This window comes from Psychromonas sp. MB-3u-54, assembly GCF_002836415.1.
GTDB lineage: Bacteria > Pseudomonadota > Gammaproteobacteria > Enterobacterales > Psychromonadaceae > Psychromonas.
In genome coordinates this window covers 1-50,885 of the sequence record NZ_PJBP01000167.1, presented here as the reverse complement: position 1 = coordinate 50,885, position 50,885 = coordinate 1, and the positions used below count along the sequence as shown (strand labels likewise).

General features: G+C 40.7%; 57 protein-coding genes. 25 read left to right on the top strand and 32 right to left on the bottom strand.

Annotated elements, in window-relative coordinates; translation table 11 throughout:
• The 7 genes from CXF72_RS13060 to CXF72_RS13025 form a co-directional block, all read left to right on the top strand.
• On the top strand, nt 1-554 hold a 554-nt coding region (locus CXF72_RS13060; RefSeq protein WP_101039447.1), incomplete at its 5' end, for a hypothetical protein.
• The gene (gene coaA / locus CXF72_RS13055; RefSeq protein ID WP_101039446.1) at nt 532-1,500 is read left to right on the top strand and encodes a type I pantothenate kinase; all 969 of its coding nucleotides are present in this window, start codon (nt 532-534) and stop codon (nt 1,498-1,500) included. The genes CXF72_RS13060 and coaA, both read left to right, overlap by 23 nt.
• 145 nt (nt 1,501-1,645) lie before the next feature.
• A complete protein-coding gene (gene gmk, locus CXF72_RS13050) occupies nt 1,646-2,269 on the top strand; it encodes a guanylate kinase (protein WP_101039445.1) in 624 nt (207 codons plus the stop codon).
• Nucleotides 2,270-2,286: 17 nt separating this feature from the next.
• Nucleotides 2,287-2,415, top strand: coding sequence for a hypothetical protein (locus tag CXF72_RS20060; protein WP_269801186.1), 129 nt, complete (start codon nt 2,287-2,289; stop codon nt 2,413-2,415).
• Nucleotides 2,416-2,432: 17 nt separating this feature from the next.
• Nucleotides 2,433-2,561, top strand: coding sequence for a hypothetical protein (locus CXF72_RS20055; protein WP_269801185.1), 129 nt, complete (start codon nt 2,433-2,435; stop codon nt 2,559-2,561).
• Nucleotides 2,562-2,981: 420 nt separating this feature from the next.
• Nucleotides 2,982-3,257, top strand: a complete 276-nt coding sequence (rpoZ, locus tag CXF72_RS13030) for a DNA-directed RNA polymerase subunit omega (RefSeq protein ID WP_101039444.1) — start codon at nt 2,982-2,984, stop codon at nt 3,255-3,257.
• 366 nt (nt 3,258-3,623) lie between these two features.
• On the top strand, nt 3,624-4,604 hold the full coding sequence (locus CXF72_RS13025; protein WP_101039443.1) for a calcium/sodium antiporter: 981 nt from the start codon (nt 3,624-3,626) through the stop codon (nt 4,602-4,604).
• 135 nt (nt 4,605-4,739) lie between these two features.
• Here the strand turns inward: CXF72_RS13025 and CXF72_RS13020 are convergent, their stop codons facing one another.
• Nucleotides 4,740-5,543, bottom strand: coding sequence for an NAD(P)H-binding protein (locus CXF72_RS13020; protein WP_101039442.1), 804 nt, complete (start codon nt 5,541-5,543; stop codon nt 4,740-4,742).
• Between the two features lie 194 nt (nt 5,544-5,737).
• On the bottom strand, nt 5,738-5,857 hold the full coding sequence (locus tag CXF72_RS13015; protein WP_232784982.1) for a DUF1289 domain-containing protein: 120 nt from the start codon (nt 5,855-5,857) through the stop codon (nt 5,738-5,740).
• A 161-nt stretch (nt 5,858-6,018) separates the two neighbouring features.
• Between CXF72_RS13015 and CXF72_RS13010 the strand changes: the two genes are divergently transcribed.
• Nucleotides 6,019-6,375 carry a glutathione S-transferase N-terminal domain-containing protein gene (locus tag CXF72_RS13010; protein ID WP_101039440.1) on the top strand — a complete coding sequence of 119 codons (357 nt, stop codon included), beginning with the start codon at nt 6,019-6,021 and terminating at the stop codon, nt 6,373-6,375.
• 119 nt (nt 6,376-6,494) lie between these two features.
• Here the strand turns inward: CXF72_RS13010 and CXF72_RS13005 are convergent, their stop codons facing one another.
• Entirely contained in the window at nt 6,495-8,198 is a 1,704-nt protein-coding gene (locus CXF72_RS13005) for an FAD-dependent oxidoreductase (protein ID WP_101039439.1), read from the bottom strand.
• Nucleotides 8,199-8,479: 281 nt separating this feature from the next.
• Nucleotides 8,480-8,665, bottom strand: a complete 186-nt coding sequence (locus CXF72_RS13000) for a YgaP family membrane protein (protein ID WP_101039438.1) — start codon at nt 8,663-8,665, stop codon at nt 8,480-8,482.
• A gap of 491 nt (nt 8,666-9,156) precedes the next feature.
• Between CXF72_RS13000 and CXF72_RS12995 the strand changes: the two genes are divergently transcribed.
• The 3 genes from CXF72_RS12995 to CXF72_RS12985 are packed head-to-tail and all read left to right on the top strand — an operon-like array spanning nt 9,157 to nt 10,413.
• Complete coding sequence (locus CXF72_RS12995) at nt 9,157-9,459, top strand: ArsR/SmtB family transcription factor (protein ID WP_101039437.1); 303 nt, start codon at nt 9,157-9,159, stop codon at nt 9,457-9,459.
• Between the two features lie 31 nt (nt 9,460-9,490).
• The gene (locus tag CXF72_RS12990; protein WP_101039436.1) at nt 9,491-9,913 is read left to right on the top strand and encodes a YeeE/YedE family protein; all 423 of its coding nucleotides are present in this window, start codon (nt 9,491-9,493) and stop codon (nt 9,911-9,913) included.
• A gap of 2 nt (nt 9,914-9,915) precedes the next feature.
• The gene (locus CXF72_RS12985; RefSeq protein WP_101039435.1) at nt 9,916-10,413 is read left to right on the top strand and encodes a YeeE/YedE family protein; all 498 of its coding nucleotides are present in this window, start codon (nt 9,916-9,918) and stop codon (nt 10,411-10,413) included.
• 139 nt (nt 10,414-10,552) lie between these two features.
• On the opposite strand, the gene CXF72_RS19870 is transcribed toward CXF72_RS12985, so the two are convergent.
• From CXF72_RS19870 to CXF72_RS12930, 11 genes are all read right to left on the bottom strand, one after another.
• The gene (locus CXF72_RS19870) at nt 10,553-12,880 is read right to left on the bottom strand and encodes a permease (protein WP_232784981.1); all 2,328 of its coding nucleotides are present in this window, start codon (nt 12,878-12,880) and stop codon (nt 10,553-10,555) included.
• A gap of 136 nt (nt 12,881-13,016) precedes the next feature.
• Nucleotides 13,017-14,243 carry an organoarsenical effux MFS transporter ArsJ gene (gene arsJ / locus CXF72_RS12975; RefSeq protein WP_101039434.1) on the bottom strand — a complete coding sequence of 409 codons (1,227 nt, stop codon included), beginning with the start codon at nt 14,241-14,243 and terminating at the stop codon, nt 13,017-13,019.
• A 2-nt stretch (nt 14,244-14,245) separates the two neighbouring features.
• Nucleotides 14,246-15,250, bottom strand: coding sequence for an ArsJ-associated glyceraldehyde-3-phosphate dehydrogenase (locus tag CXF72_RS12970; RefSeq protein ID WP_101039433.1), 1,005 nt, complete (start codon nt 15,248-15,250; stop codon nt 14,246-14,248).
• Nucleotides 15,251-15,380: 130 nt separating this feature from the next.
• Nucleotides 15,381-15,728 carry a metalloregulator ArsR/SmtB family transcription factor gene (locus tag CXF72_RS12965; RefSeq protein ID WP_101039432.1) on the bottom strand — a complete coding sequence of 116 codons (348 nt, stop codon included), beginning with the start codon at nt 15,726-15,728 and terminating at the stop codon, nt 15,381-15,383.
• 195 nt (nt 15,729-15,923) lie between these two features.
• The gene (locus CXF72_RS12960; RefSeq protein WP_101039431.1) at nt 15,924-16,430 is read right to left on the bottom strand and encodes a phosphatase domain-containing putative toxin; all 507 of its coding nucleotides are present in this window, start codon (nt 16,428-16,430) and stop codon (nt 15,924-15,926) included.
• Between the two features lie 124 nt (nt 16,431-16,554).
• Entirely contained in the window at nt 16,555-17,745 is a 1,191-nt protein-coding gene (locus tag CXF72_RS12955) for a heme biosynthesis HemY N-terminal domain-containing protein (RefSeq protein WP_101039430.1), read from the bottom strand.
• A 10-nt stretch (nt 17,746-17,755) separates the two neighbouring features.
• Nucleotides 17,756-18,892, bottom strand: coding sequence for a uroporphyrinogen-III C-methyltransferase (locus tag CXF72_RS12950; RefSeq protein WP_101039429.1), 1,137 nt, complete (start codon nt 18,890-18,892; stop codon nt 17,756-17,758).
• A 65-nt stretch (nt 18,893-18,957) separates the two neighbouring features.
• The gene (locus CXF72_RS12945) at nt 18,958-19,692 is read right to left on the bottom strand and encodes a uroporphyrinogen-III synthase (protein WP_101039428.1); all 735 of its coding nucleotides are present in this window, start codon (nt 19,690-19,692) and stop codon (nt 18,958-18,960) included.
• Nucleotides 19,689-20,621 carry a hydroxymethylbilane synthase gene (hemC, locus tag CXF72_RS12940; RefSeq protein ID WP_101039427.1) on the bottom strand — a complete coding sequence of 311 codons (933 nt, stop codon included), beginning with the start codon at nt 20,619-20,621 and terminating at the stop codon, nt 19,689-19,691. Before hemC ends, CXF72_RS12945 begins: the two co-directional genes overlap by 4 nt.
• Nucleotides 20,622-20,915: 294 nt before the next feature.
• Nucleotides 20,916-21,182: a DUF3820 family protein gene (locus CXF72_RS12935; protein WP_232784980.1), complete on the bottom strand. Its 267-nt coding sequence runs from the start codon at nt 21,180-21,182 to the stop codon at nt 20,916-20,918.
• Between the two features lie 65 nt (nt 21,183-21,247).
• Complete coding sequence (locus CXF72_RS12930) at nt 21,248-22,519, bottom strand: O-acetylhomoserine aminocarboxypropyltransferase/cysteine synthase family protein (RefSeq protein ID WP_101039425.1); 1,272 nt, start codon at nt 22,517-22,519, stop codon at nt 21,248-21,250.
• Nucleotides 22,520-22,794: 275 nt separating this feature from the next.
• Between CXF72_RS12930 and CXF72_RS12925 the strand changes: the two genes are divergently transcribed.
• Entirely contained in the window at nt 22,795-23,310 is a 516-nt protein-coding gene (locus CXF72_RS12925) for a GNAT family N-acetyltransferase (RefSeq protein ID WP_232784979.1), read from the top strand.
• Between the two features lie 90 nt (nt 23,311-23,400).
• On the top strand, nt 23,401-23,823 hold the full coding sequence (locus CXF72_RS12920; protein ID WP_101039423.1) for an MAPEG family protein: 423 nt from the start codon (nt 23,401-23,403) through the stop codon (nt 23,821-23,823).
• A 64-nt stretch (nt 23,824-23,887) separates the two neighbouring features.
• On the opposite strand, the gene CXF72_RS12915 is transcribed toward CXF72_RS12920, so the two are convergent.
• The 4 genes from CXF72_RS12915 to CXF72_RS12900 all read right to left on the bottom strand — a co-directional run bounded on the left by CXF72_RS12915 (nt 23,888) and on the right by CXF72_RS12900 (nt 26,580).
• On the bottom strand, nt 23,888-24,946 hold the full coding sequence (locus tag CXF72_RS12915; RefSeq protein ID WP_101039422.1) for a glycosyltransferase family 9 protein: 1,059 nt from the start codon (nt 24,944-24,946) through the stop codon (nt 23,888-23,890).
• 179 nt (nt 24,947-25,125) lie between these two features.
• Nucleotides 25,126-25,857 carry a 4-hydroxy-tetrahydrodipicolinate reductase gene (gene dapB / locus CXF72_RS12910; RefSeq protein WP_101039421.1) on the bottom strand — a complete coding sequence of 244 codons (732 nt, stop codon included), beginning with the start codon at nt 25,855-25,857 and terminating at the stop codon, nt 25,126-25,128.
• A 73-nt stretch (nt 25,858-25,930) separates the two neighbouring features.
• Nucleotides 25,931-26,263, bottom strand: a complete 333-nt coding sequence (locus tag CXF72_RS12905; RefSeq protein ID WP_101039420.1) for a DUF2956 domain-containing protein — start codon at nt 26,261-26,263, stop codon at nt 25,931-25,933.
• A 95-nt stretch (nt 26,264-26,358) separates the two neighbouring features.
• On the bottom strand, nt 26,359-26,580 hold the full coding sequence (locus CXF72_RS12900; protein WP_101039419.1) for a DUF1289 domain-containing protein: 222 nt from the start codon (nt 26,578-26,580) through the stop codon (nt 26,359-26,361).
• Between the two features lie 307 nt (nt 26,581-26,887).
• Here CXF72_RS12900 and CXF72_RS12895 point away from each other — a divergent pair, with 307 nt between their 5' ends.
• Nucleotides 26,888-27,343 (top strand): HIT family protein, encoded by a 456-nt coding sequence (locus tag CXF72_RS12895; RefSeq protein WP_101039418.1) that lies wholly within the window; start codon nt 26,888-26,890, stop codon nt 27,341-27,343.
• On the opposite strand, the gene CXF72_RS12890 is transcribed toward CXF72_RS12895, so the two are convergent.
• Nucleotides 27,327-27,899, bottom strand: coding sequence for a GTP-binding protein (locus tag CXF72_RS12890; protein ID WP_101039417.1), 573 nt, complete (start codon nt 27,897-27,899; stop codon nt 27,327-27,329). The two genes, CXF72_RS12895 and CXF72_RS12890, sit on opposite strands and share 17 nt — an antisense overlap.
• A gap of 159 nt (nt 27,900-28,058) precedes the next feature.
• Between CXF72_RS12890 and CXF72_RS12885 the strand changes: the two genes are divergently transcribed.
• From CXF72_RS12885 to darG, 3 genes are all read left to right on the top strand, one after another.
• Entirely contained in the window at nt 28,059-28,922 is an 864-nt protein-coding gene (locus tag CXF72_RS12885; protein WP_101039416.1) for a YicC/YloC family endoribonuclease, read from the top strand.
• A 1,435-nt stretch (nt 28,923-30,357) separates the two neighbouring features.
• Entirely contained in the window at nt 30,358-30,963 is a 606-nt protein-coding gene (darT, locus tag CXF72_RS12875) for a type II toxin-antitoxin system toxin DNA ADP-ribosyl transferase DarT (RefSeq protein ID WP_101039414.1), read from the top strand.
• A gap of 14 nt (nt 30,964-30,977) precedes the next feature.
• Nucleotides 30,978-32,039, top strand: coding sequence for a type II toxin-antitoxin system antitoxin DNA ADP-ribosyl glycohydrolase DarG (gene darG, locus CXF72_RS12870; protein ID WP_101039413.1), 1,062 nt, complete (start codon nt 30,978-30,980; stop codon nt 32,037-32,039).
• A 171-nt stretch (nt 32,040-32,210) separates the two neighbouring features.
• On the opposite strand, the gene CXF72_RS12865 is transcribed toward darG, so the two are convergent.
• Nucleotides 32,211-32,786, bottom strand: a complete 576-nt coding sequence (locus CXF72_RS12865; protein ID WP_101039412.1) for a DarT ssDNA thymidine ADP-ribosyltransferase family protein — start codon at nt 32,784-32,786, stop codon at nt 32,211-32,213.
• Between the two features lie 210 nt (nt 32,787-32,996).
• Between CXF72_RS12865 and CXF72_RS12860 the strand changes: the two genes are divergently transcribed.
• The 5 genes from CXF72_RS12860 to CXF72_RS12845 all read left to right on the top strand — a co-directional run bounded on the left by CXF72_RS12860 (nt 32,997) and on the right by CXF72_RS12845 (nt 39,912).
• The gene (locus tag CXF72_RS12860; RefSeq protein WP_198552597.1) at nt 32,997-33,974 is read left to right on the top strand and encodes a transposase; all 978 of its coding nucleotides are present in this window, start codon (nt 32,997-32,999) and stop codon (nt 33,972-33,974) included.
• A 189-nt stretch (nt 33,975-34,163) separates the two neighbouring features.
• Nucleotides 34,164-34,379, top strand: a complete 216-nt coding sequence (locus tag CXF72_RS19610; protein WP_198552596.1) for a hypothetical protein — start codon at nt 34,164-34,166, stop codon at nt 34,377-34,379.
• A gap of 14 nt (nt 34,380-34,393) precedes the next feature.
• Nucleotides 34,394-37,873, top strand: a complete 3,480-nt coding sequence (locus CXF72_RS12855; protein ID WP_198552595.1) for an Ig-like domain-containing protein — start codon at nt 34,394-34,396, stop codon at nt 37,871-37,873.
• A gap of 966 nt (nt 37,874-38,839) precedes the next feature.
• Nucleotides 38,840-39,052: a hypothetical protein gene (locus tag CXF72_RS12850; protein ID WP_101039409.1), complete on the top strand. Its 213-nt coding sequence runs from the start codon at nt 38,840-38,842 to the stop codon at nt 39,050-39,052.
• A gap of 515 nt (nt 39,053-39,567) precedes the next feature.
• On the top strand, nt 39,568-39,912 hold the full coding sequence (locus CXF72_RS12845; RefSeq protein WP_232784978.1) for a YggL family protein: 345 nt from the start codon (nt 39,568-39,570) through the stop codon (nt 39,910-39,912).
• Between the two features lie 262 nt (nt 39,913-40,174).
• On the opposite strand, the gene CXF72_RS12840 is transcribed toward CXF72_RS12845, so the two are convergent.
• From CXF72_RS12840 to CXF72_RS12815, 6 genes are read right to left on the bottom strand one after another with little or no spacing between them, the layout of a single operon-like run.
• On the bottom strand, nt 40,175-40,831 hold the full coding sequence (locus CXF72_RS12840) for an HAD family hydrolase (protein WP_101039407.1): 657 nt from the start codon (nt 40,829-40,831) through the stop codon (nt 40,175-40,177).
• Nucleotides 40,832-40,833: 2 nt separating this feature from the next.
• On the bottom strand, nt 40,834-41,850 hold the full coding sequence (locus tag CXF72_RS12835; protein ID WP_101039406.1) for an ABC transporter ATP-binding protein: 1,017 nt from the start codon (nt 41,848-41,850) through the stop codon (nt 40,834-40,836).
• Nucleotides 41,847-42,635: an ABC transporter permease gene (locus tag CXF72_RS12830; protein WP_101039405.1), complete on the bottom strand. Its 789-nt coding sequence runs from the start codon at nt 42,633-42,635 to the stop codon at nt 41,847-41,849. The genes CXF72_RS12835 and CXF72_RS12830 overlap by 4 nt, the downstream gene beginning before the upstream one ends.
• A complete protein-coding gene (locus CXF72_RS12825) occupies nt 42,622-43,521 on the bottom strand; it encodes an ABC transporter permease (protein WP_101039404.1) in 900 nt (299 codons plus the stop codon). The genes CXF72_RS12830 and CXF72_RS12825 overlap by 14 nt, the downstream gene beginning before the upstream one ends.
• A 4-nt stretch (nt 43,522-43,525) precedes the next feature.
• On the bottom strand, nt 43,526-44,338 hold the full coding sequence (locus CXF72_RS12820; protein WP_101039403.1) for an alkaline phosphatase family protein: 813 nt from the start codon (nt 44,336-44,338) through the stop codon (nt 43,526-43,528).
• Between the two features lie 11 nt (nt 44,339-44,349).
• On the bottom strand, nt 44,350-45,399 hold the full coding sequence (locus tag CXF72_RS12815; protein WP_101039402.1) for an ABC transporter substrate-binding protein: 1,050 nt from the start codon (nt 45,397-45,399) through the stop codon (nt 44,350-44,352).
• Between the two features lie 219 nt (nt 45,400-45,618).
• Between CXF72_RS12815 and CXF72_RS12810 the strand changes: the two genes are divergently transcribed.
• Complete coding sequence (locus tag CXF72_RS12810; RefSeq protein WP_101039401.1) at nt 45,619-46,338, top strand: UTRA domain-containing protein; 720 nt, start codon at nt 45,619-45,621, stop codon at nt 46,336-46,338.
• Nucleotides 46,339-46,816: 478 nt separating this feature from the next.
• Complete coding sequence (locus CXF72_RS12805) at nt 46,817-47,389, top strand: NUDIX domain-containing protein (RefSeq protein ID WP_101039400.1); 573 nt, start codon at nt 46,817-46,819, stop codon at nt 47,387-47,389.
• Nucleotides 47,390-47,534: 145 nt separating this feature from the next.
• Here the strand turns inward: CXF72_RS12805 and CXF72_RS19605 are convergent, their stop codons facing one another.
• From CXF72_RS19605 to CXF72_RS12785, 5 genes are all read right to left on the bottom strand, one after another.
• Complete coding sequence (locus CXF72_RS19605; protein ID WP_198552594.1) at nt 47,535-47,720, bottom strand: hypothetical protein; 186 nt, start codon at nt 47,718-47,720, stop codon at nt 47,535-47,537.
• Between the two features lie 128 nt (nt 47,721-47,848).
• Nucleotides 47,849-48,727, bottom strand: coding sequence for an EamA family transporter (locus tag CXF72_RS12795; RefSeq protein WP_101039399.1), 879 nt, complete (start codon nt 48,725-48,727; stop codon nt 47,849-47,851).
• Nucleotides 48,728-49,024, bottom strand: a complete 297-nt coding sequence (locus CXF72_RS19395) for a hypothetical protein (protein WP_157823259.1) — start codon at nt 49,022-49,024, stop codon at nt 48,728-48,730. It abuts the gene before it with no gap.
• A gap of 42 nt (nt 49,025-49,066) precedes the next feature.
• The gene (locus CXF72_RS12790) at nt 49,067-49,588 is read right to left on the bottom strand and encodes a carboxymuconolactone decarboxylase family protein (protein WP_101039398.1); all 522 of its coding nucleotides are present in this window, start codon (nt 49,586-49,588) and stop codon (nt 49,067-49,069) included.
• Between the two features lie 10 nt (nt 49,589-49,598).
• Nucleotides 49,599-50,207, bottom strand: a complete 609-nt coding sequence (locus CXF72_RS12785) for a glutathione S-transferase family protein (RefSeq protein ID WP_101039397.1) — start codon at nt 50,205-50,207, stop codon at nt 49,599-49,601.
• 136 nt (nt 50,208-50,343) lie between these two features.
• Here CXF72_RS12785 and CXF72_RS12780 point away from each other — a divergent pair.
• Nucleotides 50,344-50,885 (top strand): TetR family transcriptional regulator (locus CXF72_RS12780; protein WP_101039396.1); only part of this gene is annotated, 542 nt, incomplete at its 3' end.

The window sequence follows — 50,885 nt, the reverse complement described above, 5'->3', positions numbered from 1 at the left end:
AAGGCGGTGGAAAACGCGCTTTAAGCGAAAAGATTGCTGAAGCACTAAGACTTGAGGGCGTTCGGGTTGCAGTCATCCATACCGATGACTGGGAAGCCGCTGAAAATGTTCGTTTTAACGTTATGAGCAGCCCGGAAGAATATTACTTGAACGCCTATCGCTTTGATGAAATGTTCGAGCAGCTAATTTTACCTTTAAAATTGTTCGGCAGTATCAAAACATCGGTCACGCTTGAAGATGTTTTGAATCCTCGCACGGTTGAATATAACTTTCAGAATGTTGATATCATCATTATTGAAGGTGTTTATCTGTTGCAGGAAGCTTATTTAGATCTTTATGATTATACCTGCTGGGTTGTAAGTGATTATGATGCCGCCTTTGCCCGTTTAGTAGGACAAAGCAATGTTGAACAATCACAACATGCATTGGTTAATCTCTTTGAACTATTAATAAAACCCGCCGAGCAATACCACATCAATACAGATAACCCGGAAGGTAACGCCAAATCAATTTACGTAGAGCAAGAATCTGGTGAAAATAAAAACCACAGCTGAAGAGGGTCAATATAACGCCCATGATGCCTATATACACTTTGAAAGACAAAAGTGGGCTGAATTGCGCGACAATGTTGAGTTAACCCTTTCCGAAGACGATCTAAGACAGTTACAAGGGATTAACGAATCGCTTTCTATTCAAGAAGTTATTGATATTTACCTGCCACTGTCCCGTCTGCTTAATTTATATGTCAAAACGCAGCAGCGTCGCCATACCGTACGCGATAAATTTTTAAACTCAAAGAATGATAACGTACCCTATATTATTGGTATTGCGGGCAGTGTTGCCGTGGGTAAAAGTACCACAGCCCGTATCCTGCAGGCTATTTTATCGCACTGGCCTGAGCACCCCAGAGTTGCCCTAGTGACAACCGATGGTTTTTTACGGCCTAATCGCGAGCTGGTTGCACGCAATATAATGCACAAAAAGGGATTTCCAGAGAGTTTTGATACCAAAGCCTTAATTGATTTTGTTGCCGCAATAAAATCCGGTAAAGAGTTGATCTCGGCCCCCATATATTCACATCTGACTTACGATATATTGCCCGATAAAAAGTTACACCTTGAAAAACCCGATATTGTTATATTAGAAGGTTTAAATGTATTACAAAGTGCAAGCAATTATCCGGATCATCCGCAGCGTACTTTTGTCTCTGATTTTGTGGATTTTTCTATTTTCGTCGATGCAGACACTGAACTCTTAAAAAAATGGTATGTACAACGCTTTCTAAAGTTCCGCAAAGGTGCATTTACTGATCCTAAAGCCTACTTCCACAGTTATTCGCAAATGGAAGAAACCCAAGCAATTGATATTTCTGAAAAGATATGGGATGAAATCAATGGGATTAATTTGGAAGAAAATATTCGTCCAACCCGTGATAGGGCAAACCTGATCCTGACTAAGGCGACTGATCATCAGGTGGACAGCGTTCATCTGCGTAAATAAAAAAGCCTTCTAAAAATTAAAAAGTCGATTCAACAGACTTCACTTTAAAAATAAGGGATAATTCGCGACTCGCAAAAATCGCCACCCACTTTGAACCAAAAAAGGGGTGATTAGTTCCAATTCATATTTTCAGGAATGGTTGTTTATGTCCCAAGTCGGTACTCTGTATATTGTATCTGCCCCAAGCGGAGCAGGAAAATCTAGTCTTATTAATGCATTTTTATCTGAAAAAAGAGATTGGCAGGCGCAAGTTTCTATTTCTCACACAACACGACCAGCGCGTGCCGGTGAAGTAGAAGGTGAACATTATTATTTTGTCAGTACAGACACTTTTAAAAAGCTGATTGCTGAAAATGCTTTTTTTGAATGGGCGGAAGTATTTGGCAACTATTACGGCACCTCACGGTTAGCGATAGAAGAGGCCTTGGCTAAAGGAATTGATGTGCTTCTGGACATTGACTGGCAAGGTGCGCGACAGGTTAGAAAAATGATGCCCGATGCTAAGGGTATCTTTATTCTTCCTCCCAGCCGGAAAGAGTTAGAAGCGCGCTTAAATAAGCGCGGACAAGACAGTAAAGAAATCATAACCAAGCGCATGGACCAGGCACAAGCTGAAATGTCACACTATGATGAATATGATTATTTAATCATTAATGATGACTTTAACAGCGCCAGTAAAGAGTTAGCCGCGATTATGACAGCACGGCGAAATGAACAAGCCAAGCAGGCGATTAAACACCAAATAACCATTAAAGAATTGTTAGCTTAATAATCCTAGCACCAAGTTTGTGGATCATTAATGATGATTCTAACAGCGCAACGGAAGAGTTATCGGCAATTGTTAAAGCACGGCGAAATGAACAAGCCAAGCAGGCGATTAAACACTACATAACCATTAAAGAATTGTTAGCTTAATAATCCTAGCACCAAGTTTGTGGATCATTAATGATGATTCTAACAGCGCAACGGAAGAGTTATCGGCAATTGTTAAAGCACGGCGAAATGAACAAGCCAAGCAGGCGATTAAACACCACATAACCATTAAAGAATTGTTAGCTTAATAATCCTAGCACCAAGTTTGTGGATCATTAATGATGATTTTAACAGCGCAACGGAAGAGTTATCGGCGATCATAACAGCACGGCGAAATGAACAAGCCAAGCAGGCGATTAAACACCACATAACCATTAAAGAATTGTTAGCTTAATAATCCTAGCACCAAGTTTGTGGATCATTAATGATGATTCTAACAGCGCAACGGAAGAGTTATCGGCGATTGTTAAAGCGCAGCGAAATGAACAAGCCAAGAGGCGATCATAAAAGTACGGCGAAATGAACAAGCCAAGCAGGCGATTAAATACCAAACAACCATTCAAGAATTGTTAGCTTAATAATCCTAGCACGAAGTTTGTGGATAAATTGTAATTTTGAACGTATAATTAGCGCCCGTTTTTGGGTAATTAAATTTTTGGAGTTCAGCAATGGCACGTGTAACCGTTGAAGATGCAGTAAATGTAGTTGGTAATCGCTTTGATCTTATCTTAATGGCATCTCGTCGAGCTCGCCAGCTTGCAACTCAAGGTAAAACACCTTTAGTCGATCCGGAAAATGATAAACCTACGGTTATCGCTTTACGTGAAATTGAAGAAAATCTAATCACAAATGAATTGATGGATGTTCAAGATCGTCAAGAAAAGCATGAGAAACAAACAGCTGAACTTGCCGCTGTTGCCGCTATTGCTGAAGGTCGTGGTTAGTAACTAACCCCTTTAATAGTTCTAAAAAAACGCTGAATATGAAAATATTCAGCGTTTTTTTTTATCTAAAAGCAACCAGTCTGAGATTGTGTTCGGTGTTTGCAAGTGCGACTTACAGCAAAACACATGAAATAATCATCTGCACTAAAATATATAAAAACCATTTTAATTCAATTTGTTAAGTGATTTAGCCTATTTTTAAAAGTGATTTATTATTTATTCTGCTACAAGCAGCATAAATAAAGAGCAATCAGTGAATTTGCTATTAACAAAATCTCTGATAAGCGTTCTGGGATTGCAAACAGCAATTTTAGCGTTAAAATTTAACTAATAACCTTTTTTAAATAAAAATGGAGTTTACCTGTTGTGATAACATTATTACTGCCCGCCCTTGCCATTATTATTGGCTTTGCTTTGCTCATCTGGAGTGCTGATAAATTCGTTTTAGGTGCCTCAAATACTGCGCGTAGTTTTTCAATATCACCACTTATCGTCGGCGTCGTTATTGTCGGTTTAGGAACCTCCGCCCCGGAGATGTTAGTTTCTGCAATAGCGGCTGCTCAGGGTAATACAGGTCTTTCGATCGGTAATGCAATCGGATCAAACATTACCAATATTGGTTTAATGTTAGGGGTGACCGCTATTTTCTATCCGCTACATATTCATTCAAAACTGCTTAAACGGGAAATGCCGTTATTATTGGCATTGATAATATTCAGTTTATTTTTGCTTTGGGATCAAAAGCTTGGATTTTTAGATGGCCTGATCCTATTAACTATGATGGCTGCCATGCTGGTGTTTACCGTATGGGAAGCAAAAAGTCATAACACCGATAGCCTGCCGCAGGAGATACTTGATGAATTGCCCGAAGAAGTAAGTAAAGGGGAAGCATTAAAATGGTTAGTGATTGGGATTGTGCTGTTGATTGCTTCTTCTCGTCTTCTCGTTTGGGGGGCTGTTGATGTCGCGCAGTATTTTGGGGTCAGCGATTTAATTATTGGTCTGACTATTGTGGCGATTGGTACGAGTTTACCGGAGCTGGCGGCCACCGTAGCAGCAGCGCGTAAAAAAGAGTTTGATTTAGCTGTCGGTAATATTATCGGCTCCAATATCTTTAATATCTTAGGCGTAATGGCGTTACCCGGATTAATTCATCCCGACAACTTTGACAGCGAAGTCTTAACCCGGGATTATCCGGTGATGATAGCTTTAACCGTTTTGTTAATGCTTTTTTCAATCTCATTGCGAAAAGGTAAAAGCGCTGTTTTAGGGCGTATTAATGGGGTCATCTTATTAGCTGCTTATATTGCTTACATGGGCTGGTTATTTGTTGATATGAGCGCATAGTAATAGCAAAAGAAATAATTCATTGTAAAACAGGCACAAATTATTCAACTGTTTATTTCAATTGGCATTCCCACCTTTTAATTTGGACCATAATGACAGCTAGATGAAGTACAGCATTATTGGAAAACTCAGCTCCTAAACTGTTAGATCGTAATCTTTGAGCGGATTCAGCTGCAGAAGATCACCGTGCGTGAATTGATAATTTAGCCGCTTTTTAAGCTTTTCATTACTTATTATTTTATTAGATTGCAGATGATCTTCACTCAGGTTCGGTTTATTAAAACCCAAGGCTAAGGCGTTAAGCGTATAAAATTGCGCTTTACTCGGATGCGTATCCGCACAGGCATTAAGCAATTCAGGAAAAATATGGCGCTTAATAATAATGCCAATAATTGCCAGACAATCTGTTATATGGATCAGGTTCACCCCTGCATCGGCAAATTTAATCGCTTTTCCCGAAGCAAAAAATCGCCCCGGATGACGCTTGCCGCCAATTAAACCTGAAAAGCGAATAATAGTCGTTTTAAAATGTTTATTCTGACTAAACAGCTGCTCGATAATTAACCAAGGATGTGAGTTCATATCAAGCTGCTGAGATTCCTGACACAATCCATTTTTCGACGGGTAAACCGATGTCGAACTGACCAGTAAAATCTCTTTAACCGATGAAATTTCAATTTCTTTAAGCAGGTTTTTAAACCCGGTGACATTTTTACTAGTGATATTAATGATTAAGGTGTTTGACTGTAAAAATGGCTGAATATTGTCGGTGATATTTTCAATATCAATGACAAAGGGCTGTAATCCGGCAGAAGATAATTGTGTCAATTTATCCTCCGTGCGTGTTGAAATATTAACTGCGTCAAAGTCTGACTGTAACCGTTTGGCCAAAGGTAAACCTAACCAACCACTGCCCAATATACTGATGCTCTTCTGCATGTCTATTCTCCTCAATTTGGTGTGTAAAACGGGGCTAATCGGTATAATAAAGAAACGCGGGAATGCTTATATTCTACGGCGGTTTTTATCACCTCAACAACAATACTCCAACCCCGCATAAGTAAAAATTTAACCATAAGATCTAGCAACCAAGTAAGTACTTACAAACTTTAATGTATTTTCTGTCAGTCAGGTTAATAAATTCTGACGGACCCTTTTTGCCGTGCTCGACTATCCGCTAAGATTTTTATTTTTTGTGTATCTGTCGCCTTTCCCCACTGCAATATTTCGTCGATATGACGAAAGCACCCCATGCAAATTTTGTCACCATCCAATGTACAAGAGCCAATACAGGGTGAATTAAGGTTATTCATTATTGTTCATCTCATCAATTTAGAAAGTTAATTATGATGATAACAACTCTTCAGTTAAACTCCCTGTTTATTAATAAAATCAGAACAAAAAGAGGTGTTAAATGTTTATTATTCGCTGGCTTTTAGGCCGCATTATTTTATTGCTTAACTTTATCTTTACTCCTAAAAAACTGAAACGAGAAACCCAGGAGCAAGCTAAAGTAGATGCGCAAACACAAAACATGCAACTTTATCAATATCAAGCTTGCCCATTTTGTGTAAAGGTACGCCGGGAAATACGTCGTCAGGGGTTAAATATTAATACTGTCGATGCCAAACAAGCGGAAAATAAAGAAGTTTTGGAAAATCAAGGCGGAAAAATAAAAGTGCCCTGTTTACGTATTGAGGAAAATAATAAGGTGGTTTGGTTATACGAGTCATCGGCTATTATTGAGCATTTAAATACCCGCTTCGCTTAGGCGAACATGGCTAGCGGTAATTTACCCTTAGCCATAATAAGCATTAATATTGAAGACCCAAACGACTTGATGATACAGATTTCTGCATCTTCAAGTGATTTGGGTATATCTAGGGTTAATTATATTTTAGCAAAACTATAGGTACGATAACCACCGAGCAGATTACGAGCCTTATAACCCCGGTTAGCAAGTTGGCGGTAAGCAACATGGCCTCGTACCCCGACAGCACAAAAAACGATTATTTCTTTATTCTTCGGAAGTTCGCCCATACGTTGGCGCAGTTCATCCACCGGGATATTGATAGCACCTTCTAAGGTACCAAATTTCTCGATTTCCCCTGCGGTTCGAACATCAAGGAGTAATTGATGTTCGTCAAGCCTATCTATTTCATCAAAATGTATCGCTTTCAAATCACCATTTTCAATATTATTGGCAACAAAAGCTGCCTGATTAATGACATCCTTAGCGCTGCCAAAGGGTGGAGCATAACTCAATTCAAGATGCTGCAGTTGATCAATAGTCATACCGGCACGCTGTGCAACTGCCATAATATCGATACGTTTATCGACACCATCTTTACCCGCTGCCTGAGCACCAAGAATTTTCTTGCTGTCTGGACAATAAAGCATTTTAAATGAAACAATTTCAGCACCCGGGTAGTAACTCGCATGGCTTGCGGTATGGACATAAACTTTCTTGTATGCAATACCTTCACGTTTCAGTGTTTTCTCATTCTTGCCCGTAGAGGCAACCGCTAAATCAAAGATCTTACAAATTGCAGTACCCTGAGTACCCTGGTAAGTGACTTCACGGCCAAATATATTATCTGCTGCCATACGCCCCTGGCGGTTAGCAGGACCTGCCAATGGAACGATAGTCGATTTACCCGTAACAAAATCAGCTTCTTCAACGGCATCACCTACCGCATAAATTGAAGGGTCACTGCTTTGCATGCTAGGTGTCGTCCAGATACCACCAAGCTCACCAATCTTAAGACCCGCCTGTTGAGCAAGCTTAATGTCAGGACGCACACCAATTGCCATCACCAGAATGTCTGTTTTGATCCTTTCACCATCACTCAAAGTAAGGTTCAGCTGACCTTGCAGGTGTGAGTGCAGCCCAGACTCGCCACTTTCCAAGTTAGGCAGATGTGATTCTGTAACGTATTCTGCCGCTTCAAGTGCAACCCCTAAGCGCAGATCAATACCTTTACTCAGAATCTCCGCATGCGCAAAGCCTGCCATTTCGCGATCGACCGAGGTCATGACCTGATCAGCGAATTCGACAAGTGTGGTTTTAATGCCCCGTTGATGGAATGCCTCCATCACTTCCAAGCCGATAAAACCACCACCAACAACAGTGGCATGTTCAGGGCGATTCATCCTAATGGTATTAAGAATTTTATCCATATCAGGAATATTACGCAGAGAATGGGTAATAGGATTATCTATACCCGGAATGGGAGGCACAATTGTTCCTGCGCCCGGACTTAAGACTAAAAAATCGTAACGCTCAGTGTATTCTGAACTGTCGCGTAGATTATGGACGGTGACCAATTTTTTTTCTTTATTGATGCTAAGCACTTCGCTCATGATTCGAACATCAACATTAAAACGCGCCAGAAAGCTTTGCGGTGTCTGCAGCAGTAAGTTACTTCTTTCCGTGATCTCACCACCAATGTGGTACGGTAATCCGCAATTAGCGAAGGAAATAAATTCCCCGCGTTCAAACATTATAATTTCAGCGTCTTCGCTGAGGCGTCTGGCACGAGCAGCAGCAGAAGCCCCCCCAGCAACACCACCGACTATTACAATTTTTGTCATTATTCACTCCATCAATTTGAAAAATAGGTAATAAAAGAGTGGTCTGTGATTTTTTATCTAGGGTCAGGTCAAAAGGATTATTTCTGCATGCTGATCCAAACGCTGCCGATTTGTAATCGGTAACAGGCCAACAACCGATACTTTATTAGACATTCAATACGCCAACACTTTTAATTTTTACATTTTTCTACAGACGATAAAAATTAACCGAGTGTTCTTTTACTCAGGTATAGATTCGTTTTTTGCCAAGTTAGTCCGATTGCCAGGACTAACTAATTAATTTATTTACAACCGCATTTCTTTAAGAAAAAAGCAGCCGGACAGATTCCTGTAAAAGCACTCTGCAACAAATTTATTCCCACAAATACGGTTAGCCATATAAAACCGGGATGAACAAATTGTGTTAATAGAACAGAAAGTAAAATCATGGAACCCGCTATTACTCTAACGCCATTGTCAATTGTCATGTTGTGCTCCTTATAATAGGTTAAAGCCTGATCTACCCATGTTACTTCAAAATGCTTTGTCAGGCGCAAGATCTTCGATCAGAGCAAGACGCAACATGACCTTTCGAGCGATTAACTGCGTTAATCCTCTAGCGGTAGATGTAAATGGTTATTCCCTTTTCGATTGGTGCAACGCAGCGCTGGTTTTCGACCTTGCGCCCCGTAGGGCAAGGTAAATTGTGCCAATCTGCGTTGTTATAAAATCTCTCTGTAGAATAACTAACCTTCAATTTTATGCCGAGCATCTCAGCACAATTTGCCTTGCTGACTTTGCATCTTAAAGTATCATGGGTATATATAGTTTAGTTAGGCTCGCAGCTAAAAGTAAATAAACCGATGGGATTATTGTAACCAATTTAATTAGTAAAAGCTAATATACATAAGTCTCATTTACCTGTTGATTAAAAAAGCTGCCGAGGTAAAATACTTTGACATACATTAAGGAATTTAAAATGAGTCAATTAGCCGAAATACATGAGAAAGCCGGTGAAGTAAGTAAGTTATTAAAAATAATAGCTCATGCGGATCGAATGGTGGTGTTATGTTTATTATCCGATGGTGAAATGGGCGTATCAGAATTACGTGAGCATACAAAATTAAGTCAATCGGCATTTTCTCAACATCTTGGTGTATTAAGAAAAAACCACCTTGTTAAGGTAAGAAAAGAGTCACAACAAGTCTATTATTCTATTGCCGATCCGCGTGTAGGTTTACTGCTTAGTGCCTTACAACAAGCTTTTTGCCCCCCTGAGTAAATAATTAGTTTTAACGCTGTTGGAGTCCATTATGGAAAACTTTATCCCCTGGTCAGCATTAGCCGGGGGCGCATTAATTGGCCTTTCTGCTGCCCTGTTGATGTTGTTTAGCGGAAAAATCGCCGGAATAAGCTCAATCATTGGTGGTTTATTAAATCCCCAGAAACATGAATCGAGCTGGCGAGCCGCTTTTTTAACGGGCATGATAGCCAGCTTTTTAATTGTGGCACCTTTTGGTTTTGAGCTACCCGATACCGGTGGTGAATCTATTATTGTCGTTTCTCTGGCCGGCTTATTGGTTGGTTTTGGTACGCGCTTAGGTAATGGTTGTACCAGCGGGCATGGTATTATCGGCTTGGGGCGCTTTTCCAAACGTTCAATTTTTGCCACTATTGCCTTTATGGGTTCCGCTTTTATGGTGGTTTTTATCCGTAATCAATTGGGGGGACTTTAGCAATGTCGAAGTCAAAAATAATTTGTATGAGTGTCAGTCTGGTTGCGGGTCTGCTGTTTGGCATGGGGATGATTATCTCCGATATGGTTAATCCGACCAAAGTAATCGGGTTTTTGAATATTACCGGTAATTGGGATCCCAGCCTTGCCTTTGTAATGGGCGGCGCATTGGCTGTATTCACACCCATTTATCACTTTGTTATTAAAAAACGTGCTCGTGCGGTTAATGGTGATAAATTGAGTTGGGCCAGCAATACTAAGATTGATGGTACCTTAATTTCCGGATCGCTTATTTTCGGCGCAGGATGGGGGTTAGCAGGTTTTTGTCCCGGTCCCGCCATCACCAGCATTGCCGGCGGCAGTAATATTATTTTAGCTTTTATTCTGAGTATGATTGTCGGCATAATATTAGCCAAACAGTACCAACAAGGCCGCTTACCCTTACCTTTTGTTGGTTACCGGAAAAATATCTGCGCAATTTATACCAAAATAAATAACTAAACGATCAGACGACAAAAAATAAAAACTATTGATTTAAATGGAGATCAACACTTTTTAATTCCAATCCTAATTTATTTTGGTATTAGTCACTTATCAAAGCAAAATGATATGCCTGCCCGGTTTTTGGACAGGCAACCTGTTAATGATGGTGATGCTCTTTCAACAAGCCCTTAGGCACTAGTTCAGCAATAAAAAGACGCGCACCACGGCGCAATAATGAAGCGAGATAGAGTACTAAAATAATCACTAAACTGCCGTATTGCCACCAGCTGTAATCACCTTGATATTGTTTTAACCAGGGTAAAGAGACAACATCAATATATTGATTAACCCCCAAACCTATCAAAAAAGCCCCAACTAAGGTTAACATCGCCAAACTCAGCGCCGCAAAAAAACCCTGCTGCAGTTTCACTTGTTTGAGTAATTCCAGGCTAATCGTTGGTGCAATTAATAAAAATGCCATGGCGGCACCGGGTGATAAACCGGAAAGTAATAGGATTGCAATAACAGGCGTAATACCGGTAGCACAAAGTGCAAAGGGGAATGCAACGACTATCATCACTAAAATTTGTAACCATAAAGCTTGATCAAAAAATGTCCATGCAGACGCAGCTGAGAGTGTTGCGGCCAATGCCCAGCCCAATAAAACCCAAGGTGCAGTATGATCTAACTGGTGCTGATAACCATCTTTAATCGCATCAATAAAACGCGATCTGGCCGCCCCGCATTGAGGAGTGGCTGCAGCGACTGGCGATTTAACTGTTTTAAAATGACGTCCTATTAGCCATGCAATCAACAATGCAAAAAGGGCTGCTAAAACAACACGTAGAATAAGAATTTGAGTACCCAGCAGGGGTAATGAAATAAGTAAGGCGTCAAAACCAATAATCGGGGCCGCAATTAAAAATGCGGTCGCAAATGTTTGGTTCGCCCCCAGACCTAATAATTGTTGATGCATTTTACTCGCACTCGGCGAACAAATAGGTAAAGGCAAACCATAAATCAGTCCTTTAAGTGCATCTTTAAAAAAGAACGGACTTTCCTGTGTTGGAATAGTTAAAGATAATCCAGGTTTAAAATAATGCATCAGCGCACTTAAAAAGTAAGCAATTAATAACATCGGTGCGCTATATAAAGCAATATTGAAAAAGTTGAACAGGGTTAATGCGGTATTAAATTGATTATCTTGCTGATGCTCAGCAAGCTCATGATCATTCGCTTGATCCGCAGCATGATTGTCCATAGCCGCAATATCATGTTCATCATGGTTATGTATCTCATCCACGCCATGATTATCCATTACCGCAAGATCATCTGCCTTATGCATTCCATCTGCGCCATGATTGTCCATTGTTACAGAATCATTTTCATCATGGTTATGTATCTCATCCGCGTCATGATTATCCATTACCGCAAGATCATCTGCCTGATGCATTCCATCCGCGCCATGATTATCCATTACCGCAAGCTCATCCGCCTGATGCATTCCATCCGCGCCATGATTATCCATTACCGCAAGCTCATCTGCCTGATGCATTCCATCCGCGCCATGATTATCCATTACCGCAAGTTCATCTGCCTGATGCATTCCATCCGCAGCATGGTTGTCCATTGTTACAGAATCATTGCCATCATGCTCATGCATTATCTGCTTGTGCGAATCAACGGAGTCATCCTGTTGATGGTCTTTTTCTTGATAAGTAGTAAGCACGTCCTCATTTTGAAGCGCACTTGAATGCTCATGGGCGGTATAACCCAACCAGTGCGGCAGCAATACAAAAGCCAGTGCTATTAACCCGGCAATACTGCCTATACCAGCTGAGTATTTATTTTCCTGTAACGTTTTTTTATGCTGATGTTGCGCGCCATGCCCATGTAAATAAGGACGGTGCAAAACAACATGCATTATCGACCCCATCACAAAGGCCTGTAACCATGACATCCATTGGCCATCAAGCTGGGCCAAAGAATACTCGCCGAAAAACGCACCCATTAAGGTCGCAGCAGACATGCCGCATAAAATAACCGAGGGTAATACCCGCCCGTATTGAGGACGTAATAACCACCAGATGGTGATGCCAACAGGAAAGCGATGCAGTAAAACACCAATGGCAAGTAACCATCCGGTACGATCGTTTTGCCCTGCCAGCAAAATAGAACCGTCAAGACTTGCATGCAGTACTAAACCCAGAATACTTAGAAAGAGTGTCGTTTGATGAGCCTGGTGTGCCGCTTTATGAAAATATTTTTCGATCCAACCGGGGGCTAATAAACCACTAATCATCAGTACTAAAACAAATAAACCACCGCTGTGTAATAGCTCAGGCAAAATATGAAAGAGCACCAGTCCAGAAATGGTGACAAAAATAAAGGCATCAAGCAAATCCAGCCAACCAGGCTGGCGCTGTAATAATCGGTAGGTAAGTGGCCCTAGAAATAAGGCTAGAATGCTTAAAAACAACAACATGAAAAATCTCGAATAATTAAATAAAGTCTATTTTGTTATATTATAACACTTAATAAACAAAGTCTATTTAAGTGTTATAATATAACACTTAAATAAAACAGACTATTTTTATTGCTGATTATATATCTTGCACTTTTTATGCAATTGCCGGTTCTGTTTTTGGCAATGCCAGTGAAAAACAACCGGCGATGACGATAAATACGCTGGAAACGACTAAGCAGGCAGTTAATCCAAAACTGACAAATACCCAACCTGAAAGCAGAGTACCGATTAAACGTCCCATCGCATTAGCCATATAATAAAAGCCGATATCTAAAGAAACACCTTCGCGCTGCGCATAACTGACAATCAAATAACTGTGTAAAGAGGAGTTTATCGCAAATAGCGCTCCAAAAATGAATAAACCCAGAATAAACAATACCGGTAAAAACAGCTCAAATTGTAATGAGGCGATCACCAGTAATGGGGTTAGGGATAAGGCAAAAGCCCAGCCGGCTGCACTTTTCCCGTCGGGTAATCTGCCCGTTTTTTTACCGGTAAAATAGGGTGCAATAGACTGAGTTAAACCATAAAAAATGACCCAAAGTGCAATCATTCCACCGACACTCCAGTAATTCCAACCAAAGGTTTGGCTTAGGTAAACCGGCAAAGCAACCACAAACCAAACGTCCCGTGAAGCAAACAAAAATAATCTAGAGGCAGATAAAATATTTATCTGCCTGCTTTTTGAGAATATTTCGGTAAATTTTACTTTTTGGCTCGCTTTACCAAGATCTTGTTTTAATAAAATTAAACTGCTGCACCAGACGGCAAACAAAAATATGGCCATCAGTAAAACGGCAGATTGGAAACTGGTGACAGATAAAAGTACCCCCCCTAAAAAGAAACCAACTCCCTTCAGGGTGTTTTTAGAGCCGGTTAAAATAGCGACCCATTTATATAATATGCCCTGCTGCTCATCCTTAACAAACAATTTAATAGCACTTTTTGCGCTCATCTTATTAAGATCTTTGGCAATACCCGATAGCGCCTGGGCAAACATCACCCAGGGAATGATTAACCACTCATTGGGCACGGCTAACATAAGCAGGGCAATGACCTGCATTAGCAAACCGATATTCATGGTGCGATTTAATCCTAACCGTGTTCCTAGCCAGCCTCCCACTAAATTAGTAACAACGCCGAATATCTCATAAAAGAGAAATAAGAAAGCCACCTGCAGCGCATCGTAACCAAGTTGATGGAAGTACAAAACAACCAGCATCCGTAAGGCACCATCGGTGAGGGTAAATGCCCAGTAATTAGCGGTAACCACCAGATACTGGCGCAAGTCCGCGGATAGTTTATTAAATCGCGTGTTCATGATTATTTTACCGTTCCCACTAGGCGTACTAGTTCGGCGGTGCGGTTAACATAACCCCATTCATTGTCATACCAGACGTACAATTTAAGTTGTGTTCCATTAACCACCATGGTTGATAACGCATCAATCACACTCGAGCGTGGATCAGTTTTATAATCAACGGAAACCAATGGACGACTTTCATAACCCAGCACGCCTTTTAATTCACCGTTAGCCGCATTCTCTAATGCCTGATTAACCTGTTCAACGGTAACACTTTTGTTTAACTCAAAAACACAGTCCGTCAGCGATGCATTGGCTAAGGGGACACGGACAGCATGGCCATTTAAGCGCCCTTTTAATTCCGGAAATATTTCAGTAATAGCGGTTGCCGAACCGGTTGTCGTAGGAATTAAACTGCTACCGCAAGCACGGGCCCGACGCAGATCCTTATGCGGCGCATCCAAAATAGTTTGGGTATTAGTAAGATCATGAATAGTGGTCATAGAGCCATGTTTAATACCAAATTGTTCCTGAATCACCTTAATAACCGGTCCAAGACAATTTGTAGTACATGAGGCCGCCGTGACTATTTGATGCGAATCATAATCAAAAAGGTGATCATTTACGCCCATCACAACGTTCAATACGCCTTCTTCTTTAACGGGCGCGGTCACCACAACACGTTTCACCCCCTGATCTAAATAAGCCTGCAGTAAGGATTTTTTACGCATAACACCGGATGCTTCAATAACCACATCACAGTTCGACCAATCTGTTGCACCTATCTCTTTGTTTTGAGTGACCTTGATGGTTTTACCATCACAAATAATAGTATCCTTCACAGCTTCAGCTTGAGATTCGAAGCGACCATGAATAGAATCGAAATTAAGTAAATGCGCCAAGGTTTTTGCATCACCGGCAGGATCGTTAATTTGTACAAATTCAAAATCAGGCCATTCCCAAGAGGCACGTAAAGCTAAACGTCCCATACGGCCAAAACCATTAATCCCAATCTTAATTGTCATATTTCATATCCTTAATTTGTTATCAGTAATCAGCTATCGATTGTCAGCTATCGGTTGTCAGCTATCGGTTATCAGCTATCGGTTATCAGCTATCGGTAATTAGTCATTAGTAATAGTTATTCGGTGCTTATTAAGCGCAGCAGTTTTTACTGCCGTCGGATCCGTCGGGCATTTTTTTAATTTTCCCGAGAGCATCATTCAGGAAAACTGAATGGTGATCAGTGGTGAGCTTAATAATATCCCTCATCCACAATGCTAAATTCGGGTTTAAGCGGTAATAAGCCCACTGCCTTTGCCTGCGCACCAGCAGTAAACCACTCTGCCTGAGCAGTGCAAGATGGCGCGAGATTTTTGTTTGGCTATCATTCAAGGCCACCATCAATTCACCTACACATAGCTCGTTTTCATGTTGAATAAGCATCAATATTTTTAAACGGGTATCATCTGCAAGGCACTTAAAAAATTGAGTTGAGCTCATAACACCTCATGCTATTAATCTGTTTATATGTGAAATACCACATATACCTTAAAGCATGTATATGACAGAAATATTACAACTGGCTAAAAAATGATTATTTTCCGGCGTAATTCAGAGGAAGAGTGATTGTAAAATGGGAGTGGGCCGCAATAGGATAGCAGTCCAATGAACATCTATCCTATTAATATCAATGATTTATTTTAAACTATTGGCCAGATCCGTTAAGTAATCACGATGACATAAATGCATAAATGCATTTGGCCGAACAATCTGAATACGCGCCAGAAGAGGTGCTAAGGCTTCACCGCGTTCAATAAGGATTTGCGCGCTAATCAGGCCCGTACGTCCGGAGCCCCCTTTGCAATGCACAGCAATGCTTTTACCCTGTGCAATTAAATCATGCACAATCGGTCCGGCACTCTTCCAAGCCTTCAAAAACGGATTTCCGGGCGCTTCGTCATCAACAATAGGCAGATGAAACCACTGCAGTCCCTGTGCTTCGCTCGCTTTCCCGATATCAGACAACTGATTTTTATCCAGCTCTTTTTGGGTCATAAAGGTTAATAATGCCGTCGCACCGGAGGCTTTTATTTGCTGAAGTGAATTTACTAAATCGACACCTTTTGTGCCGGGGCAAGGGGTTAAAATGATGCAGGCAGTGCTGTTTTCAACGCTGAGTGTAAAAAGGGGATGAATAGACATAAGGTTACCTGTTAAAAATTGTAAAAAAAAGCAGAAGAGGCTTCTGCTTTGTATAATCGTTCGGCTTCAAAAGTCAGAAATCTGACCTTACTCTGCTGTGCTTATAATTTATGATATCAATGTTTCATTTTGATGACATAAATAATAACAGGCCTTTGCGGTAATAATTATTAGCCTCGTCCATGCGATCCGCTTTTTCCAGAATGTTAGCCAGTAGCGCAAAATCGTCGACATTAGGATCCAGTTCCAGCCCCTTTTGCAAATATTCAATCGCAGCTGATTCGTTGTTTTCATTTAACTTTAACTTCGCAAGCGCATGATGAATGGCACCGTTTTCAGAATCTTTTTTAAGTTGTTTCTCCAGGATTAAAATCAGCTTATTATTATCCGTAATCTGTATTTTGTCCACATAAGCAAGCAGGGGTAAATTGAACTGTTCTTTAAGCTTTTCTACTAAAAAATGCTCTGCAAATTCATAACGTTCCGCCTCAATAAAAGCATCTAACATTGCGCTTTGGTAAGCGATATCTTTGCGCATGCTGCGTGATGATTTATCATTCCATAACGCCTGCAGAGCCTCACCACTCTGCAGCGCCAACTGCTTAAAAAGGTGCTGATAAGCATTTAATTTAATGGCCTCAAACTCAGTATCAACCAAGGACAAATACTTACGTTGTTTGATTAACAGATCGATATAATCAGCCCATTGATTTAATGCGGGATAAATATCTAAGTATAGTTTTGCAATGCGTTTATTACCCGGAAAGGTGCTATCCAACTCCTTAAGCTTCAGCTGTGCATCAACAAATTGTTTTGCTTCGATCTGCAGTTCAACCCAGACTAACCCCACGGCTAAGCTGCACCCTTTTTGGCTTTTGGTTGCCTGCTGCAGGTAAGAGTCACGTAATGCATAGTCATTTTGCTGCTGCGCAGCTTGAGCTGCTGCGATATAATTTAAGGCAGGCGCTGCCGTTTTCTCCGCTGATTTAGACAATAACTTTTGTGCTTGTTTACTATTACCTTCGAGCAGCGCTAGCATACCTAACAGACTGTTTTTCTGTGCTTTTTTAGTTTTACGCTGACCGAACCAACCGCGGGTAAGAGAACTCATTGAGAGTAATTTACGTAAAACCCATTCAATTAATCCCAATAAAAAATAAAAAACAACGGTCGCAATAAGCGCATTGATAATAGTAGTTTCATAGGTGGTATAGGTATCAAGGGAAATTAAAATATATCCCTTATTAGTGCTGATTTCAGGGCCAAAAAATAATCCGGCGATCAGTGCTGCAATGACTATAATAATTCGAATCATAATATTCTCCCTATTCTTCAGTCGAATTAGCGAGTGATTTTTTTACCCGCTGTGTCATTATACTCGCCAGTACCGGCGCGCTTTTTAGCTGATCAGGGTAATCGACGGAAACCTTTTGCTTCTTTAAGTCCTGAATAGATTTGAAAAAATAATTGGTGGCATTATCGGTTAAATCATAATAATCCGTTAATAAATCAGAGGCATTTTGCAGCGCCAGGTCATAAATATCCTGCTGTTCACGGTAAACGGCAAACTCAGCCTTGGCCAGCTCCGCGCGTAAATTCTCCTGCAAATACCACTTTTGTTCAGGAGAAAGTAACGCTTGTACTTTCACCTCACGTTTATTGATAACCACAAAACTCTCAACAAAACTGCTCCATGATTTGGATAAATTTTCACTCCAATCTTTAATATCAGTTGAAATTTCGCTTGTATCTTTGCTCTCGGATGTCGATAAACTTAACCCCACAAGCAGCAATTTATCCGCCCTACTTTCAAGATTGGAAAGCGCTAAAATCAGACCGTCGGGATCGCGTTTCGGTAAAGATTGTAAACTGTTAATATCTTCTAACAATGCAGAGCGCAATGGATTGAGACTGGGGTCGCTTAATACCAGCAGACGCTGATCAGCAGCGCTAAGCAGCGCAACGGCGGTTGCCAAATCACTCTCTAACCAAATTTTACTGCCCGCTAAACGTATCAGGTATTCCACTTCAGTCAGGATCCAATCATTTGGATGACGAACGGTTGTTTCTGCCACGCGGCGTTGTAAAGACTGAAGATCGCTACTATAGAGCTTATTTTGATTTGTTACTTGTCGAAGTTGCTGATTAACCTGCACTAATGCCGACTGTAACGCTGCGTTTTGTTGATTGAGGGTGGCTTCCTGAGAAGATAAACTGCTATTCAACTGAGCCATTTTAGCTTGCTGCTGATCCGTTAGCGTTTTATTCAATTTATAGAAATAACCGCCCGAAAAAATTAAAATAACAATCAGGAACAGTGCTAATAAAGCAATAAACAGCGCTGATTTACTGCTGTTGGGCTTTTTATTTACAGGGATGTTTTCTGATTCAGCAGCCGGAAAGTCAGATTTGAGATCCTCATTATCGATTATTTCTTCATTATCATTGTTACTTTTGGTCATAACCACCCTCACATTTTTTAGTCAAAAAAGTTTAATTACTAATATACATGACTATCTTTTTTTTATTAATGTTTAAAATAATCAATAACTTGCTGATCAGACATACCGGGAAGTACTTTTGTATTTGACCAGCCCCAACGTTTTGCCTGATCGAGTATACGCTCACTTGGGGCATAAATAGTAAGCGTTCTCAACCATTCATGCGCGGCAAGCGGCACAACGGTCATTAACCTTTCTAATAATTCAATACTACTGATAATAGCACCATTAATATTTTGTTGTTGCCATTCTTTTATTAAAGCTTCCCCACATAATACAATAGCAACACGTTGATAAGGCTGATAATAATCAACGATTGCCCCACGCTGCGTTAATGTGTCACAGAGCAACTCTCGGCCGCCCAATCCGCGTAAAATAAGGATATGCTTACCCTGTAAATTCAGTAATAAGGGCAAATCAAGTAACCCTTCACTATCAAAGCATTTTTCGGGCACAACGACATTCTGCGCGGTTGCTGTTTTTAGCTTAGCCTGTGTCGCTTTACCAACGGCTAAATATTCAGTCTGCGGCCAATTGATGCCCGCCAGAGCCTGATCCGTATAATCAACCGCATTGGGACTTACCGCGATAATATAATCATAATTTTTTGCCAACACTTTACTGACACAGTTAAATTCTACTGTTTTTTGGAGTGTTAACAAAGGTTGCGCAAAGGCAACTGTCCCCTGCGCATTGAGTAAGTTCGCTAAGCGTTGCGCATGAGGAGCGAAACGTGTCACTAATAAACGTGCTTCTTTCATTGATTTTTATAAACTTCAGCAAGAATTTCTTCTGCGCCACAGGCTAATAATTCCTCAGCAAGGGTAATACCTAATTGCTGCGCATCATTCTGATGGCCGGTTATTTCTTTGCGGATAATCTGTTTCCCGTCCACGCTGCCAACTAAACCGCGTAAAAATAGTTGCTCATTTTCAAGTATGGCAAAGCTCCCAATAGGCACCTGACAACCGCCCTGCAATTTGAGATTCATTGCCCGTTCGGCCGTTATTCTTATGCGCGTTTGTGGATCTTCAAGTGGTTTTAATAGGGTAATAGTCTGCTCGTCATTCAAACGGCATTCAATTCCTACTGCGCCTTGCCCTACGGCGGGAAGGCTAACTTCAGGTGCGATCAAAGCGGTAATTCGATGTTGCATTTCTAAACGCATTAAACCCGCTGCGGCTAAAATAATAGCATCGTATTGACCCTCATCTAACTTACGTAAACGTGTATTCACATTACCACGCAAATTTTTAATGATAAGGTCCGGGCGTAAAGCTAGAATCTGGCATTGACGGCGCAGACTGCAGGTACCAACAATTGCACCTTCTGGTAGCTCATTCAACTGCTTATAATGATTGGAAACAAAAGCATCATGGGGATCTTCTCGTTTACAAATAGTCGTTAACCCTAATCCCTCGGGGAAATCAACGGGCACATCCTTTATCGAATGTACCGCGATATCCGCTCGCCCTTCTAATATGGCAACTTCTAACTCTTTAACAAAAAGACCTTTTCCGCCCACTTTAGCTAAAGGGGTATCTAGTATTATATCGCCTTTAGTTTTCATCGGTAAAAGTTCAACGATTAAATTCGGGTGATATTTTAAAAGTTCCGATTTAATGAAGTTAGCTTGCCACATAGCCAGAGGGCTATGGCGAGTCGCAATACGAATTTTTTGAGCAGTCATTTATGCATTTTCTCGTGAATAAAACAATCATTTGATGCTATCAAAAATAAGCTTAATAAGCATGCGGATTTACACAAAAATGCTCTTCGAGTAGGAAAATGGATGATCGCCGGGCGGGTGATTGAGTAATAGTCGGTCATTGCGCATCAAAAAATGATATTAGCCTTTATTTTAACCGCCAATATTGATACGCACTGTGATAATGGCAATGCGCATAAAAGTTTGCTTAAAATTTAAATATTTTAGCCTAAGCGATTAATAATAAAATAAAACGAGCATTACAAAAGCAATCTCCTAGTGATAGCTTTTATTCTCAAAACCACCGGTTTTGACTAAAGGGGCTAACATTTTCTCCAGCCCGTTTAATTTTATTTCATAGATCAACGCCAACTGCCGGCCCAGTTTTCCTTCAGGAAAACCTTTGCTATTAAACCAGACTAAGTAAGGCTCCGGCAGATGAATCAGCTTACGACCTGCATATTTACCAAAGGGCATAACCTGATTAATTGCTTCACTAAGCACTTTGGGATCATTCAACAATAGGTTTACCTCTCTACTCATTAAAAATTATAACCGTTATAAAAAGCCGATATATTTCACTTGCTGCTATATCGGCTCAGTCGTTTTTACACTTTTGCTAAGGCTTGCTCAACATCGGCAATAATATCATCAATGTTTTCAATGCCCACTGAGATACGGACCAAATCTTCACTGACACCGGTGGCTTTTAACTCATCGGCATTCAGCTGGCGATGAGTTGTTGAAGCCGGGTGACAGGCTAACGACTTAGCATCACCTATATTGACTAAGCGTAAAATCATTTGCAGCGCATCAATAAATTGACCGCCGGATACCGCGCCGCCTTTAATACCGAAGCTTAAAATACCGGAAGCCTTACCGGCACATATTTTTTGACAGATTGAATAATAAGGGCTGCTTTTAAGTGCGGCGTAGTTAACCCACTCGACTTTTTCATGTGTGCTGAGGTAAGCAGCTAATTTCTCGGCATTTTCACAGTGCCGCTCCATGCGTAAACACAAGGTTTCTAAACCCTGCATAATTTGAAACGAATTCATGGGTGAAATCGCGGCACCGGTATTGCGCAGTGGTACAACACGGCAGCGGCCAATATAAGCAGCCGCACCTAATGCTTCGGTATAAACGACACCATGATAAGAAGGATCCGGTTCATTTAAAATAGCAAAGCGTTTTTTATTCGCGACCCAGTCAAACTTGCCTGAATCAACAATAATACCGCCAATACAGGTACCGTGACCGCCAATATATTTAGTCAGTGAATGCACCACTATATCAGCACCAAACTCAAATGGACGGCATAATACCGGTGTTGCGACGGTATTATCCACAATCAGAGGGACACCGTGTTTATGGGCAATCTGAGCAAGCTTTGCAAGATCAACTATATTACCAGCAGGATTGCCAATTGACTCACAAAAAACGGCCCGCGTATTTTCATCTATTGCATCCTCAAAACCCTGGTAATCATCAAAGTTGACCATCCGGGCTTCGATACCCTGCTTAGGTAATGAGTGAGCAAAGAGGTTATAAGTGCCGCCATAGAGTTGACTGCTGCTCACAATGTTAGTACCAACTTCACATATACATTGTATCGCATAAGTGATTGCTGACATACCCGATGCCACCGCAAGAGCACCAATTCCGCCCTCCATCGCTGCGACCCGTTTTTCCAGCACATCCGTGGTGGGATTCATGATCCGCGTATAAATATTACCGGGGACCTTTAAATCAAACAGATCTGCACCGTGCTGAGTATCGTCAAAGGTGTAGGAAGTGGTTAGATAAATGGGCACAGCCGCAGCTTTAGTCGTGGCTTCGGATTCATAACCGCAGTGTAACGCGAGTGATTCTAATTTCATAAAAACGCCTATTAAAAAAGATAATGAATGAATGTATAAACAACATACTTTAATAAAACCGTTTGAAATTAGCACTGTTAATGTTCAATAAACAGCCTTTTTATGCATTTATCAAAGATCGAAACAGCTAAAAATAAAAATTCAGAGGTTGGTCGAAGATTGCTTATTAGCCGTCATGATGTTTAATTAATGTGCACAGACAATATGACTCAAGCAATAAATACCTTTAATATTAATAATGCAGATTGTCATAGATTAAAAACCGGATGAGAACAATGCCAAACAATATTAAAATTTGTAAACAAAATCAGCTGGATTTATTACGTTCGATCTCGATTGAAACCTATAGAGATACATTTTCAGAGAGCAACAGTGAAACCTTAATGACCCAATATTTTCAGGATGCCTTAAATAAAGAAAAATTGCAGGCTGAACTGAATCATCCCGATAGTAGTTTCTATTTTATCTGCGTTGCAGAAAAAGTGGCTGGTTTTTTAAAAGTAAATGTAATGAGCGCACAAACCGATATTAAGGATTCTAATGCATTAGAGATTGAACGTTTTTATATTCGTAAGTCTTTTTTACGCAACGGATTAGGTAAAGAATTGATGGATTTTGCTGGTGATTTGGCCCGGAAAAAGAATAAAGACTTTATCTGGTTAGGAGTTTGGGAAAATAATATTCCTGCATTACACTTTTATAAACAAATGGGATTTTATCAAATAGGCACCCACCCTTTTAATATGGCCGGTGATATTCAAACCGATTTACTACTACAGAAAGATCTATAGACAAATGCTGCTATTCTGAAAAGGGAGCAACTGCTAAATGATTATGAGACTATTCTTTTAAACACAACGAATAAAAAATGAGAGATACCTATGGATTTTACAGTGTACGATTTAGCATTTAGCGGCTTACTTGTGGTTTTGCTGACCCTAGTAGTGCAATCTTTTGTCGCAAATATGAGCAAAGCGAGATTGCCTAACCATATTCCGGGTAAAATAGATCCTGCACTTGGGCATGAGAGCTTTGTCTACCGTGCTAATCGCACCCTGGAAAACTCTTTAGAGAATATCAGTGTTTTTCTCGGCAGTGCCTTTTTAGCTGTTTTAATCAACCTTGATCCCTTTTGGACCGCGCTGACTGTCTGGGTTTATGCTCTGGCACGTATCATGCACATGATATTGTACTATCTTATCTCTACGGAAAAAAACCCAAGCCCGCGATCTTACTTTTACCTGCTTGGGTTATTTGCCAATATCCTATTATTAATACTGATTTTCATGAAGTTGGTAGATTAGGGTTAAAAACCGTCGCTATCAGCACAATAACAGGCGAATAATTAATCTTCAGCTGCGAACACCACTAAAAAAGATTTAATTTTTTGCCTATTGCCTGCGCATCCAGGTTTTCTATATCCGCAACATTAATTGTATTTTCACCAATCACGCCAAAACTATTTGAATTAGTGTGGCTGTATAAACCAATACAGCTTGCTCCTGCTGCGTCCGCTAAATGCAGCGGCCCGGTATCGCAGCAGATAAAAGCATCTAAATGCTTAAGCACAGCAGCTAAGTGACGCAGATCGGCGGTCTGAAAGGTTTTTACGCCCGTTTTTATTGGACTGCTAATATCCGGGCTTAATATCTCTACCCACTGAACCTGTTGATTTGTGGCTATTTCAAATTTTGATAAAATAGTTAACCAGGTTTTGTCGGATAACAATTTATCCCCGCGGGCGCCTCTAAAATAGGCAATAGTTAAATGTTCCTGATTATTGCGCAAATCCCGACTGACTTGCAACCCGCTATCGAGCTCCTTCTGGGTAAATTCCAAAGTGTGCAAAAGAGGCTCAACAAGGGTGTGACCTAATCCTTCCAAAATGGACAAAGGGCCAAGAGAAGCATGCTTTCTTCGGTTCTCTATACGGACGGCGTGCCTACAAACTAGATTACGCTGGGGATGATAGCTTGAAACTTTATTTCGTCCATCTAAGAGTGCTGTTATAACCGTATCTCCAGCGGAAGTCCGAGGCAGTAAAATCATATCGTAAGTGACTTTTTTTACTTCTTTGAGCATTTTTAAAAACTTAAAAATCCCCTGAAAAGAAAAGTGGGAATAATAGAACTGATTGATGCCTAAATTATTAAAAATATTACTTTGCCATGGTTCATTGAGCATCATATCAATGCGCGCATCGGGATAAGCGGCACGAATCTGGCGGACAAAAGGTAATAAAAAATAGATATTGCCAATACGCTTATTATTACGAATCAGGAGAATATGTTTTACTTTATCTTTTGCGAGTTTATGCTTTTCTAAATTTGCTGTATTACTGAAAAGTCGATAAAAGGCGGTTTCAAGGTTGGGCATTTTACTGCGGCGAAATTGATCAAAATTTCTAAATTGGTGTTTTAAGGTCATTTTTTAACTCTATTTGGGGAAATAACCGCGGTTATCTCCCTTATTAAAGGGCATATCCGGTTGATATGATCGAAAATAATGATAAAAGTTCAATTTATAACGCTCTTTCCGTGCATTAACTCCAATTATTTTACTGAAATAAACCCGTGAATACTCCAGTAAAATAAAGTTACAATAAACTAATCCATCAAATGCTCTAAGCCATAAACTAATTCATTACGTTTTACGACCTGCTTACAGGCCAGACAAATACCCGGCATAAATGACTCTCTATGCACCGAGTTATGCTCAATCTTTAAGGTTTCACTCAAACCGCCAAAGAAAACCGTTTGTTGTGCAACTACTCCGGGTAAGCGGATAGAATGTAGTTTCACACCATGCAACTCGGCTCCGCGAGCGCCCTCGATTAGCTCTTTATCATTAAAGGCAGTCGCGTTTTTAGTGCGCGCTTGTGCAATTAACTCTGCGGTGCGAATACCCGTGCCGGAAGGGCTCTCTTCTTTTTGCGTACTGTGCGCTTCGATAATTTCAGCATCGGGTAGATATTTGGCCGCTTCAGCAGCAAATTTCATCATCAAGACAGCGCCCACGGAGAAATTAGGTGCAATTAAACCACCCAAATTTTTCTCCGTCGCTAATGTCTGCAGCTCGATCACCTGTTCAACTTGAAAGCCACTTGTACCAACAACAGGCCGAGCACCGGCATTTAAAATAGTTTTGGTATTATTAAAACCGGCAGAAGCCGCAGTCAAATCAACCACCACCTGTGCACCAGACTCCATAATAAGCAGGGTTAAGTCATCACCAACATCACACTGCCCAACCAATTGCAGTTCCGGGTCGTTATTTATCGCATTAACAGCTTCACTGCCCATACGCCCTTTTGCACCATTTACGATAACTGAGACCATTTTGATTTCCTTACTATTTCTAGTGTAAATTGTATCTGTAGAATCTAATTAATTTTTAACAACTGCGTTTTAGTTAACCCGTTGTTATAAAATAGACAGCCATCGCAGCCCAACTAAGCAGCAACAAACCCCAAGGTAAAATATTATAACGGGGCTTCGTTACAACGGGTGATTGTGCATCTTCTGTTGTGAGTGTTTGCTGACTTTTCCTTTTTTTACTGGCTTTATCGGCTTCACGCTGTTTACTTTTAACATTTTTTTTATATTCAGCGATACCTTTTTGAATGCCTAAGGCAATTAACCGCGTTTGTTCTTTGCTTTGCCCGGGCTTATTGGTCTTTTTGGCAAACTGCATTGCTTCATTTTGTGTTTCTGGAGAAATAGTTTTCGGATTATTTTTAGCCATATTATTTACACTTTTTTTGTTGATGCCTTAGAAGCCGCTGTAATGATTTATTACTGACAATCTCTAAGAATATCTCCGGATCATTTTTAGCCATATTATTTACACTTTTTTTGTTGATGCTTTAGAAGCCGCTTTACTGACTTATTACTGACAATCTCAACGAATACCTCCGGATCATCATAATCATATTCAATCAGGTGATTGAGTAGTTGCACACCAATGGCAGACATTGATTGAATTTCCTGATGGCTGCGCCCGCATCCTTTACAATGCGTACCATCTTTAGTGCAATTATCGGTGCACGGGCTAAACTTCATCGCGATTTCCTTGTGTTATAAATAATAGCAAGAGCTGCAAATATCAAATGCTCTTTGCTTTCCAATCATCTTATCCAATTACAACGGATCAAAGAAGTGAGTCTAGCAACTTTAGAGAAGTGAATCATTGATTTTAAAATCCTTTTCTTCGCAGACATAATGTAAATAATTTTTCTATAGCATTAAAAATCAACGGGGTCCGAGTATACTTGGCAAATTATAAGGCTTATACGGTGATTAAATTAAGCTGCTACTAATACATAGTATTTGACTACAATCGGTGAGAAACCGTTTAAAGGGGAAGAAAATGAGCATTGAATTAGATCCAAATCTACAAAAAGACTGTTATAGATTAGCTGAGAGTGAAGATTGTTTATGGCTATTACTCAATAACCGCTATTTTATGTGGATGGTTATTGTCCCTAATACCACTCAAACGGAGCTCTACCGGTTAACGGAACAGGAGCAGCAAAAACTGACTCAACAAAGCAATATTATCAGTGAATTTATCACTCAACACTTTGCTTGCGATAAATTAAATGTGGCCAGTATCGGCAATATAGTCGCGCAAATGCATCTTCATATAATTGCTCGCACCACCACAGATCCATGCTGGCCAGGGGTTGTTTGGGGTACCGAGCATAAAGCGCCGTATCCACTGGATGACGTACTGAAGATTCAGACAAAACTGCAACAATTTTGCCAGAACAAAAATATCACCGGCTATTACTTTAATGCGCCGAAGATTAAAGCAATTCAATAAAGTCTAAATCTGCTTTTGTTCCCTGTAAAAAATAGAGTGGCTGTGCATATTTATCAGCCATTTTTGTCGCCAGATCAGAGCTTAAACTGCTTTTAATACAGAGTTTATCGGCTTGAGCTGCCAATGCCCGATACCCTTCATTGCCAGCATATTTTTCATTCAATAATTGCTGCTCGGATAAGATACAAATAACGGGTTTTAGCTGCACAACTTGCTGATAAAAAGGCCCCTGCAGCAACTGCTTAATATTACTCAAATGCCCTGCACCCGATGGCTCGATAAACAATCGGTCGGGTCTGACCTGTTTAATTAAATTATTAAGCGCCACTCGAAACGGCATGCCCGCACTGCAGCATAAACAACCGCCATAAACTTCACTAATAAATATATTATTTGTTTTGTAATGCTGATCGGAATAGTGGTTATTACCCGTTTCATTCACTAATACCGCCCATTTTTCACCGGCCGGTTTATAAGTTAATAACTGTTTGATAAAAGTCGTTTTACCCGAGCCCAAAAAACCCGCAATAAGATGACAAGGGATCTCTTTATTCATTAAAAATTTCCTGAAAATTTATATTTATCAATACTGATAGCGATTAAAAGTATCACCGTTATTAACCATTATCTGCTTAAATAAGATCCTCAACAGGTTATCGTAGCATCTTTACGGATCACTCAGTTATACTGTTTATTCAAATTCAGAGAGGTAATTATGATCTACAGTATGACAGCATTTGCGCGCAAACAATTCAAAGGTGATTGGGGCACTGCGGTGTGGGAGATTCGCTCAGTTAACCAGCGTTATTTAGAGAGCTATTTTCGTCTTCCTGAGCAGTTTCGCGGTCTTGAAGTTAACTTAAAAGATATTTTCCGCAAGAAAATACAACGCGGGAAAATCGAATGTAGCCTGCGTTTTGAAGCAAGCAGCAGCAATGGTAATGCATTAAGCATGAATCAGGAATTAGCCGCGCAAGTGATCCAAAATACCCAATGGATACTGGATAAAGCCGGCAGCGGCACCTTTAACGCAATTGATGTTCTGAACTGGCCTGGCGTAATGCAGACACCTGAGCAGGACCTGGATGTCGTCACCCTTGAGCTAATGGTCGGTTTTGAACAAACACTTCATGAATTTATTGATGCACGTGCTGCTGAAGGCACTAATTTGGCGGCATTTATAGAGCAGCGTTTAACCGCTATCGGCGAACAGGCAAATAAAGTACGTTCATTTATGCCGGAAGTGCAGGCATGGCAGAAAGCGCGTATTCTTAAAAAATTCGAAGATGCCAAAGTAGAATTAGACAGCACGCGTGTTGAGCAGGAACTCGTAATACTGGCACAGAAAACCGATGTAGCGGAGGAGCTGGATCGTTTAGATTCGCATATTTCAGAAAGCCGTAAAGTATTAAAAAAAGGCGGTCCCGTAGGACGTCGTTTGGACTTTATGATGCAGGAATTTAACCGTGAAGCAAATACCCTAGGCTCAAAAGTGATTAACAGTGAGATCACCGCAGCAGCCGTAGAGTGCAAAGTATTAATCGAACAAATGCGTGAGCAGGTGCAAAACATAGAGTAATGTTTTAGCCCGTTTCAGGTTGTTAATTATTCCACCCAAAGCCCCGTATATCGGGGCTTTGTTGTTTTTACTGGTTTTAATTTCATCTATCTTTGAAAATTAAATTCAGAATATCCATAGGGTTATTTAAAATTTTTACGCTGTCACTTTAAAACTATTGGATGTCCCCAATATTCCGGGAAGCTGAGACGCTAATCGAAATATTTAGGTTTTTTTAAGCAAAATACTTATATTTTCGGAACTGGGTCTTTAGGCCCGGCAGCTCTGCGTTGTAATGCAAATACCGCATCGGTTATTCGTAAGCTTTTATTGTAACTTTTATTGTTGGTATTTCGCCCTTGACGGCGACTTTACTTCTCTTTGAACGGCCAAAGAGAAGTAAGCAAGAGAAAAGCCGCCCGAGACGTTTTTTTATCTTGTGCAGAGCCAAGCCTAATAAATCAACAAGGGCACTCAGAGCTTAGCCCGCTCATAAGCCTAAACTGGCGTTCAATTCGCTCCAGGATTTCATTTGCTAAAGAATTTGTTCAGAACAAGAAAAACGTACGGGAAGCAGAGACGCTAGCCGAAATGTTTAGGTTTTTTAAGAAAAAAATTATATTTCGGAACTGGGCCTTTAGGCCCGGCAACCCTGCGGTGTAATGTAAATACTACATCGGTTATTCGTAAGTTTCCGCTTGTCAGGTAATCTGTCACCTTCGAGATCTTTTAATCTAAGTTCTAGTCATGTATGGATTGGGTGAGCCGTATAGCAAGTTTGCCGAAGAGCGTATTTTTACGAAGTCATGCCATCCAGCAAAAAGAACGATCAATTTTGATGGGATACTGAAAACAGAGGACGATGCGTGCGCGTTTACAGCAGACGATAAAACAGTACAAATTTGATATTTTAACCAAATTCTTATATGACTAAATCATTTGAAAATTTCTAACATTAAATTTATGCTCTTCATCAATGATGACTGAACATATCACGCTTATACAAATACTCGTCGGTATGATCAAAAGTAAAGTGCTATGGGCTAAGTTACACATGAATAAATTGAACGCTGGATTCATCAAAGAATTCGAACCTTTAAGAAGTATGCACTTGAACATACTGAGAGGCCTAACTTTTGCCTTATGGACTACTGGGAAGTTTAGTGATAATTCTTTAGACTTAATTAAAATCGCTAATGAGCAAGCCAATAAGTGTTAAAAGCCTACCTGCAATATGTTTTTGAGCTTCTTCTTACAATGATTGGTAGATAAGTATTTACAAAATAGCATATGGTTAAGCCTTACCTTCTACCTATTAAGTCAGAAACTAACTAATTGCTTATGGTAGCTAATGTTTTTAGAGAATGTGAACTGTAGAGTCTCAAGCTGTATGATAATGTTACTGAATAAACTTTTTTTTGATGACTAGTCTGGTTGAGTTAAGGATCAAATATACATGACTACCAAAGTCTCCCATATAACACATATTGATAATCTAACCGGAATTATTGAACAAGGATGCTTGTGGTCAGATGCTAAGCGAATTGAGCTTGGATTGGTTAGTCAAAATATTGGTTATAGTCATATTAAGGAAAGGCGTTTAGCACATCCAGTGGTTGTCGCTGCGAGCGGTTTTATTGGTGAATATGTACCTTTTAACTTTTGTCCTCGTTCGGTCATGCTATATGTAATTTACCAAGGGCATGATAATTATAACGGCGGCCAGGATGGAATACTCCACTTAATAAGTGACACTGACACAATCCTTCAAACCAACCCTTCTTGTTTTTTTACTGATATTCATGCAGATCTTGCTTATGCAGAGCAGATTGATGATTTTAAGCGTTTGAATGAGCTAGATTATCAGAAGATTCATAGCAAATATTGGCAAAACTATAAAGAAGAAAAACAGGCTGAGTTTTTAGCTCATCAATCAGTTGCGTGGAATTGTATTCGACAAATTGGCGTAAAAACGCCAGAATTAGCAGAAGAAGTAACAAGGTTACTTATTAATGCAAAGCATAAACCAGAGGTTGTTGTTAAACCTGAGTGGTATTATTAATAGAGAAAGTTGCAATGATTACTTATGTGAAAGGCAATATATTACATGATCAGGCAGATGCCATTATTAATACAGTTAATACTGTAGGAGTAATGGGAAAAGGCTTGGCGTTGCAATTTAAAAAAGCTTTTCCTGATAACTTTAAAGTTTATAAAACAGCTTGTGATCATGATCAACTTACCACAGGTAAAGTATTAATTGTTTCTACTGAGTCTTTGAGTGCTCCTTATTACATTATTAACTTTCCGACTAAAGCGCACTGGAAAGGTAAATCTAAGATTGAGTATATTGAGCAGGGCTTAGAAGATTTAAAAGTAGAGGTTTCTAAGTTACAGCTACAATCTGTCGCTATTCCCGCATTAGGGAGTGGCTTAGGCGGCTTGCCATGGCCGCAGGTTGAAGCGTTAATTAATCAGCACTTGAGTGATATGGCTGATGTAGAATGGCGTGTATACCCTCCTCAGATAGCCCCAACGGCAGAAACTATGCCAAATAAAACCCGCCGTCCAAGAATGACCATTGGGCGAGCTGCCGTTTTGGGATTAATTGATAAATATGTTCAAACTGGCTATAACTATCGCCTTTCTTTACTTGAAATCCAAAAACTTGTTTATTTCTTAACAGCTTCTGGTGAACATTTAAATCAAGTACATTTTCAAAAGCACCATTACGGTCCTTATGCCGATGTGCTTCGCCATGTACTGGATAAGATGGAAGGGCATTTTATTAGTGGCTATGCAGATGGGCAAAATAAACCTGATACACCAATAAATTTAAAAAATGATGCTGCTGTTGAGGCGATCGCTTATTTAGATAAACACCCCAAAACACAATCAAGATTTAATGCGGTAAGACAGTTGGTAGATGGGTTTGAATCGCCTAATGGCATGGAGCTATTATCAACTGTTCACTGGGTAGCCACTCAAGAAATTAATGGTGTTGTTAATTCTGATGAATTAGTCAAAAAAGTGCATCAGTGGAACCCAAGAAAAGCTAAGATGAAAACGAGTCATATTTTAGCTGCATTACAGCGGATCACTGAACAAGGATGGTTGGACAAAAAAGCCCCTATTTAATTAAACAATGCCGTTCGGTTAAGAAATTTGAGGCTTATATCTTAACGGATATTTGGATGGTATATAAAGCACTGAACGTGGAAACGCTAGGTGCTTTATTTTTTTAGGCTGAATAAAAAGCTTAACCGAACGGCATTACTATTTAATTAAGGGCTCAAATTTTGAATAATGTTAATTTAAAAACATACGTGGATTTGCGTTAACGTTCATCGGTATCCCTTTTTCGACTAATAGCTTTTCTACCGTACTTTTAACTACTGTATTTGCTACAAACAGGCTAAAAAAATCATTAGGCAAGATGGTTATTGGAGATAGGCATTCAGCCATACATACACTCTTTGAATGTGCATTCGAATAATCCCTTCGGTCCATAACCTCCCAGTCAATTTCTTCCATTCCAGCTACGTAACTTAATATTTTCAACTCTAGCCCAGCAAGAGGATGGCGTGGAATAATATTCCACTCATTGGCCGCTGCAAATGTTCTTGATATTGAGATAAGTATAAAATCTGTCTTCGGATTTTTACTTTGTACGTTCCCGTCAAAAGGATTTCTTGAAAAAAAATGGAAAGGAACCATTTTTTCCAACCCAAGTTTTTCTCGTCCAATAAGAATTTCTGGATCTGCAACATCATCGAATTTTTGTAATTCACTACGAGCTAATAAGCCTTTTTCCAATATAGATGGTAGATTTTTTAAACTTGTTAAATGGTAAAGTAACTTTTGTTCTTTTATATTTGCCATCATCACTCCATATCAAATAGACAGTTCTCACTATAAATGTTCTGATGACTAAAAGATGATAACCGGCTAGCAATTATTTTTGGTTTTTTTAGCTTTAATTTTTATATTTATTCAGCAACCTCTAAAAATAATAAAGCCACCCATAATTATTGGCGAATATTTGCGCACTGGTCTAATATTTAATTACCTTTATTTAATTGCATGTAATGAATGATGGCCAGACCAAGACAAACGATCGTGAGTTTAGATGACACGCCTTACTATCACTGCTGTTCACGTGTTGTACGTAAAGCATTTTTATGTGGCATTGATAGTACAACAGGTGAAAACTATGAACATCGCCGGCAGTGGGTTGACTCTCGCATTCTAGAACTTTCGACTATCTTTGCGATTGAAATCTGTGCCTATGCGGTCATGAGTAATCACTTGCATGTTGTCCTTAAAGTGAATGCTGATAAAGTCAAAAGCTGGTCTGATAAAGCAGTACTTGTTCAATGGCATAAAGGCTTTAAAGGGACGTTACTGACACAGAAATTTGTTAACAATGAAGACCTTAATGATTTTGAAATTGGAACTGTTAATGAGTGTATTACCGAATATCGTCATCGCTTAATCGACATCAGTTGGTTTATGCGCTCACTCAGTGAGCCAATTGCCAGGCAGGCCAATAAAGAAGACAACTGTACGGGTCGCTTCTGGGAAGGACGCTTTAAATCCCAAGCATTACTTGATGAAGTAGCCGTATTAGCTTGTATGGCGTATGTTGATTTAAACCCCATTCGCGCCAAAATGGCGACAACACCTGAAACTTCAGATCACACCAGCATCCAGCGAAGAATTCACTCAGCCATAAAAGGTGAGCAGCCAGCAGAATTAGTGCCGTTTGTAGGTAATGACCGCCTGAACATGCCTAACGGATTAATGTTCAGTGTGAAGGATTACATTATGCTTGTTGAAGATACCGGTCGAATCATACGAGAAGATAAGCGCGGATCCATCAGTTCAAACAGTCAACATATCCTAACTAGACTTAATATTCCTGCAGACAACTGGCTTAAAATTACTAGCGAATTTGGCCATTTATTTAAAGGGGCGGTAGGTGCCTTACCGGCATTAACTGAATACTGTGAACATTTAGACCGAAAACGCCGCCACGGTGCAGCAAACTGCCAACGCTGGTTGTGTGCTTAAAGTTTAATTTCTTCAATTACCTGTAAGTAATTTCCCACTTGATTGATATCAAGCTTCTGCCATGGGTTTAAAACGACCAGACTCCTCATATTTCACAATCTAAAGCCGCATAAATTGAAAAAATTTCAATTTATGCGTTTGAATAACTATAAAAGACTACCGCAATGAATGTTGAAAGAGGCTGTTTTTTTGTTTAGAGAAATGGGTGGCATGGTTGTTTGTAGAGAAATGGGTGGCATGGTTGTTTGCATGGTTGTTTTTTGGTTGTTTTTTAAAAATGGGTGGCATGGTTGTTTTTTGAAATGGGTGGCATGTTTGTTTTCATTAGAGAAATGGGTGGCATGGTTGTTTGCATGGTTGTTTTTTGGTTGTTTTTTAAAAATGGGTGGCATGGTTGTTTTTTGAAATGGGTGGCATGTTTGTTTTCATGGTTGACTCTATCTGATTTAGGAAACGGAAGTGCAACCTTAATTGGCACCCCAAGTAACGATAATGTCGGCGCAAATGATGTCACTCTGATTGTTGTTGATAATGATAATGTGCAAGCAGAGCAGCACTTTACTATTACCGTTGCGAATATTAATGATGAGCCGGTTATTACCATTGACAATACCCTAACGGTTGATGAAGACGGCAATCAAACCCTGTCCTTTAGCTACACCGACATCGATAAGGATACGGTAACAGCAACAGAAAAAACGGCGCCGGAGCATGGCTCACTGGTGATCACCGCGGGTGATATTCTGTATAGGCCAATAGCGAACTATAACGGTATGGACAGCTTTGTGGTGACCTTAACCGACGGTCAAGGTTTCAGTATAGATAAAACCATCAACGTGACGATCAGCTCAATTAACGATAAACCGGTTATTACCATCGATAGCACCTTGACGGTTGATGAAGACGGCAATAAAACGTTAGCGTTTAGTTACACTGATATTGATAATGATACGGTAACAGTAACAGAACAAACTAAGCCTGAACATGGCTCACTGACTATTACGGCTAACGACATTCTGTATACGCCAATAGCGAACTATAACGGTGTTGATTCTTTTGTGGTTACTTTGACCGACGGTCAAGGTTTCAGTACAGATAAAACTGTTAATGTGACGGTCGCATCGGTCAACGACATCCCCATCGCACAAGATGATCAATTTAGTTTCGCCCAAACGGCCACTAACCAATATATGCTCGCAGTGCTGGACAATGACAGTGATATTGATACTGATTCACTAACTATTACAGGTGCTTCTGCCGCGATTGGATCCGTCAGCATTGTTGAGAATCAACTACTTTATCAGGCAGAGCAAGGCTTCATTGGTACTGTGAATCTTGAATACTTAGTTGATGATGGGCAGCAAGGCAAAGATAAAGCTTATGTTAGCTTAACTATTAATGGTGCCTTGCCTGAAAGCGCACCAGAAATCACCTTGCCTAATGATATTGAAGTGAAGGCCTCGGGATTATTTACCAAGGCTAAATTGGGTGTTGCTACCGCGATTGATTACTTAGGCAACCCTGTCGCTACATCACTGGTTGACGGAAAAACCATGTTTTCTCCTGGTGCACATCAAGTATATTGGCAAGCCATTGATAGCAAGGGTAATAAAACAGTATCGGCACAGAATGTATTAATTCATCCTCTAGTGTCAATTAGCAAAGATCAAACTGTGGCCGAAGGCAACAAAGTCGAATTAAAAGTTATGCTTAACGGTAATTCACCTGGTTATCCTGTTGTGGTGCCATTTAGCGTATCAGGCTCTGCTGTAAGCGGAGAAGATCATGATCTCGTTGCTGGGGAAGTCAGTATTGACAGCAGCAATGAAGCGCTAATCAATTTTAACGTGTTCACTGACAATGAATTTGATGAGTCAGAAACGATCCGAATTTTGCTATCGGATACGGTCAATGTATCTCCACAAGCCAGTCAAATAATCACCATCAGCGAAGGCAATCTGTCACCTGAAGTTGCGCTGTTGGTTGAACAAGGACAACAACAACGTTTCTTGTTAACTCGAGATGGCGGCGAGGTGAATATCAGAGCTCAAGTATCTGATGCTAATGAACTTGATACGCACTATTATCAATGGGCAAGTAGTAATGATGCACTGCAATCCCTGCTCAGTAATAAAGATGCGGCAGCAATCTCTATTGCCCTTGACACATTAACTGAGGGTATTTACCCGATTAGTGTCACCGTAACCGATAATGGTAATCCCGTTAAATCAACGCGCGCAGAGGTTTACCTAGAGGTGATAACGGCGTTACCAGTATTAACCGCAGCAGATAGTGATGGCGACCTGATCCCCGACTCACAAGAAGGGTATGGCGATCAAGATAAAGATGGTATTCCCGATTATCAGGATGCCATTACAGCCTGTAATGTTACCCCTGAAAAAGTGAGTCAGCAACTAAGTTTCTTGGTTGAAGGTGACGCGGGTGTTTGCTTAAGAAAAGGCGCCGCTTCAGCAGGTAACGAAAGTGGCGGTAGCTTGCTCAATGAGCAAGATCTAGCAAATTCTGTCGGTAATGATGATGATGCCATTAATGTTGGTGGTATATTTGACTACATTGCTTATGGCCTTCCTCAAGCAGGGCAAAAATACTACATTGTATTACCACAACTTTTACCTATTCCGGCCGATGCGGTTTATCGTAAATACTCAAAAACAGCGGGTTGGATGGAATATGTTAAAAATGCCAATAATGCGGTATTTTCATCACCGGGACACCGTGGCTATTGTCCTCCACCACAAGATGCATCATGGAAATTGGGTCTTAATGAGGGTGATTGGTGTGTGCAGTTAATGATCAATGATGGTGGTCCGAATGATAATGACGGCTTAGCCAATGGCACCATTGTTGATCCGAGTGGCGTCAGTGTTTACCGTAATGGCAATAATATGCCAACTGCGCAAAATACGACGCAAAGCGTCTTATGGAATAGCCTGCTAATCATTGATGTTACGAACATGATCAGTGATGAAGACGGTGATAGTTTAACTATTTCCAATGTCTCGGCTGATTTTGGGGAAGTAAGTATAAGTGGGCTGCAAATTAGCTATATGCCGGCAACCGATTTTGTTGGTAATGATACCTTAGTTTACAGCATTAGCGATGGCAATGGTGGAACAGCTAGCGGTACGGTGACCGTGACCGTTAAGGCCTATCAACCCGTTGTTGTGGATAATAAATCAAAATCAGGTGGCGCTATGTCAATATGGATGTTGTTACTAACCCCTGTGTTTATAATCAGAAAAAAAAGAGGCTTTATCGCCCTGCTGTTGCTGGTTAACGCAATAAGTCTGCCTGCCAAAGCTGATTGGGGTACCGCCGTTAACTATGGACAAACAAAAGCTGACATTAGTAATGACGAGTTAAATCAGCAACTCGCTAATTTGGGTGCAGATGCACAGGTCACATCGTTAGATGATAAAGGCCAGGGTTGGGGAGTCGACGCCATTTACCGTTTTGAGGAGGGGGTTCTTGAGCATTGGCAACTGATAGTGGGTTATCAGGATTTAGGGGGATTTGATGCTACGATCAACGGTCAGGCCATTTATCCTGATGAATTTCAACAACTTGTTTCCGAGGTGCAGCCTCAATCAGCCGATGGTTGGGGTGCCAGTGTGGGATACCAATTTATGCTAACAGAGCGTTTTTTTGTACAAGGACACTTGGGCCAGTTTAACTGGAAAAGTAAAAGTGCTGCCCAGTTAAGAAATGATAGCGCTTCATCAACGCATGTTAACGACAGCGGCCATGATCTTTTTTATGGCGCAGAGCTGGGCTATAAATGGTTAGATGATATGGAGGTAAGCCTTTTGTATGATCACTATTCACTAGATAAAAATGATATTGAATTTTTAGGCGTTGGGCTGAAGTATTATTACTAATGTGCAGATTGGACAAGGGCTATTCTATAATGGCCCCTTGTTTAATTCAGCCATATTTTCAGCCTTTGAAGGGATCCATTAGGGTAAAAACGGTCAAGCCTACAAACCTTACCAGAATGGCACACTTAAAAAGTAGATCGTAAGGAGCAATGTGCCTCTAAGCACCTCCTTTGTAAAAAACTAATGCTCGCTTACTCCCGATAACGAGCATAGCATTTAGTCGCTTCGTCTTAGTTTGTAATGCGCTTAGGGTGTTAGTACCTAATGTTTGTAAATTGCAAAAAATAACTCTAAAGCGTGACTATATTTAGTTGGTCATTGCAGTTTCGTCGAAGCAATAGAACATAAGGTTATTTTTGATGAGTCATAACATAATAGAGATATAACCCCTTATATTTAGGCTGAAGCAACCCAACTGGTGACACAGACAGCTTTATCTTGAGCCAATACTCCATAACTTACTGATTTAAAATCAATTAAACTTATCACTCCGTAGTTATGTACAAAACATAGAGTAATGTTTTAGCCTGTTTCAGGTTGTTAATTATTACACTCAAAGCCCCGTATATCGGGGCTTTGTTGTTTTTACTGGACTGTAAACTGTCACCTATGTATGTATAACGAAGTGTTACTTATATACTTGACTGTACATCCCCCCCCCCACCAGCTGTGCACATGCGGACTTGTGGTTCTGCCATCAAGAAGAACCAATAACCTCCAGCCTATATTTCTGATCATACTTTGAATCATGCATTAGCAAAATTATTCGCTAAAAAGTGGATAGTCATAAACAGCCCCATAAAACTTACATTAAGCCAAGGGAAAATACCCATCATAAATTAATATGTTGAACATCAAGTAAATATAAAATACCGTGAGCTTCATTTTAAATAGGCAGGCTGAAAATGAGCAATTCTACAGCCTCGTTATGGGTTATATAATCATCAATCAAAAAAGGAAAAACAAATGGCACTTATGGTACTACGTAGATTCCCTACCAAAGAAGAATTAAATTCGACTACTATGGAAGTTCATACGTTTATCGAGGCTTTTAATAAACATGCTGTTTCCGATTTTACTGCAAGAGTTGAAGACAAAGGTGATCACGTATTATTAGACAAGTGGCAAATCACCAAGGGCGAATGGTTCGATTCGCGCAGAGCGCACGGTTCGATGTAGTCTAATAATCATAAAAGGAGGGATACCCAGTAGTTTAAAATCATTATTAAATAATTCAACAGACGGATTTCCCATTTTTCACTTGAGATAAAATCGCCAGGAAGTTCCGCCCGGTAACAGGACTATTTATCGTATTGCCTTCCTCCTCACCCAACAAGGTCAACCACCTTAATTATGCAAGATTTCAAAATAAGCGGCCTGTGGCTTCCCCTGTCAGCGCTTAACTCGGCACCTTAGGATACAAAGCCCATCAATCGGGGGTTCAGCGGTTCACTAACCTTAGCGAACTAAGGCTCTAATCTAATACCGACTTATCTCGCCGCACTGCTGTCCAGTTATTATTCCGAAGGGTTATTTTCCTGCACGACTTGAATAAGACACGGGCAGCAAGCGAACGCAGTGAATGATGGTGTTAAACCAGAATAGGTGGTTTAATCATAAGCTAAGCGAATGTTTAAGATAGATATTCAGCTTTATATTTTGTGACCTGATAAATGAAATACAAGAGAGGCAAAATGAAGATTGATCAGAATGTAAAAAGAAGCCGTCGACTTCGTAAAAAATTATATGTTAACGAATACACAGTTTATGGATTTGAAGTGTCATTAAGCTTTAAGGAGATGGATGAAACTGCTTTAGACCCTTTTCTGGATGAAATAGTAGATTTTGTTGAATCGAGAAACTTAATGATTGCTGGTGGAGGTGGACTTGATGTATTTGATACTTTCGTGTCTTCAAGTGATCGGTACGGCTCAGTTTCAGAAGAAGATCGTCAGGCCTTATCAAAATGGTTAGAGGAAAAATCACTTATTAAAAACGTTGAGGTAGGGGATTTAGTAGATGCTAACTATGGCCTCTAACAGGGATGCAAAAATCGTCGCTGTAAAACCAAAAACCACCAAAATTAAGTCATTTAAAAACCCTTGGGGAAATTGCAGTATTTAAGGTGATCTGGCAGCTTACAGAAAAAGAGGCGAAGGTCTTGAGTGTTCAAGGAGCTCAAGACCTTAAGAAATAATCCTGTCGTAGATCTCAGTAGTATGCACCTATTCCCGAGATTTTATGGAAGATCTGCCGACAGCGATTAAATATCGGCTTTTCCACCGCTTTGCTAAAACAGCGTTACCAGGCAAGAACCGGCCATTGGTAGCGTTGTGCTTGTTTTTTTAATTGCGCACAGGGATTAACCATAGTGGGATGATCGACGTGCAGACACAGCGGTAAATCATTAATCGAGTCAGTATAAAAATCAATGGGTGCAAATACAGTAGGCTGCTCAGCCAGCCATTGCTTAAGGCGTTTTACTTTACCGCTGCGATAAGTTGCCGTACCTGAAATCTGCGCGCTATAACAGCCATTTTCTACGACTAAATTAATGCCCATAGCATCTTTGAAAGCGAGTTTTTTTGCCACTTTTTCCACTAAAAAACTGACCGTTGCGGAGATCATCAGGGTATCGATTTTCTGCGCTTGTAAATCCGCCAACATGCTTTTTGCCTGAGGGTATAAGCGCGGTAATATCTGCTGGGTCACGCATAATTCAGCTAAACGGTCTACTTCTGCGCAGGGCAATTGACTAATCGGGTCCATCACAAAATGCAGATAGGCTTGCATATCTAATTCACCCAAAGCGTATAACGCCATTAAACGCCTGTCTTCCTGTAAAAAACCGGGGTTCGTAATAATACCTTGCTGGACCAGAAATTCATTCCAAATCAGCCCGCTATCACCGGAAATTAAGGTTTCATCTAAATCAAATATGGTTAAAGGATCACTCATTATTAGCTCACTTGCTGCAGTTCGTTGAGGTTAAAGAGCAACTCTAATTTGCTACCCGGTTGTAATAAACGCTCGGAAGAGCGGTTGAGGAGATCGACGGCAATCTCGCAGCCCTTTACTTGCACCTGGTAACGGATAACATTGCCTAACAGCTGGTGGTTTTTAATAATAGCCGGGGTAGGTTTGGAGATATGCGCCGCATATTCCCGGCCACTCTCGCGTACATAAATAGATTCGGGACGAATGGCTAATTTACCTTGAATATCTAAACCTAATAATTGTGATGCTTGCGGGGCGCTAAGCACGTTATAGTTGCCCATAAAACTGGCCACAAACTCATTACAGGGCTGCGTATAAATATCCTCGGCGCTGCCTTGCTGCACGATTTTTCCTTTGTTCATTAGAAATATTCGGTCGGAAAGGATCATCGCCTCTTCCTGATCGTGGGTAACAAATAGGGTGGTAAGATTGAGCTCTTTTTGAATAGATTTAATTTGCTGACGTAAATTTTTACGAATAGGCGCATCTAAGGCTGACAGCGGTTCATCGAGCAACAATAATTGCGGTTTAACCACTAAGGCACGTGCCAAAGCGACGCGCTGTCTTTGCCCGCCAGATAATTGCTGCGGGTAAACTCGCTCTTTTCCGCTTAGCTCGACCAACTCAATAATCTTAGCCACTTGCCTTTTAATTTCCGCACCAGGTAACTTTTTCATTTTCAAACCAAAAGCGATATTCTCCTGCACTGTCATATTTGGAAATAAAGCGTAGGACTGAAATACCATACCAATATCGCGTTGTTGCGGTTGGACTGCGGTGATGTTTTTATTATCCACCCAGATTTCACCGGAATCCAGATCATGCAAACCCGCCAGGCTGCGCAGCAGGGTAGATTTCCCACAGCCACTCGGCCCTAATAAGGTGATAAATTCACCCTGATTAATGGTGAAATTGATATCTTCAAAAACAGTATGCTGGTCAAAACGTTTTAACAGGTGTTTAACGGTGACAAAACTCATGAGTGAGTACCTCGGCTGATCCGGCTGGCAAGCCAGGTGAATAAAAAGATAAATGCAAAATAGCTGATAACCAATGCGGAGGTGAAGTGCCCGCTGGTTTGACGCATATTGTATAAATAAATCTGCAGGGTTTCGTAACGGGTGCCTACCAACATATTAGCGAAAACAAATTCCCCTAATAAAAATGAAAAGGATAAAAATAGCGCCGCAAGCAGCCCTTTTTTAAGGTTGGGCAGTACTATCATAAAGAATGCTTGTGTGGTGCTTGCACCTAATAGATGAGCAGAATCCATTAAATCATGCAGGTTCAAGGCACTAAAACTATTGGCTATAGCACGATACATAAACGGCACGGCTATGGTGAAGTAAGTGCCTATTAAAATCCAAGGCGTCCCCACTATCGGCACGGCACTGCCTGCATAGAGTTGTAATAAACCCACGGACGAGACCACAGGAGGCACAGCAAAGGGTAATAAAATCAGTAAATTAAATATTCCTTGCAGCTTCGGGAAGTAATAAAACAGCACAAACATAACCGGTAAAATAAGCACCGCACAGAGTAATAAAGCGCTGCAGCTGATTAATAACGAACGCCCAAACGCCTCAAAAAAACGGATATCCTGCCACAGCAGCAGGTACCATTTAAAACTCAGACCATCGGGTAAAATACTCGCCCCCCAGGAAGAGGAGATGGAATAAAGAAAGGTCGCGAATATGGGTAAAAATAATAGGCTGCACAGCCCATAAACTAAGCTTTGATGATAAAGCTGCTCAGCATTTTTCATGGTAACTCCGGCGAATTAAGGTTTGATTAATAAAAGTTATCAAGCCCAAAATACCCATTAACAGCACAGAAATCGCCGCCGCTAAATTAGGCTCTAAGAAAAGATCCCCCGACACTAAACTGGCGATGCGCACCGTAACCACATTGTAGTTACCCGTGGTTAAGGCATAGACACTGGCATAGGCACCGATCGCGTTAGCAATTAAAATAATAAAGGTACCCAAGATAGCAGGCGATAAAACCGGCAATGCAATCTCCGTCCAAAACTGCCATTTTTTTGCGCCTAATAAAGTACAGGCAGCTTGCCAGTCATCCTGTAAAGCATCAAAAGCGGGATACAGCAATAAGGTTGCAAGTGGCACCTGGAAATACACATACAGGGTTAATAGTCCCCACTGTCCATAGAGATTAAAATCATCAATCAGACCCACTTTTTTTAACAGCAAAGTCACAGCACCGTTAAATCCTAGGATAATAATAAAAGCGAAAGCCAAAGGCACACCACTGAAGTTGGCGGCCATATTGGTAAAAGCCACCACGGCATCACGCAAGCCAGAGTCAACTTTGCGTAGTGAGGCCACAAAAAACAGCGCTAAAATTAGGCTAATACTACTGGACCAGAACGCCAGCCATAAACTATTGCCAAAGGCCTGTAAAATAAAGGCCGAATTAAAGATAGTTTGATAGTTTTCTAAACTCACCTGTTGATCAACTACAAAGCTGTTAAGCACTATCCAAATCATCGGCGCAATTTGAAATAAAAAAAACAGCAGCAAAAAAGGCAATAATAGCCATAAGGGTCTGAATCGCTTTAGTGACAGCGTTTTAAATTTTTCAAAACGCCCTGTTTTTATCTGTGCTACGCCGGGTAATACAGTGCTATTCATCGGCTTAACCTTGTTTTAATAAAGCGGGATGATAGGATTTTTGATGTTCATCTAATCCCAATAACTGACACAGCAGCCCGCAAATTTGAGTTTGTTTTACATCAACGCTTTTCTGGCTAAACTGCGTGCCAAGTAAAAACAGCGGCACCGCGCGCTCCTCCTTTAAGGTGCCCCCATGGGTTTTATCATTATTCATGCCATGATCACTGGTGATCACCACTTGATAACCTTCTTCTATCCAGGTGGGTAAATAATCCGATAAAATGATGTCCGCCTGACGGGCACTATTGCGGTACTCGGGGGAGTCCAAACCAAACCGATGGCCCGCATCATCAATATTCATCGGATGAATAAGTAAAAAATCCGGTTGATAGGTTTGCCGTAAATGCTCGGCATCGGCAAACAAAATAGTGTCCGGATAATGGTCTAGATGGTAAAACATACCATGTTGAATATTAAGGGATTTATCATTGCAGACGCGATCTTTTTGCTGATTATAGGGGCTGCTATTGTATAATTCGCTGACCCAGTGATAAGCCGCCGCAGCGGTGGTTAGCCCCGCTTGGGCCGCTAAGCTAAACACACTGCTGTTAAATGATAAACGCCTCACTTGGTTATTGACTATGCCGCTGTGTACAGGCGCTTCACCCGTTAATAAACATTCATATAACGGCCGTGATAATGACGGTAATTCACTGCTGATTTGGTAAGTCGTTGCTTGCTGGCTGTCCATAAAGGCACTCAAGTAACCCATACAATTTTGGGCTACTTGATAATTTAGGCCATCAAGAACAACAAAGATTACTTTATTGCTCATGCTGCTGCCCCTTATTGGATATGGATAAGAACGTTTTCTTGCCATTGTCTTGGCAATTTACGCGCGGTTTTTTCCCAGTCTTTAAAGTCAGAGATTGGGAAAACATTAGTGTACTGGTCATTGCTAAGCAGTTTCGCTTGTGTTGCTGCAGGCAGAGCCACATTGCTACGAATCGGACGGGCATAACCTTCTGCTAAATTGATTTGACCCTGGTCACTGAAGATATATTCACGTGCGAGTTTCGCAGCATTGGGATTTTTTGCATATTTATTGATAATCGTGGTATAGCCGGAAATAACCGAGCCATCCTGTGGAATAGTCACGGTAAAGCGTGAACGGTCGATTTTAGCGCGGTAATTCAATGCATTAAAGTCCCACATAATGGCTAATGCAACCTCCCCTTTTTCAATATTAGCAATGCTCGGTTCATTCATGGATAAACGCCCTTGCTTGGCCAATTCGGCAAAGAATTTTAATGCAGGCTCAATGTTTTTCTCATTACCACCATTAGCAAATGCTGCCGCTAATACGGCATTATTTGCCTGCGCTGCGGTGCCTACATCCCCCACTGTCACTTTGTAGTCGCCAGCTAATACATCAGCCCAACTCTTGGGTGGGTTTTTCACCAGGTTATTGTTGGTTAAAAAAGAGATAGTGCCGGTATAGGCAATCGCCCAGTGCCCATCTTTATCTTTTGCCCAATCAGGAATTTCCGCCCATGTGCTTGGTTTATAAGCTTGTGTCACCCCTTTTTTCACCGCGACACGGGCAAAAGCAAAGCCCACATCACCAATGTCAGCCGTGGCATTATTTTTTTCAGCGGCGAACTTAGCTATTTCCTGCGCTGAACTCATATCGGTATCCTGATGGCTTAAACCGTAAAGCTTGCTCATATCTGTCCAGGTATCTTTCCAGTTTGCCCAACTACCCGGCATACCAATACTGTACAGTTGCCCCTCACTTTTTGCCTTATCAATCAAAGTATTAATATCATTATCCGCATGTGCGACAGTCGTAATCAGACAACCGGCTAAGGTGGTCATGGTAAGTAGTTTTTTCATGGCATTTCCTCTGGACTAGGTCAGTTAAGTAAGTTGTCATCATAGAGCGGGAATGTGACAGTTTAAAGAAGGTAAAGTGACAGTTTAAAGAAGGTAAAGTGACAGTTTAAAGAAGGTAAAGTGACCGTTTTGTATTGCATGCTGATCAGAGGTCTGTCATATTTCTGTCATTAAAGGGTGCTACTTTTACGCCTTTTAAATCGCTGGAATAGGTCAGTCATGGAAAACACCCAAGCGACGCAATTAAGTCGTATACAAGAGAGCCTCAGGCAACTATTAGCAAAGAATGTATTGCATGGATCGCAGAAGTTACCCTCAGAAAGAGCGTTAAGTGTCCTTTTTTCCACCACTCGCATTACCCTTAAAGAAGCACTGTCGGCTTTAGAAATTGAAGGGGTAATTTACCGTGAAAGTCGCCGTGGCTGGTTTGTTTGCCCTGCGCGTTTAATTTACAACCCGCTATCACGTTGCCATTTTCATCAACTGGTTAATGACCAGCAGCGTAATGCCAAAACGCAAGTGTTAGCGGTGCACACACAATTCGCCGATGCACAGCAAAGCAAACTGTTAGGCTTGGCTAAACGCAGTGAAATATATTGTATTGAGCGCCTGCGCTATGTGGATAACAGGCCCGTTTTATATGTACAAAACTGCCTGATCAGCGCGCTTTTTCCCAATATATTGAAACAGGATTTAAGTCAGTCTTTAACCCAGCTTTATCAACAACAGTATGGTTATCAAACCTTACGCTCACGCTTTGAAGTGACTTTGTGCGGTGCGAATAAGCAGGTTGCTGACGCCCTGCACTTGGCACAGGGTCAGCAAGTATTAAAAATATGCAGGGTTAATTATCAGCAGCAAGGTACTATTATTGATTGTGAGTTTGAATATTGGCGCCCGGACGCGGTGATTATTACTATTGATAGCCACGAAGGATAATTCTAGAGCTTTTTCGCCCTAGCCTCAGCTTGTTTTATTGCTTATGGTTGTTTTATTTAGTGTATGCGCGATCGCTACAGAATAATTGCGGACATCCATTAATCGCAAATAATTACTTATCCAGCTATTACTTTTTCCATAAAATGACCTTCAAAATCGAACTCTGAGAAGTTTTAAGAAACTCCCCTTATGATTAACTCTCTACTGATTACACGCCCCAGTTAGCCGATATAAAATTATTGTAAAATTAATCCCGTCATATGAGCAGGACAAAATAAAACAAACTATTACCATGCTATGCTTGGATTCATTGAAAACCTGAATGCTAATCGAATTTAATTTAATAACGCAGACAGTGCAGCACTCATCATAAAAAAATAAAGACAGGCAACAAAACAGCATTGATTTTTTATCATAATCAGGAAGTTAATGCTTTTTTGGAATGGTAATACACAGACAACAAGTATAAGGAGTTAAGATGGTTAATACGCTCAAAAACTTTAAACTTCACCCTTTAGTTGATCCGAAGTTTATCAATACTTCACTGGCAACCTATGAGCAAAACGGTGTCAAAAAATCATGGGAAATCGTCAAGGCGCATGACTCCGTGGCTATCCTTATTTATCATAAAGAAAAACAGGCTTTTGTGCTTGTAGAACAGTTCCGTCCTGCGGTGTATTTGAACAATGATAACGGCCTGACCATTGAACTCTGTGCGGGCATCGTCGATAAAAACCTCTCTTTGGAGCAGATAGCCAAAGAGGAAATAGAAGAAGAGTGCGGCTATGATATAGCGCTTGAAAGGATAGAAGAAATCACCTCTTTTCATACCTCCGTAGGTTTTGCCGGAAGCAGGCAAATACTTTACTATGCAGAAGTTAATGAGAGTATGAAGGTCAGTGAAGGCGGCGGTGTCGATGCTGAAATGATCGAAGTTGTGTACCTGCCGATAAAGGAAGCCAAAGCACTTATTTTTGATGTCAGTATAGCAAAAACACCCGGGCTGATGTTTGCATTTATGTGGTGGTTTGAACAGCAAAAGAACGGCTAGAAAATAGTTCTTATTTTATTTAAGTAAAACGTGATAGGCGCCTATCACGTAACACTGGCCATCTAGCTCTGGCTTATTTTGCCCGTGCATGTAATCAATCTGGATACAATACTATTGCAGTCTTCCGAGCCATTAATAACCTGCATTATCTGTGCACTTCGACGCCAATCCCATAATCTGATTTATGTAAATTTAAGACAGCCCAGTTGCAGGCGATTTTAGGATTAATAGCAGAAATATTCCTATTTTCTATCGGTAAACTGGCATTGTTTAGAACATTGTCAGCCAATATGAGCGGTGCATTTTTAATATATAAAGGTTGAGTATTCATGATAATGGGGCCTGGTTGGTATGCAATTATTCCAACCCTAAAAGCGGCTCACAAAATCACGGCTGTATTTCAGCCTTAATCCCAAAACCAAACAGAAAAGAGAAAATAACGACTTCATTAATTATCCATTAATTAGGCTTTCGTTGAGTATTGGCTTTTGAAGATTTCTTCTTTTCATTACAAAGCCAGAGAGCAATAGCTACCCATACAATAATCAGAGTATTGAATAATGGTTTATCCAGGCGTTCATGGTAGACAAAGACCGCGAGTAAAAAATGCAGCGTGGGTTCGACATACTGATAAACAACAATCTTTTGTAGATTTACATTGCTGATGGCAGCGGACAGCAGAAAAACAGGGAGAATTTGCAGGAAAACCGCCCCAAGAAGAACATAATAAGGTATACCTGCTTGAGATGGATCATAGGTTACTGCAACAACTAATACGGTTATCAAAGCAGCAGGAAGCTGAATTAAATTTTCAACATATAAGTTTTCCTTATTACTAAACTTAGACAGCTTTTTCAGTGCCATATAGGCTGCAAACGAAACGGCAATAACAAGAGAAAGACTGGGTGCAACCCCCTGACTGACAGCAAGGTAGATAAGAGCGCCACACATTAATAAAAGCGATAATCTCTGGATATTATCGGTCTTATCTTTAAATAAAAACCATGAAAAACCAGCGGTTAGTATTGGCGCAATAAAGTAGGCCATGCTTGCATCCAGCACATAGTTATTTGAAAGCGCATAAACAAAACCATACCAGGAGACATTCATTAGCAACCCGGATATCGAGATTGCTAAAAATGAACGCTTATCATGCCAGAGTCTCTTTAGATCAACCTTTACGCCGGTAAATTTTAACCAAAGTACCACTAAAACGAATGACCAGATGATTCGCTGCGCCCATAACTCAGCCATGTTCTCAGCCGGGAAATAATGAAAAAACACCGGGGTTAGTCCCCAGACCACAAAAGCAAGAATAGCAAAAAAATGATATATCATTTACAAGCGACCTAATGCGTAACCATCGAGGAAAACTATCCCTTTACGGTTAGATATTGGGCTGATAACAGCCAAACTATCCGGTGATAAATAGCGAACACTCATCCATTTTAAGTACCTTGCTACTTTTCGATTAAACCACTGCCCTTCGCATTTTTCCGGGAAATGAAAACCGTTGGAATCAAATCCTTTATTTTGGAATGCGAATGCTGTCGTACCTGCTAAGCGCTTGATTGAAGTTGCAAAGAAGCAGCCTGCAGGTCTATATATTATGATATTCAAATTAGCTAAATCCACATTGCAGCCCGCTTACTAAAAATAGCTACTGTAACACCAAATTTAGAAGAAGGCTGTTTGATTAAATGCAATTTGCCGGGCAGCCATCAGTGCAGCGCTAATGCGCAGCGCTTGATCAATAGCCTGATCGGTTTCGCCGAGCTGCTTTAAACTGCTGCAGTGACTGTGAAAACAGGCATGGCCGCCATTCACTATGGAAACGGCAATACAGGCATAGTGATAGGCAATCTCGTTGCTGACCTTAATAGTGGAAAACGAACGAAAGCACAGTGCATCTAACGTGCCCCCCGCCTGCAAGTCAATAATCCCACGACTGACAAAGTAAGGGTTAGTAACCGACATACGGCTTACCGCGAACAGTAGTTCGCGCTGCTCATTTTCAGTGGGCACACCGAGATGATCTTTGACTACAGCAATAACCGATATATTCTGGCAAGCAAGTGCTGCTGCCCATGCCGAACATTTTCGATTAACCGGGCTGAGGAACTTCTGCTCTGTTAACACCTTGTCCAACAGCGTTTTCTGATCTTCGGATTCTGCTGAAAAACAAATTTCTGGCAGCATACTTATTACCTCACATTTTTACCGGTTTCAAGTAACCCGCTAAGCTTTCAAAGCGAGCTATCCAAGCGAGAATATTTTCGTATGGGGTTAAGGCAAGCTGTGCTTCATCAATGTAAATCAGAGTCGAGTAAACAGCAATGTCGGCAATGGTCGGAGTATTACCGGTTAACCAATCTTTACCTGCGAGCTTTTGATTTAGAATAGGCAGGATTTTTGACGCAACTTGCTCGCAAGCAGGAAATTCTGATTCCGGCAATAGTTTGAAGGCGTTAATTAGACGGGCTTTTTCCACCGAATCCTTAAGCTCATTACTGGTCAGGCTGAGCAGAATATCAACCTGGGTTTGCTGCTGCAGAGAAGCCCCCAACCACTTTTCATTTTCACTGTTTTTGGCCAGATAGCGCAAAATTGCAACTGAATCGCTTACGGTTATATTCGACTCGAGATCAACTAAGGCCGGAACCTGACCTAGCGGGTTGATGCGTAAAAAATCAGCCTGTTGCTGTTCACCTTTGGTGATGTCAATTTCAACAATTTCGGCCGGACGCCCCAGTAGGCACGCTGCTAAGCGCGTTCGGTAACAGGGTAGTGAAAAAGGAAAGCTGTAAAGTGTGATCATAATTACCTCATGTGTTTTTCAAAAGAGTACAGATCGGTACTCTACGGAGTGAGGTGCGTCAGGTCAATATAAAGTTACCGATCTGTACTATTCTTGTTACAATATCAAGATTGCCAGCCACTACATTGGATTTACCGTGTCAAAAAAGAAACAGCAGTTGATTGATATTGCACTCAATCTATTTATGAGTGAAGGGTTTCATGCAACCGGCATAGACCGCATAGTAGAGGTTTCCGGCATTTCTAAGACCACTATGTATCGCCACTTTGAATCGAAAGAAGTGTTAATCAGAGATGCACTACTTGCCTTTAGTCAGCGCCAGCAGGCCGCTTGGGAGTTGGATGATCCTCATTTATTGTCTGCAGAACAATTGCTGCTTGCCCGTTTCGATGAGTTGGAGGCTTTAGTGCAGAGTAAACATTTCAGTGGCTGTGTATTTCTTAATGCAAGCGCAGAATACCCCGACGAAGACAATCTTATTCATCGGGTAGCTATTGCCCACAAAGCGGCATCCCTCGCAGAAACCAAGCGACGCTTAGCCACTATCGAGAATACTGATGATAACCTCGCGTTGACTATCGAATTAATTTACGAGGGAGCTGTCTCCCGGTTGCTGGTTCAGCAGGATTTGGGTTTGATTCGAGCAGCTAAAAAAGCGCTGACGGCATTGCTTAAATC

Bases quoted from the DNA above. Each gene is read 5' to 3' on its own strand.
- CXF72_RS13005 (WP_101039439.1), bottom strand. From the start codon at position 8,198: ATGACAAAAATTGTAATAGTCGGTGGTGTTGCTGGGGGGGCTTCTGCT.
- CXF72_RS12805 (WP_101039400.1), top strand. From the start codon at position 46,817: ATGGTTAATACGCTCAAAAACTTTAAACTTCACCCTTTAGTTGATCCG.
- arsJ (WP_101039434.1), bottom strand. From the start codon at position 14,243: ATGAACACGCGATTTAATAAACTATCCGCGGACTTGCGCCAGTATCTG.
- CXF72_RS13010 (WP_101039440.1), top strand. From the start codon at position 6,019: ATGTTTATTATTCGCTGGCTTTTAGGCCGCATTATTTTATTGCTTAAC.
- CXF72_RS12835 (WP_101039406.1), bottom strand. From the start codon at position 41,850: ATGAGTTTTGTCACCGTTAAACACCTGTTAAAACGTTTTGACCAGCAT.
- darT (WP_101039414.1), top strand. From the start codon at position 30,358: ATGACTACCAAAGTCTCCCATATAACACATATTGATAATCTAACCGGA.
- CXF72_RS12950 (WP_101039429.1), bottom strand. From the start codon at position 18,892: ATGACCAAAAGTAACAATGATAATGAAGAAATAATCGATAATGAGGAT.
- CXF72_RS12935 (WP_232784980.1), bottom strand. From the start codon at position 21,182: ATGAGTAGAGAGGTAAACCTATTGTTGAATGATCCCAAAGTGCTTAGT.
- CXF72_RS12790 (WP_101039398.1), bottom strand. From the start codon at position 49,588: ATGCTGCCAGAAATTTGTTTTTCAGCAGAATCCGAAGATCAGAAAACG.
- dapB (WP_101039421.1), bottom strand. From the start codon at position 25,857: ATGGTCTCAGTTATCGTAAATGGTGCAAAAGGGCGTATGGGCAGTGAA.
- CXF72_RS12970 (WP_101039433.1), bottom strand. From the start codon at position 15,250: ATGACAATTAAGATTGGGATTAATGGTTTTGGCCGTATGGGACGTTTA.
- CXF72_RS12945 (WP_101039428.1), bottom strand. From the start codon at position 19,692: ATGAAAGAAGCACGTTTATTAGTGACACGTTTCGCTCCTCATGCGCAA.
- rpoZ (WP_101039444.1), top strand. From the start codon at position 2,982: ATGGCACGTGTAACCGTTGAAGATGCAGTAAATGTAGTTGGTAATCGC.
- CXF72_RS12850 (WP_101039409.1), top strand. From the start codon at position 38,840: ATGGCACTTATGGTACTACGTAGATTCCCTACCAAAGAAGAATTAAAT.
- CXF72_RS12810 (WP_101039401.1), top strand. From the start codon at position 45,619: ATGGAAAACACCCAAGCGACGCAATTAAGTCGTATACAAGAGAGCCTC.
- CXF72_RS12890 (WP_101039417.1), bottom strand. From the start codon at position 27,899: ATGAATAAAGAGATCCCTTGTCATCTTATTGCGGGTTTTTTGGGCTCG.
- CXF72_RS12990 (WP_101039436.1), top strand. From the start codon at position 9,491: ATGGAAAACTTTATCCCCTGGTCAGCATTAGCCGGGGGCGCATTAATT.
- CXF72_RS12825 (WP_101039404.1), bottom strand. From the start codon at position 43,521: ATGAATAGCACTGTATTACCCGGCGTAGCACAGATAAAAACAGGGCGT.
- CXF72_RS12820 (WP_101039403.1), bottom strand. From the start codon at position 44,338: ATGAGCAATAAAGTAATCTTTGTTGTTCTTGATGGCCTAAATTATCAA.
- CXF72_RS13015 (WP_232784982.1), bottom strand. From the start codon at position 5,857: ATGGGGTGCTTTCGTCATATCGACGAAATATTGCAGTGGGGAAAGGCG.
- CXF72_RS12840 (WP_101039407.1), bottom strand. From the start codon at position 40,831: ATGAGTGATCCTTTAACCATATTTGATTTAGATGAAACCTTAATTTCC.
- CXF72_RS12860 (WP_198552597.1), top strand. From the start codon at position 32,997: ATGGCCAGACCAAGACAAACGATCGTGAGTTTAGATGACACGCCTTAC.
- CXF72_RS19605 (WP_198552594.1), bottom strand. From the start codon at position 47,720: ATGAATACTCAACCTTTATATATTAAAAATGCACCGCTCATATTGGCT.
- CXF72_RS12995 (WP_101039437.1), top strand. From the start codon at position 9,157: ATGAGTCAATTAGCCGAAATACATGAGAAAGCCGGTGAAGTAAGTAAG.
- darG (WP_101039413.1), top strand. From the start codon at position 30,978: ATGATTACTTATGTGAAAGGCAATATATTACATGATCAGGCAGATGCC.
- CXF72_RS12905 (WP_101039420.1), bottom strand. From the start codon at position 26,263: ATGGCTAAAAATAATCCGAAAACTATTTCTCCAGAAACACAAAATGAA.
- CXF72_RS12895 (WP_101039418.1), top strand. From the start codon at position 26,888: ATGAGCATTGAATTAGATCCAAATCTACAAAAAGACTGTTATAGATTA.
- hemC (WP_101039427.1), bottom strand. From the start codon at position 20,621: ATGACTGCTCAAAAAATTCGTATTGCGACTCGCCATAGCCCTCTGGCT.
- CXF72_RS12845 (WP_232784978.1), top strand. From the start codon at position 39,568: ATGAAGATTGATCAGAATGTAAAAAGAAGCCGTCGACTTCGTAAAAAA.
- CXF72_RS19870 (WP_232784981.1), bottom strand. From the start codon at position 12,880: ATGTTGTTGTTTTTAAGCATTCTAGCCTTATTTCTAGGGCCACTTACC.
- CXF72_RS12785 (WP_101039397.1), bottom strand. From the start codon at position 50,207: ATGATCACACTTTACAGCTTTCCTTTTTCACTACCCTGTTACCGAACG.
- CXF72_RS13000 (WP_101039438.1), bottom strand. From the start codon at position 8,665: ATGACAATTGACAATGGCGTTAGAGTAATAGCGGGTTCCATGATTTTA.
- CXF72_RS12915 (WP_101039422.1), bottom strand. From the start codon at position 24,946: ATGACCTTAAAACACCAATTTAGAAATTTTGATCAATTTCGCCGCAGT.
- gmk (WP_101039445.1), top strand. From the start codon at position 1,646: ATGTCCCAAGTCGGTACTCTGTATATTGTATCTGCCCCAAGCGGAGCA.
- CXF72_RS12795 (WP_101039399.1), bottom strand. From the start codon at position 48,727: ATGATATATCATTTTTTTGCTATTCTTGCTTTTGTGGTCTGGGGACTA.
- CXF72_RS12955 (WP_101039430.1), bottom strand. From the start codon at position 17,745: ATGATTCGAATTATTATAGTCATTGCAGCACTGATCGCCGGATTATTT.
- CXF72_RS12900 (WP_101039419.1), bottom strand. From the start codon at position 26,580: ATGAAGTTTAGCCCGTGCACCGATAATTGCACTAAAGATGGTACGCAT.
- CXF72_RS12885 (WP_101039416.1), top strand. From the start codon at position 28,059: ATGATCTACAGTATGACAGCATTTGCGCGCAAACAATTCAAAGGTGAT.
- CXF72_RS12965 (WP_101039432.1), bottom strand. From the start codon at position 15,728: ATGAGCTCAACTCAATTTTTTAAGTGCCTTGCAGATGATACCCGTTTA.
- CXF72_RS12925 (WP_232784979.1), top strand. From the start codon at position 22,795: ATGCCAAACAATATTAAAATTTGTAAACAAAATCAGCTGGATTTATTA.
- CXF72_RS12920 (WP_101039423.1), top strand. From the start codon at position 23,401: ATGGATTTTACAGTGTACGATTTAGCATTTAGCGGCTTACTTGTGGTT.
- CXF72_RS12960 (WP_101039431.1), bottom strand. From the start codon at position 16,430: ATGTCTATTCATCCCCTTTTTACACTCAGCGTTGAAAACAGCACTGCC.
- CXF72_RS12930 (WP_101039425.1), bottom strand. From the start codon at position 22,519: ATGAAATTAGAATCACTCGCGTTACACTGCGGTTATGAATCCGAAGCC.
- CXF72_RS12830 (WP_101039405.1), bottom strand. From the start codon at position 42,635: ATGAAAAATGCTGAGCAGCTTTATCATCAAAGCTTAGTTTATGGGCTG.
- CXF72_RS13020 (WP_101039442.1), bottom strand. From the start codon at position 5,543: ATGCAGAAGAGCATCAGTATATTGGGCAGTGGTTGGTTAGGTTTACCT.
- CXF72_RS12815 (WP_101039402.1), bottom strand. From the start codon at position 45,399: ATGAAAAAACTACTTACCATGACCACCTTAGCCGGTTGTCTGATTACG.
- CXF72_RS12865 (WP_101039412.1), bottom strand. From the start codon at position 32,786: ATGATGGCAAATATAAAAGAACAAAAGTTACTTTACCATTTAACAAGT.
- CXF72_RS12985 (WP_101039435.1), top strand. From the start codon at position 9,916: ATGTCGAAGTCAAAAATAATTTGTATGAGTGTCAGTCTGGTTGCGGGT.